Genomic DNA, 44,186 nt, shown 5'->3' with positions numbered 1-44,186 from the left:
GACGACTCCGGCCGTGGAGCCGCCTGTACAGGGCGCGCTCTACGGCCGGGTCATGCACGCCACCGGCACGGCCGCGCCACGGGCAGCGGTCGGGGTGCGGCAGTGGAACTTGGGCGAGCTGTACGGACTTGTCGTCACGGCAGGTCTGTCCTGCGCGTTCGGTGCCTGCGCGGAACCCAAGTACGTCAAGCAGACGCCGGAGGGCACCTACAGCTTCCCGCCGGAGATGGTGAACGAACGCCAGCTCTCCGTCGTCGCCGAGTGGGGCGACAAGGGCGTGTCCGCTGAGGTCTTCTTCAAGAACGAGGACGATCCACAGCGCGTGCCGGACCTCGTGCTGTGGGAGCCGGAGCTGAAACAACGCCGGATCGGCGACGACGTTCTCGTTTCGTGGCCACGATTCGAGCCCGGTGCCGTCTACACGCTCTACTCGAAGCGCGACGGCCAGATCTCCGAGCCCACCCTCGGCACGTCGCGGCTGGTGCCCGGCTGGCGGGTCGACGGTGAGCTGTTCGTAGAGGCGCGCACCGCGGCCAAGAGCGTCAAGTACGTGCACCGCACCGCCCGGTTCGCGGCGCCGGCCGGACGCGGCTACCTCGCGTCCAGGACGACGCTGGCGGGGCGCGAGTGCGTTGAGACTCAGGGACATTCGCGAGTGGTGCTCAGGTCCGGCGACTTGGAGACGTCGGACGACGGCGTGACGTTCAGGAAGATCACCGTGCCGCAGCCGAAGTGGGGCGTGCGCACGACGACGGTGGCCGCGAAGTACGTGTGCGGTCGAGAGGTGGACGTGTGGTGAACTTCTGGTGCGAACGCGCCTGGCTGCCCGGCGGGCTCGCCGAACGCGTGCTGGTCCGCGTCGACAACGGCGTGATCACCTCGGTGTCCGAAGTGGACACGATTCCGCTGGGCGTCAAAAGGCTGCACGGCGTTGTCGTGCCGGGCTTCGCGAACGCCCACTCGCACGCCTTCCACCGCGCGCTGAGAGGCCGCACGCACGACGGCGGTGGCACGTTCTGGACGTGGCGCGAGGGCATGTACGCGCTGGCCGGGAAGCTCACCCCGCAGTCGTACTACCGGCTCGCCCGCGCGGTCTACGGTGAGATGGCGCTGGCGGGCGTGGCGACCGTCGGCGAGTTCCACTACGTCCACGACAGGTCGAACGAGTTCGGCCAGTGCCTGCGCGAGGCCGCGGCAGATGCGGGCGTTCGCCTGACGCTGCTGGACACGTGCTACCTCGCGGGCGGCATCGACCAGCCGCTCAACGAGGTGCAGCAACGGTTCTCCGACGGCACGGCCGAGGCGTGGGCCAATCGCGTCGCGGAACTCAAGTCCGACAACGTGATGCGCGTCGGCGCCGCGATCCACTCGGTCCGTGCCGTTCCCCGCGAAGAACTTCCCGTTGTGGCACAGGCTTTCCCGGACGCCCCGCTGCACGTCCACCTATCCGAGCAGCCCGCGGAGAACGAAGCCTGCCTCGAAGCGTACGGCCTTACGCCGACCGGAATCCTCGCCGAAGCAGGCGCGCTCTCCCCGCGCACAACGGCAGTGCACGCGACTCACCTGACGCCCGAGGACATCGCGTTGCTCGGCGGCTCCGGCACCGGTGCGTGCTTCTGCCCGACCACCGAAGCAGATCTGGCCGACGGCATCGGTCCCGCCCGCGAGCTCGTCGACGCGGGCAGTCCGCTGTCGCTGGGCAGCGACCAGCACGCCGTGATCGACCCGCTGCTGGAAACCCGGGCCCTGGAACACAACGAGCGCCTCCGCGCAGGTCAGCGCGGCCGGTTCTCGCTCCCGGAACTGCTCCAGGCCGCCACCCGGCACGACGCGCTGGGCTGGCCGGAGGCGGGCAGGATCGCCCCCGGCGCGCCCTGCGACCTCGTGGCGATCAGCTGCTCGACGCCGCGCACCGCGGGTTCGTTGCCGCAGCAGGTGTTCCTGAGCGCCACAGCGTCCGATGTGGACACTGTGGTGGTCGGCGGCCGGGTGGTCGCGAGCGGTGGCGTGCACGAGACTTTGGGAGACGTCGGCAGGCTGCTGGCGGACGCGATCGAGGAGCTGTGGGCATGAGCGTGCTGATCACCGGCATCGGTGAGCTGACCACGAACACCGAGGCCACCGGCGACGCGTTGATCGTCGACGGCGAGCGGATCGCCTGGGTCGGCGACGCGCAGAACGCTCCGGCGGCCGACGAGCAGGTCGACGTCGAGGGACGGGCGGTGCTGCCGGGCTGGGTCGACAGCCACACCCACCTGGTCTTCGCGGGCGACCGCACCGCCGAGTTCGGTGCGCGCATGGCCGGCAAGCCGTACACCGCGGGCGGCATCGCGGTGACCGTCAACGCGACCCGGCAGGCCACCGACGCCGAGCTGGCGGAGGTCGTCCGCAAGCACGTCGCCGAGGCTCTGAAGCAGGGCACGACGTTCATCGAGACCAAGACCGGCTACGGCCTGAACGTGCCGGACGAAGTGCGAAGTGCACGCATCGCCGCCGAGCACGCCGACGAGGTCACGTTCCTCGGCGCCCACCTCGTCCCGCCCGGCGAGGACGCCGACACGTACGTCGACCTGGTCCGCGGCGAGATGCTCGACGCGGTCGCGCCTCTGGTGCGCTGGGCGGACGTGTTCTGCGAGAAGGGCGCGTTCGACTACGACCAGTCCAAGGCGGTGCTCGAAGCAGCGAAAGCCAAGGGCCTGGGCCTGCGCGTGCACGGCAACCAACTCGGCGAAGGTCCCGGCGTGCGGCTGGCGGTCGAGCTCGGCGCCGCGTCTGTGGACCACTGCACCTACCTGTCGCAAGAGGACATCGACGCGCTGGCGTCGTCGCAAACCGTCGCCACGCTCCTACCGGCCTGCGATCTCTCGACCCGCCAGTCGCTGCCCCCTGCGCGTGCTCTGCTCGATGCGGGCGCCACGGTCGCGCTCGCCAGCAACTGCAACCCGGGCTCGTCCTACACCTCGTCGATGGCGTTCTGCGTGACGACTGCCGTTCTGCAGATGCGGATGACCGTCGAGGAAGCCGTGTGGGCGGCGACGGCCGGAGGAGCGCAGGCTCTCAAGAGGGACGACGTCGGCGTCATCAGGCCTGGTGCGCGCGCTGACCTCCATGTGCTGGAAGCGCCGTCGATCACGCATCTGGCGTACCGGCCGGGCGTTCCGTTGACCCACTCGGTGTGGCGCCGGGGCGAACGGGTCAGCTGAGAAAGCCCTCTCATAACCCTCCGTGTGGGCCTACTGGCGGAGGGTGCCGCCGCCGTACGGTGCCGTCGTGGTGGATTTCGCGGAGGCCCTGACGAAAGCCGTCGACAGCAGCGGTCTCAGCCTCGAACGCATCCAGCACCACCTGGCCGCCCGCGGCATGCAGGTGAGCATCTCGACGCTCAGTTACTGGCGACGCGGCCGCAGCCGGCCGGAACGCCCGGAGTCTCTGAAGGTCGTCGCGGCGCTGGAGGACCTGCTCGACCTGGGCGAGGGCTTCCTCACCGACCGGCTGGGCGACAAGCGGCCGCGCGGCAGGTGGGTCGGGCAGGCGATGTCGCTCGCGGACATGTGGGACTCGCGTGCCACCGACCTCGGCGAGGTCATGGCGCGGATCGACCGGGAGCAACCGGCGGCGTCGAGGTATCTCAGCGTGAAGGACCGGCAGGTGGTCGGCCAGGACCGGCGTGAGGTCGAGATGCGCTGCACGGGCGTCATCGAGGCGCTGGAGGACGGCGTCGACAGGTTCCTGGCCATCCAGCTCGCCGACGCCACGGACATCGGGATCGCGTCGATCGAGGCGGGGCCGCCGTGCCGGCTCGGGCGGGTGCGGTCGGAGGAGACCACCGGGTTCCTCGTCGCGGAGATCCTGTTCGACCGCATGCTCAGGGCGGGGGAGACGGCGCTCGTCGACTACGTGGTCCGGATGAAACCCGGTGCGGACAGCGAGGTCTGCGACCGGCGGTTCCTGCGGCCGGTGGGCGACTACGTGCTGCAGATCGACTTCCACCCGGACGCGGTGCCGACGCGCTGCTACCGGTTCACCCGGCCTTCGTTGCAGGAACCGGAAACCACCGTGAACGAGCTGTGGGTCGGCAACACCGGATCGACGCACATCCACGTGCGGAACTCGAAGCCCGGGATTTATGGAGTGCGGTGGGAGTGGGAGTAGTTCCCACCCCCACCGCGAGCGCCCCCAGTGACGATGCTCTTGCCGAGCCGCATTCGGCGTGAGCATCAGAGGCGCCAGGGTCGCCGTCGCCGCCGCAGGGGAGCGGCGCGGCATGCTTGCTAGACCTTGAGAAGCAGGTTCGGTGAACCCGTCTTGACGTCGGTCAACTTGTTCGGCGTGGCCGCGTTCACGAGCGCGTCGCGCACCTGGGCGGGCGTCGCGCCCGGGTTCGCGCTCAGGTACAGCGCGGCCGCGCCCGCGACGTGCGGGGAGGCCATCGACGTGCCGCCCATCGAGCGGGTGCCGGTGTCGTTGCTGTACGAGGCCGAGATGATGTCGCTGCCGGGTGCCCAGATGTCGAGGCACTGGCCGTAGTTCGACGAGCCGGCGCTCCAGATCGAACGCTTGTCGGCGCGGTCCGACGCACCGACGGTGATCGCCTCCGGCGTGCGGGCCGGGGTGAAGTTGCACGCGTCCTGGCCGCTGTTGCCGCCCGCCAGCACGTAGGTGATGCCCGCGCCGATGGACCGCTTGACGGCGTTCTCCAGCGAGCTGTTCGTGCCGTTGCCACCGAGGCTCATGTTGACCACAGCGGGCTTCTTGGCGTTCTGCGTCACCCAGTCGATGCCGCGGATGATGCCGTCCCACGCGCCGCTGCCGTTGCAGTCGAGCACGCGGACCGCGACGATCCTGGCCTTCTTCGCGACGCCGTACGTCTTGCCCGCGACCGTGCCGGCGACGTGCGTGCCGTGGCCCTGGCAGTCCTGTGCGACGGCATCGTTGTCGATGAAGTCGTAACCGTCGGAAGCACGGCCCTCGAACTCGGTGTGCGTCTTGCGAATTCCGGTGTCGAGCACGTACGCCGTGACGTTCGAGGCCGTGTTCGGATAGGTGTACTTCTGGTTGAGCGGCAGGCTCGCCTGGTCGATCCGGTCGAGGCCCCAGGTGGGGTTCGACTGCGTTTCCTGGATCGTCGCGAACGTGTTGCGCTCGACGAACTCGACGTCCGGGTCCGCCGCGAGCCGCCGTGCCTGGCGCTCGGACATCCCGGTGACGGAGAAACCGTGCAGCGCGGTGCTGTAGGTGTGCTTGACCGAGCCCTGGTAGCGGGAGGCCAGCGCGCTGGCAGGGGTGCGCGCGCCGTCCTTGAGCACCACGATGTAGCTGCCTTCGACCGCCTGCGCGCCCGCACCGGGCAGCACCGCTTCCTCGGCGATCGCGGTGGGCGTCCACATCGCCGTGGAAGCGATGCCCAATGCCGCCGCGACGGCGACATGACGCCGTAGTCGTGCCATGAGTTCCTCCTGGCAGGGAATGAACTGGGGAACACGACAAAACTAACGCTTCGTGTGCGAGGGATAACAGGTTCGAAACTTCAGTTCTCAATACCGTCAAAACTGTGGCGAACCGGTTGCCGGCGAGCCGGGTTGGATCACCGGCCGTAGCATTCGGCCGTGCCGGAATTCGCAGAGGCGTTGACGCGGGCCGTCGAGGCGAGCGGTCTCAGCCTGGAGCGGATCCAGCACCACCTGGAGCTGCGCGGCGTGCAGGTGAGCCTGTCGACGCTGAGCTACTGGAGGCGTGGCCGCAGCCGTCCGGAACGGCCGGAGTCGCTCGCCGCCGTCGCCGCGCTCGAAGAGATCTTGAAGCTGGCGCCGGGAACGTTGACGGGCAGTCTCGGCGACAAGCGGCCGCGCGGGCGGTGGGTCGAGCGGGCCGCGGCGCTGGAGGGGATCTGGCAGGAGGCCGCCATCGATCTCGGCCGCGCGATCGCTCGCGTGGACAAGCTGATGCCGTATCCCGCGAGGTACGTCAGCGTGCGGGACCTGACGGTGATCGGTCCGGACCGGCGTGAGGTCGAGATGCGGACGAGCGCGGTGATCGAGGCGTTCGAGGACGGCGTCGACCGGATCCTCGTCGCCAGGACCGCGGACGAGGCCGACCACTCGCCGGGCGAGATCGTCGCCGACAAGTCGTGCCGGGTGGGCAGGGTGCGCACCGACCCCGAGCACAAGCTGCTGGTCGCGGAGATCATTCTCGACCGGGTGCTGCGCGCGGGCGACACCGCGCTCGTCGACCTCAGGTTCATCTCCGACGCCGGCGCGGACAGCGTCTCGGCGGACCGCAGCTTCGTCCGGTCGCAGCGGGACTACGTGATGGAGGTCGAGTTCCACCCGGACGCCGTACCCGTGCGGTGTCACGGTTTCAGCCGGTCCGAGCCCGGCGCGCCGGAGGTGGAGACGGGCGAGCTCTGGATCGGCACCACTGCCTCCACGCACCTCGTCGTGCACGAAGCTCAGGCGGGTTGCGTGCACGGCATCAAGTGGGAGTGGGAGTAGCGGCCCTCGCTCGCTACTCCCACGGCTGCACATCGAGGGTTCCGTTCCCCTAGATCCCGGTGCGCAGCAGTCTGTTGGGCGACCCGAGGCGGATGTCGCGCAGGAACGGCGTGCTCGCGCCGTTCACGAGTGCGTCGCGCACCTGCAGGTTCGACGCGTTCGGGTTCGCGCTCAGGTAGAGCGCCGCGGCGCCGGCCACGTGCGGGGTCGCCATCGACGTGCCGCCCCTGGTCTCGGTGGCCCGGTCGCCGTTGTGCGACGCGGCCAGGATGTTCCCGCCGGGCGCCCAGATGTCGAGGCACTGGCCGAAGTTCGACGACTCGGGCCAGTTGAACTGCGCACGCGTGTCGTTGCGGTCGGTGGCGCCGACGGTGATCGCCTCGGGCAGTGCGGCGGGGGTGAAGCCGCAGGCGTCCTGGCCGGAGTTGCCCGCCGCCACCACGAAGGTGAACCCGGCCGCGATCGAACGGCGGATCGCGGCGTCCTGAGCGGGGTTCTGGCCCTGGCCGCCGAGGCTCATGTTGACCACCGCGGGGCGCACGCCGTTCGCGGTGACCCAGTCGATGCCGGCGATGACGCTGTCCCCGTCGGCGAAGCCGTCGCAGCCGAGCACCTTGACGCCGACGACCTGGGCCCGCTTGGCCACGCCGAAGTTCCTGCCCGCGAGCGTGCTGGCGACGTGGGTGCCGTGGCCGTTGCAGTCGTCCGCGATCGGGTCGTCGTCGATGAAGTCGTATCCGTTCGAGGCGCGTCCCTCGAAATCGACGTGGGTGGTGCGAATTCCGGTGTCGATGACGTAGGCGTGCACGTTGTTCGCCGCGGCGGCCGGATATGTGTAGCCGCCGTCGAGCGGAAGATTCCGTTGGTCGATGCGGTCCAGCCCCCAGACCGGTCCGCGTTGAGTGTCCTGGATCGACATCCGGAGGTTGCGCTGGACGTAGGCGACCCGCGGGTCGGCCGCGAGCCGTCGGGCCTGCTTCTCGGACATGTCCCGGACGGAGAAGCCGTTGAGCGCGGTCCGGTAGGTCCGCTTCAGCGTGCCCTGGTACTTGCTCAGCAACGTCTGCGGGGAGGTGCCGTCTTTGAGAACGACGATGTAGCTGTCGGCCACGGCGTCTCCGGTACCGATGACATCCTTTTCCGCATGGGCGGTGGGTGTGCAGAAAACGGTCGCGAACAATGCCGCCGCAATGCAGACGTTGATTCTCATCGGTTCCTCCAAGCAGGTTGAACGCGATGGAACGTAACTTCACTTGTGGGTGAAATGACAGGTGAGAAAATTTGGTGACGAATACTGTCAAATCTGTGGCGAGCTGGAGCAGCTCCACGTGGCACAATGCCGCGCCGCGAGGCAGGGTGGAGGGCATGGAATACACCCACCTCGGTCGCAGCGGCCTCTCCGTCTCCCGCCTGTGCCTCGGCACGATGAACTTCGGTCCCGAGACGTCCGAGGCCGACAGCCACGCGATCATGGACCGCGCCCACGAACACGGCCTGAACTTCTTCGACACGGCCAACGTCTACGGCTGGAAGGCCGGCGAGGGCGTCACCGAGCAGATCATCGGCCGGTGGTTCGCCCAGGGCGGCGACCGTCGCGAAAGGACGGTCGTCGCGACCAAGCTCTACGGCAGCATGGGTGACTGGCCCAACGAGACCAAGCTCTCGGCGCTGAACATCCGCCGCGCGTGCGACGCGTCGTTGAAGCGCCTGCAAACCGACTACATCGACCTCTACCAGATGCACCACGTCGACCGGGACACGCCGTGGGACGAGATCTGGGAAGCCTTCTCCGTGCTGCGCCAGCAGGGCAAGGTCATCTACTTCGGCTCGTCGAACTTCGCCGGCTGGCACATCGCCCAGGCGGCCGAGGCGGCGCGCACCCGAGGCTTCCTCGGCCTGGTCTCCGAGCAGTCCATCTACAACCTGATCAACCGCTGGGCCGAGCTGGAGGTGCTGCCCGCGGCACGGCACTACGGCCTCGGCGTCATCCCGTGGTCGCCGCTGCACGGCGGTCTGCTCGGCGGTGTGCTGCGCAAGCAGCGCGAGGGCGGCGGGTCGCGCTCGCTGGCCGACCGGCACCAGGCCGTGCTCGGGACCGTGCGCGACTCCGTTGAGGCGTACGAGAAGCTGTGCGCCGAGCTGGGCGAGGACCCGGCCAACGTCGGCCTCGCGTGGCTGCTGCACCAGGAGGGCGTGACGGCGCCGATCATCGGGCCGCGCACGACCGAGCAGCTCGACAACTCGCTGCGGGCGGCGGAGCTTCGGTTGGACGCCGAGGTGCTCGCCAAGCTGGACGAGCTGTTCCCGGCGCCCGGTCCCAACGGCTCCAAGCCGGCCCCGGAGGCCTACGCCTGGTAGGGGCCTGAACGCGGTGTGGGCGCCACCGACTCGCACTTGGTGACGCCCACACCAGTGATCAGATCAGACCCGGATCCGGTTCCACTGCTGCGGTTCTCCGCCCCAGCAGCGCCACTGCCAGATCTTGCCGCCGTTGCGGTTCTCGTTCGGGTTGGCGTCGAGGCACCTCAGGCTGTGCTCGTTCTGGAGCGTCTTGGCCAGTCCCGGCGCCTGCGCCCACCGCTGGAACGCGGAGCCGTTGCAGCCCCAGACCCAGACCTTGCCGCCGTCCCAGTTCTCGTTCGGGTTGGCGTCGAGGCACATCGAGGTGTTCAACACCGGTCTGATGGTGCCGTCGCTGAAGAACAGCCACTTCTGCTCGTCCGTGCCGTCACGGGTGAACTGCCGCAGCAGGCCGCCGTTCTTGCCGACCTCGCTGCGCAGCACCTCCAGGACCATGCCTGGCGGGGTGCCGACCTGCAGCACGTACGGGCCGTCCACGGCCTGTGCTCCCACCGGTGCGGCGGACGCCACACCCGGCAGCGCCGCGAGCGCGAACGCCGCGGCAGCCATAATGATCTTCTTGAGCAAGACTCCCCCTCAGGAGTTGCGGTGATCGAACACAGCGATGATCGCGACGACCGGAGGGGGAGCACCTGAGCATCGGGATGCTCAAAAACGTTGGCAAATAGCCAAAAGCTGCCAAATCGTGAGGACTCGTCAGTCCTCGAAGTCGTCTTCGTCGTCCCGCGCCAGGTAGGTGGCGAGGCGCTCGACGGCCGTCTCGAAGTCCGGGTTGGCGTCGACGAACGAGCGCAGCTTGTCGGCGAGCCACGCGAGGGTGACCTCCTCCTCGCCGCGCCGCTTCTCGAGCTCCTCGATGCCGCGATCGGTGTGGTACATGGCAGAACTCCCTTGCACGCCTTAGAAAACGAGCCGCCGGACCCCCAAAGAGGCCCGGCGGCTCATTCCGTCATACGGGGTTTACTCGAACGCGCGGGTGATGATCTCGCGCTGCTCGACCTCGTGCACCTTGCTCGAACCGGCCGACGGGGCGGCCATCGGGCGGCGCGACACGCGGCGGACGGTGCCCAGGTGCTCGGGCAGCAGCTCCGGCAGGGCCAGACCGTAGAACGGCCAGGCACCCTGGTTCGCCGGCTCCTCCTGCACCCAGCGGACGTCCTTCGCGTTCGGGTAGCGCTCCAGGGTCTCGGTCAGCTTGCGGGCCGGGACCGGGTAGAGCTGCTCGACGCGCACGATCGCCACGTCGCCGCCGCCGCGCTTCTCGCGCTCGGCGTGCAGCTCGTAGGAGATCTTGCCGCTGCACAGCAGGACCTTCGTGACCGCGTTCGGGTCCTTGATGGTCGGGTCGTCCATCACCGAGTGGAAGCGGTCGTTGATGAACTCGTCCGTGCCGCTGACGGCTGCCTTGAGACGCAGCATCGACTTCGGCGTGAAGACGATCAGCGGCCGGTCGACGCCGTCGAGGGCGTGGCGGCGCAGCAGGTGGAAGTAGTTCGCCGGGGTCGACGGCACCGCGACGGTCATGGAGCCCTCGGCGCACAGCTGCAGCCAGCGCTCGATGCGGCCCGACGTGTGGTCGGGGCCCTGGCCCTCGTGGCCGTGCGGCAGCAGGATCACGACGTCGGAACGCTGACCCCACTTGGCCTCACCGGACGAGATGAACTCGTCGATGATCGGCTGCGCGCCGTTGACGAAGTCGCCGAACTGCGCCTCCCACAGCACCAGCGCCTGCGGGTTCGCGACCGAGTAGCCGTACTCGAAGCCGACCGCCGCGAACTCCGACAGCACCGAGTCGTAGACCATGAACTTGCCCTGGTCGTCCGACAGGTGCTGCAGCGGCGTGTGCTCGGCGCCGGTCTTGCGGTCGATCAGGGTCGCGTGGCGCTGCACGAACGTGCCGCGGCGCGAGTCCTGGCCAGCCAGGCGGACCTTGCGGCCCTCCATCGAGAGCGAGCCGAGAGCGAGGAGCTCCGCGAACGCCCAGTCGATGCCGCCCTCGCGCGCCATCTTCGCGCGGCGCTCCAGCACCGGCTTGACGCGGGCGTGCGGCGTGAAGCCCTCCGGCAGGTTCACGTGCGCGTCGGCGATGTGCTCCAGCACCTCACGCGAGATGCCGGTGGGCAGCTTCGCCGGGATCTGCTGCTCGGCCTCCACCGACGGGCTGACCGTCACCGGGTGCTTCTCGAGCTCGCGGACCTCGTTGAACACGTGCTCCAGCTGGCTGGAGAAGTCCTGCAGCGCCTTCTCGGCCTCTTCGACCGTGATGTCGCCGCGGCCGATCAGGGACTCGGTGTAGGTCTTGCGGACCGAGCGCTTCTGGTCGATCACGTCGTACATCGCCGGCTGCGTCATCGAGGGGTCGTCGCCCTCGTTGTGGCCGCGGCGGCGGTAGCAGACCATGTCGATCACGACGTCCTTGTGGAACGCCTGGCGGTACTCGACGGCCAGCTTGGCGACCCAGTAGCAGGCCTCCGGGTCGTCGCCGTTCACGTGGAAGACCGGCGAGCCGATCATCTTCGCGACGTCGGTCGAGTACTTCGAGGACCGCGAGTGCTCCGGCGCCGTGGTGAAGCCGACCTGGTTGTTGACGACGATGTGGACCGTGCCACCGGTGCGGTAACCGCGCACCAGCGCCAGGTTCAGCGTCTCGGCGACGACACCCTGGCCCGCGAACGCCGCGTCACCGTGCATCGCGACCGGCAGGACGGGGAAGAAGTCGCCGCCCTTGTCGAGCAGGTCCTGCTTGGCGCGCACGATGCCCTCGAGCACCGGGTCGACGGCCTCGAGGTGCGACGGGTTCGCGGTCAGCGACACCTTGGTCTCGCCGTCGCCGAACATCCGGAAGTACTTGCCCTCGGCGCCGAGGTGGTACTTCACGTCGCCGGAGCCGTGCGCCTGGCCCGGGTCGAGGTTGCCCTCGAACTCCCGGAAGATCTGCGAGATCGGCTTGCCGACGATGTTCGCGAGCACGTTCAGGCGGCCGCGGTGCGGCATGCCGATGACGACCTCGTCGAGCTCGTGCTCGGCGGCCTTGTCGAGCACCGCGTCGAGCAGCGGGATGACGGTCTCGCCGCCCTCCAGCGAGAAGCGCTTCTGGCCGACGTACTTGGTCTGCAGGAACGTCTCGAACGCCTCAGCCGCGTTCAGCTTGCTGAGGATGTACTTCTGCACGGTGGCCGGCGGCTTCTCGTGCGGAACCTCGACGCGGTCCTGGATCCAGCGACGCTCTTCCGGCTCCAGGATGTGCATGTACTCGACGCCGACCGTGCGGCAGTACGAGTTGCGCAGCACGCCCAGGATGTCGCGCAGCTTCATCCGCTCCTGGCCGGCGAACCCGCCGACCGGGAACTCGCGGTCCAGGTCCCACAGCGTCAGGCCGTGGCTGAGCACGTCCAGGTCGGCGTGGGAGCGCTGGCGGTAGTTCAGCGGGTCCGTGTCGGCCATCAGGTGGCCGCGGGTGCGGAACGCGTCGATCAGCTCGATGACGCGGGCCGTCTTGTCGACCGCGCCCTCGGGGATGTCGGCGACCCAGCGGATCGGCTCGTAGGGCAGCCGCAGCGACGCGAAGATGTCGTCGTAGAAGCCGTCTTCACCGAGCAGCAGCTGGTGCACGCGCTTGAGGAACTCGCCCGACTCCGCGCCCTGGATGATGCGGTGGTCGTACGTGGAGGTCAGCGTGATGATCTTGCTGACGCCCATGTCGGTGAGCGCCTGCTCGCTGGTGCCCTGGAAGTGCGCGGGGTACTCCATGGCGCCGACGCCGATGATCGCGCCCTGACCGGCCTGCAGCCGCGGCACCGAGTGGTTCGTGCCGATCGTGCCGGGGTTGGTCAGCGAGATCGTGGTGCCGGAGAAGTCGTCCGCGGTGAGCGAACCGGAGCGGGCCTTGCGGATCAGGTCCTCGTAGGCCTGCCAGAACTGCGTGAACGTCATGTTCTCGCAGCCCTTGACCGACGCGACGACCAGCGTGCGCTGCCCGTCCTTGCCGGGCAGGTCGATCGCCAGACCGAAGTTCACGTGCTCCGGCGTGACGACGAACGGCTTGCCGTTCTCCTCGGCGTAGTGCCGGTTCATGTTCGGGTACGCCTGCAGCGCCCGGACCACCGCGTAGCCGATGACGTGCGTGAAGGAGACCTTCCCGCCGCGCGTCCGCTTCAGGTGGTTGTTGATGACGATGCGGTTGTCGGCCAGCAGCTTGGCGGGCACGGCGCGCACGCTGGTCGCGGTCGGAACGGTGAGCGACAGCTCCATGTTCTTCGCGATCGCGGCGGCGGCACCGCGCAGCTGCTTCTGCTCGGGCTGCGCGCTCTGCGTGACCGGCTTGGCCTTGGCGGCCTGCTGCGGCGTCGCCTTGCCGGTCTGCGGCAGCGTGGCCGCGGGCTTCGGCTGTGCGACCGGCTGGGCGGCCGGCTTGGATGCGGCGGGCGCGGCCTTGCCGTTGTCGGCGGCCGGCGGCGTCACGGTCGCGGTCGTGGTGGCAGTGGATCCGCCGCCCGCCGCGCTCGCCGTGGCGGTGCCGTTGCCACCCGCACGCTTGTAGTCGGCAAAGAAGTCATGCCATGCCGGGTCTACGGATGACGGGTCCGCGAGGAACTGCTCGTACATCTCCTCGACGAGCCACTCGTTCGGCCCGAATTGTGACGCAGGACTGCTGCTGGACACGGCTGGCGCTCGCCTCTATCCATCTCGCTCTTGGTGTTGACTCATGCGGTAGTCAGGTTAGTCCCCCTGGCCCGCGCCTTCACACGCTGGAGGCACCTGGCAAGGAGTGCTCAGTCACAGGATCGATCAGGACGGGCCTGGCGTCACCCGCAGTTGAGCAGTTCTTGATGTGCGTCTCACTACGCCGCCTCTCTTTCGGGCAATGGTGGTGGAGCTGTTGGACGGGCATACGCACCGAGAGCAGTGATCAGTTCACGATAGGTGTACCAAGAGCACTCCACGGATTGATCTTGCTCAGGTCAGCGAACTCCTGATCGAGCTGGTCATGGCCTGCACGAACCGGTCTCGTGCTGCTGGTGTCGTGCGGTCCAGCGACAGGTACGGGTTGAGGTCCTCCAGCTCGACCAGCAGCAGGTCGCCGTCCTGGGTGCGGCAGGCGTCGACGCGCTGGACGCCGTGGCCGAGGTCGTTCCATTCGATGAACTTCCGCGCGAATTCCAGGTCTTCGGTCGCCGGCGTGTAGCTCGTGAGTTCCCACCGGTGCGCCGGGTCCGGTGCGTTCAGCGCGTACTGGAACTCGTGGTCCACGAAGTAGAACGAGACCTCGTACCGGAAATCGATCTTGGGCTGGATGAGGAGGTCTCCGCCGGTTTTGTGCGCGAGCGCGTCTGCGGTGACGAACTCCAGGCCGTGCGAGTCGGCGCCGGCTTTGGGTTTCACGACGTACTCGGCTGCCTGCGGAAGCCGGTCGAGGTGGTCGGGCGTGTCGATCGTGGGGATGACCGGGTAGCCCTCGTCCGTCAGGTCGATCAGGTACTGCTTGCCCGCCATGTCGGCCTTGCCGGTGAGCGGGTTGTAGACGCGCTGCCCGGTCGCCCTCGCCTGCTCCTTGAAGTGCGCGTAGGCGTCCGGGTAGTCGATCACCGGGCCGCTGTTGCGAACGACCACCGCGTCGAACCCCCGCATCAGGTGCGCGGCGTCCTCGGGGTGGCAGACGGCCAGGTTGAAGGCCTTGCGGAGCTGCGCGGTCAGGTAGATGTCCTCGTCGCAGTAGCGCCTGCCTCTGGCGGGGTAGGCGAGGTCCGAGACGTAGAGGAGGGACGACACGGCTGGACTCCTAACCGATCAGGCGACGACGCCAGTCGAGCGGTGTGACGTTGATGGCCCGGCCGGGGTTGCGGTCCCACTCGGTGCGCAGGCCCGCCGCTTCGAGCGCCGCTACGACCTCGTCGCCGATGGCCGTGGTGACTTCTTCGGTGCCGTCGAAGCCGCCGTAGTGCAGCATCAGCCCGTGGCCGGACGCGGCGGAATCCGTGGACTGCTCGTGGAAGTAGACGAACCCGCGCGCACCGGGCGCGCTCTCCCCGCCGATCTCGGCCTGACCACAGCTGCGGCAGCAGGTGAAGTTCTCGCGGGCGGTGATGCCGGCTTTGTCGAGGCTCTCGAATGCCTCGGTGAGCCGCTCCGGGTCGGTCTTGCCCTGCCAGGTGGCCTGCTCCGCCAGCCGCTCCAGCCACAACCGGTCGGCCAGCGCCCGCGCCTGCTCGGGTGACACGGGCCTGTGGTCACCGCTGACCAGGTATTCCTCCGCGAGCTCGGCCAGTTCGGCGCGGTCCGCGTAGCCGCCGTTCAGCACCTCGCGGACGCGCTCCTCCAGTTCTTCGAGCTCGTCCTCGTCGAGGTCGAGCGGCGGCACCTCGGGTGCGGGGCCCAGGTTCAGCGGCGACCAGCTCAGCCCGGTGTCCCAGCCCGCTACCTGGCGGGCCCAGCCGGTCAGCGCCTTCGCGACGGCCTCGGGTGCGGCTTTCGTCTGGAAGTGCCGGTCGGCGGCACCGGCGCGGTGCTCCAGCGCGTAGTCCCCGCCGGCCTCGTGCCAGACCTGGGCGAACACGTCGGGCACGTCCGGGATCCGCTGGACGATCAGAAACCGGTCGCCCGCCCCGCCGATCCGCCGGACCAGCGCGGCCAGCTCCTCGGCGCGCACGCGCTCGTGCCGCTCGCCGTTCTCCGTCTCCACCACGATCTCGAGCATGCGCAGACCCTAAGCGGGACCCACGGCCTGTGGTGCCGAGATGAGTGGATGCGACCGGGCTGCCGGGTGCCGCGTGGCCGGGTGCCGTGTGGCCGGGTGCCGCGTGCCGCGTGCCGCGTGCCGCGTGCCGGGTGCCGCGTGCCGAGTGGCCGGGTGCCGCGTGCTGAGTGGCCGCGTGCCGAGTGGCCGCGTGCCGCGTGGCCGGGTGGCCGGGTGCCGTGTGGCCGCGCGCCGGGTGCCGCGTGGCGAGTGCCGCGTGGCCGCGAGTGGCGCGTGCCGCGTGGCGGGTGCTGGGTGGCGGGTGCTGGGTGGCGGGTGCCGCGTGCCGGATGTGCTGGGCGTCAGGTGCCACGTGCCGGGTGCTGGGCCCCAGGCGTTGGGTATGCCCGGTGCTGGGCGTCGGAGTCACGTGTCGGGGCCACGTGCCAGGTGCGGCGCGCCGCGCCTCGGGTGCCGGGTGCTGGGGTGCGACGTGCTGGGCGCCGGTGTCACGTGCGGGGTCACGTGCCGGGTGTGGCGTCTGCGGATGTGAGCTGGCTGTCGAGTGGCTGGGTGGCGTGCGGGTGTGGGTTGGGTGTCGTGTCGCTGGCTGGTGGCGTGCTGGTGGCGGCCGCGTGCCGGGGTGTTGGGGGCGTGGCTTGGAGGTGGTGTGTTCGCTGGGGTGCGGTGGTCAGGCGGCGGCTTCTGGGGTGCCGTGGCGCCACAGGCGGGCGTAGGCGCCGTTGGTGGCCAGGAGGTCGGTGTGGGTGCCTTGTTCGACGATGTGGCCGTCGGCCAGGACGACGATGCGGTCGGCTCGGGCTGCGGTGGCCAGGCGGTGGGCGACCACGAAGGTGGTGCGGGCGCCGGTCAGGTGGTCGGCTGCGGCCAGGACTGCGGATTCCGTTGCCGGGTCCAGGGCTGCGGTGGCCTCGTCGAGCAGGAGGAGGTCCGGGTTGACCAGTTCGGCTCGGGCCAGGGCGAGGAGTTGGCGCTGGCCGGCGGAGAGGCGGGTGCCGCGTTCGCCCACCGGCTGGCGGAAGCCGTTGGGGAGGCCGGCGACCATCGGGAGGGCGCCTACGGCTTCGACGGCGTGCTGGATTTCCGGCTCGGTGGCGGTGGGACGGCCGTAGGCGACGTTCGCGGCCACGTCGCCGCCGAAGAGGTGGGCCTCCTGCGGGACCACGCCGAGGCGTTGGCGGTAGGCCGAGAGGTCGTAGGTGCGGACGTCCACGCCGTCGACCAGGACCGAACCCCCGGTGGCGTCGTAGAAGCGGGCGATCAGTTTGACCAGAGTGGACTTGCCCGCGCCGGTTTCACCTACCAGGGCGACGGTTTCGCCTGGCATCACGTGCAGGGAGACGTTGTCCAGGGCCGGGCGGTCGGCGCCCTGGTAGGTGAAGGAGACGTTGCGGAGTTCCACCTCGCCGTGCAGGCGCGGCGGGACCGGGACCGGGTGTGAGGGCGGTTCGACCGCGGTGGGGGTGCGCAGGAGGTCGCCGATCCGGCGCAGGCCCACGCGGGCCTGCTGGTAGCCGTCGAAGACGCCGGAGAGCTGCTGGATCGGGTTGAAGAACAGGCCCAGGTAGAGCAGGAACGCCAGCAGCACGCCGGGAGTCAGCGTGCCCGTGGCCACCCGGTGGGCGCCGACCGCCAGCACGACTGCCTGGGCCACGCCGGAAAGCAGTGCCACGAAAGGGAAGTAGGTGGCGATGTAGCGCTGGGCGCGCAGGCGGGAGCGGCGGTAGGCGTCGCTGCGTTCGGCGAAGGCCTCCGCGGAGTGGCGTTCGCGGGTGTAGGCCTGGGAGACGCGCAGGCCCGAGACGTTCTCCTGGAGATCGGCGTTGACCGCGCTGACACGTTCGCGGGCCTCGGCGTAGGCGGTGGAGGAGAGGCGCTGGAAGATCGTGGTGGCGACGGCCAGGATCGGCAGCACGGCCAGGGCGATCAGGGCCAGGGAGCCGTCGGTGATCACCAGCGCCGCGGTGATGCCCACGACGGTCAGCAGGCTGATCACGGCGGTGACCAGGCCGGTCTGCAGGAACGTCGAGAGAGCGTCGACGTCCGTGGTCATGCGGGTCATGATGCGGCCGGCCATCTCGCGCTCGTAGTAGTCGAGGCCGAGCCGTTGCAGGTGGGCGTAGCTGCGGACGCGCAGCAGGTAGAGCAGGCGCTCACCGAGGCGGGCGGCGAACACGGTGCTGCCCGCGGTGGTCAGCCAGCCGATCACCACCAGGCCCACGCCGAGGCTCACCGCCAGCCACAGCGCGGACTGCCGGCCCGTCACCACGCCGCCGTCGACACCGAGCCGGACCAGCGCGGGCAGACCCATGCCCACCAACGCGTCGAGCACCACGAGGGCGCCCACCGCGACAAGCGCCCAGCGGACCGGGCGCAGCAGGCTGGCCAGGCGGAAACCGGGATCGGGCGCGCGCGGGTCTTCGCCGTGCAGGACCGGGACTTCGGTGGCGGGTGGCAACGAGCGGACCTGGGCCAGCAGCTCGGGAGTCGGCGGGCCACCTGCGAGGGCGGACAGGCCACCGGCGCCGCCACCTCGGCGGCCGGACGCGGCAGGCGCCGTCGTTCTGGCGTCCTCCACCAGGCGCTGGTCCAGGTCGTCCTGAGAGACCTCCGGCCACAGCTCGCCGGAAGGCTCCGGAGCGGTGGACTCGATCGCCTCGTCCGGGCCCGCCAGCAAATCGCGGTAGAGGGCGCAGCGGGCCGTCAGCTCGTCGTGCGTGCCGATGTCGATCACTCGGCCCGCGTCCAGCACGGCGACCCGGTCCGCCAGCGACAGCGTCGACCGCCGGTGGGCCACCAGGAGCGTGGTGCGATGAGCCGTCACCGAAGCGAGAGTCGCGTGGATGGCCGCTTCGGTCGCGTTGTCCACCGCGGACGTCGCGTCGTCCAGCACGAGGATGCGCGGGTCGGAGAGCAGGGCACGGGCCAGGGCCACGCGCTGGCGCTGGCCGCCGGAGAGGGTCAGGCCGCGTTCGCCCACGACCGTGTCGTAGCCGAGCGGGAGAGCCTCGATGAAGTCGTGCGCCTCGGCGGCCTTCGCGGCCCGCTCCACGTCCGCGCGCGAGGCGTCGGGACGGCCGTACGCGATGTTCGAGAACACCGTGTCGGAGAAGAGGAACGCCTCTTCGAACACCACACCCACCGAGCCGCGCAACGACTCCAGGCGCAGGGTGCGGACATCGGCACCACCGACCCGCACGGCTCCGGAGTGGACGTCGTAGAAACGGGGCAGCAGCAGGGAAACCGTCGACTTGCCGGACCCCGCGGTACCGACCAGGGCCAGGGTTTCGCCCGGCTCCACGGAGATCGAGAAGTTCTGCAGCACCGGTTCGCTGCGGGCGTAGCCGAACGTCACGTCCGAGAACGAGACGGCGAGCGGGCCGTCCGGAACCTCGTCGGGGCCGTCGGTCACGTCCGGCTGCGAGTCGATCAGCTCGTACACCCGCGTCACACCGGCCTTGGCCAGCTGCGCGGTCACCACCAGCCCGGACAGAATCCTGGTCGGGCCCACCAGGTTGGCCACGTACGTCGTGAACGCGAGGAACGTGCCCAGCGTGACCTGGCCGTGCAGCGCCAGCCAGCCGCCCAGAGCGAGCACACCGACCTGGCCCAGCAACGGCAGCGCCGTCACCGTGGCGAGCGGCCGGGACGACAGCCGGGCGGCCCGCATGCGTTCGGCGAACAGCGCGCGAGCGTGCTTCTCCAGCCGCGCCACCTCGCGCATCTCCTGGCCGAAGCCCTTCACCACGCGCACACCGGTGACGGTCTCCTCGACCTGCTGCGCGAGGTCGGCCGCCCGTTGCTGCGCGGACCACGTGGCCGGGAACAACGTCAGCCGGGTGCGTCCGGCGAGCCACGCCACCAGCGGCAGCACGATGACGGCGATGAGCGTCAGCGGCACCGACAGGTAGAGCATCGCGCCCAGAGCGGCCACGGCGAACACCACGGTGCCGACGGCCAGCGGAGCCATCATCAGCAACGACTGCACCAGCTGCAGGTCGGTGATCGACCGCGACACGATCTGCCCGGTCCGCATCTCGTCCTGCTTCGCGCCGTCGAGCCGCTGCACCGCCGAGAACACGTTGAGCCGCAAGTCGTGCTGCACCCCCAGCGCCAGCCGCCCGCCCAGGTAGCGACGTAAGAACGCCGAGCAGAAGGTCAGCAGCTCCAGCACGATCAACACCACCATCAACGCCCACAGACGGTCGGTGCGGCCCGCCGTCGAGTCGTCGATCGCGGTCTTGAGCAGCAACGGGCCCGCCGCCTGCAGCCCCACACCGACGACGGCGGCGAGCACCGACAGCACCACCAGGCGAGGGTGCTGCCAGCACGCGGCAGTCAGTCGGCGGATCCAGCCCTTGGTCACGCAGCCAAGACTACGGACGGGGTCCGACAGTCAACTAGATCTTGGATAAATGCAGGTCAGGTGATGTCCTTGCGAGTCATCAACGCCCAGCTGCCGCCGAACGCCAGACCGACCCACCCGAGGAAGATCAGCCCGGACAGCCACCACACCTGCGCGCCACCCGCGCCCGCGATGATCCGCAGCACCTCGACCGCCTCCTCCGGCACGACCCCGGCCTTGGCCAGGAACAGGTCGGCGACGACCGATCCGGTGAGCCCGTCCACCGACCCGTTCGGCAGGAACCCGACGATCGCCTCCGGCGCGCCCGAGAGCCGCAGGAAGAACTGCGCCAGGTTCTCGATCACCAGGAAGTACATGATCAGCAGCACGGTCACGCCGGCCATGTTCGAGACCAGCCCGCCGAGCCCGACCCCGAACATCGTCATCAGGATCGACGAGATCACGCAGACCAGCGTGAGCATGGCCCAGCCGCCCGTGTCCGGCAGCTGGCCGGGGTGGCTGGTGAGCACCACGCCGAGCGCGATGAACCCCATGATCGCCAGCCCGTAGATCGCGCCCCACATCGCGTAGACCAGCAGCTTGGCCAGCATGGTGTGCATCCGCGACGGCGCGGTCAGGAACGTCGTCGTGATCGTCCGCCTGCCGATCTCCCCGGAGAGCGCCAGCGCACCGAAGATCATCGGGAACATCGTGGTGAGGTTGATCGACCGCGCGATCCCGAACAGCGAGAACTTCCACTGGTCCGGCGTCACCCCGATCAGGTCCGAGAGCTGTTCCGCGTCCGCGCTCGAGGTGAGGTCGACGAAGGCCTGGCCGATCAGCCCGGTCAGCAGGCCTCCGCCCAGCGCCACCAGCACCGTCGGGATCAGCAGACCCCACCACAGGCCGGTCGTCGTCGTTTTGCGGAGCTCCGCCTGTACGAGGTTGCCCATCAGGCCCAACCACCCTGCTGCTGCTGATGCGGAGCCGGCGCGTATCCGGCGTACTGACCACTGGTGAGCTGGAAGAAGAGCCGTTCGAGGTCGACCTGTTCCTCCTGGATGCCGTAGACCGACACACCGGCGCGCAAGGCGACGTCCGCGACGAACTTCGAGTCCACTCCGGACACCGCGAGCCGCCCGTCCACGAGCTGCTCGATCGTCTGCACGCCGCCCTCACGCAGCGCGGTGGCGAGCGCGCCGACGTCCGACGGCTGCACGAGAACGCGGCGTTGTTGTTGCTGGCGAAGGTGTTCCAACGGCCCGTAGTACATGGTCTGCCCGCGCGAGATGATCACGACCTGGTCGACCGTCTGCTCGACCTCGGCCAGCAGGTGGCTGGAGATCAGCACGGTGCGACCCATGCGCGCGTACGACTGCAGGAACGTCCGCAGCCACGCGATGCCCTCGGGATCCAGCCCGTTCGCCGGCTCGTCCAGCACCAGCACCTGCGGATCACCGAGCAACGCCGTCGCGACCGCGAGCCGCTGCTTCATGCCCAGCGAGAACCCGCCGACCGCGCGGTCGGCCGCGGTGCCGAGGCCGACCAGGCTCAGCACCTGGTCGGCCTGCGCGTCCGGCACGCCGATCGCCGCCGCGTAGACCCGGAGGTGGTTGCGCGCGGTGCGGCGCGGGTGGAAACCCTGCGCCTCCAGCACCGCACCCACCACGCGGCCGGGCTGGCCGAGCTGGTGGAACTGCCGTCCGTTGATGGTCGCCGTGCCGCTCGTGGGCTTCACCAGACCCAGCAACATGCGCAGGGTCGTCGTCTTCCCCGCGCCGTTCGGGCCGAGGAAGCCCGTCACACTGCCGGGGGACACGGTGAAGCTCAGGTTCTGCACCGCTGTCACAGGACCGAACTGCTTGGTCAGGTTCTGGACCGCGATGAGGCCGCTGCCGTCATGCATGCGGCCCATCCTGCCTGAAAGCTCAGTCCGGCAAGGCGTGCTTGGGACGGGACACGACCGGCGCCCGGTGCACCTGCGGCGGCACGTCGGACAAGATCGGCGGCAGTTCGGCGGTCAGCTCGACCGGTGCTTCCTCAGGAATCTCGATCGTGCCTGATCGGGTGAACGGGTTGCGCAACGGCTTGCGGCGTTCCCGGTGCGGCAGGCCCTCGCCGATCAGGTGCTGGTGCGCCATGTTCCAGACCTGGCAGGGCCACCGCCGTCGCCGCAACCAGCCAGGACACGCCTTGCAGCGGCCGTCCTCGTCGGGCTGGTGCACCGTCAGCAGCAGGCGCCAGCCGTCCGCCAGGCGGTGGATCTCCGCGCGCGCCAGCGGAACCAGCGCCTCGGCCTCGCCGTGCTCGGCCACCTTGTCCAGCAGTGCCAGCCGTTGCAGCACCGCGTCTCGCAGGGCGTCGTCCATCACATCTTCGCCGTGGCCTGGTCGAGCAAAGAGCCCAGCCGACGCGTCTGGGTGGCGGACATCACAGCGGTCTCGCCCGGTGGCGTGACCAGGAGAACTCGGTCGTTCTCGACCAGAACGGTCATCGATCTGTCCCGACCGAACGGGTCGTGGCAGTGGATCCATCCCTGTGGTTCAGCCATGGAATCTCCCTTCGAGGGACACCCGACTCCGTCTTCATCGGCCGTCGGCCCTGCTCGCCGCACCGCGCGACGGGGAATTCACTCGTTTGCTGGACGGGCCGAACACAGGCAGTGGTCCAGTCGGGGAAACTTTCTGGTCGCGTTTCGGTGGGGGTGCTGGGCGGCGGTGCCCTGGGCCCGCTATATTTGGTCACGGCGGCCCCGCTCCCAGTGACCCCCAGGCTGGTTGAGCGCGGCCGCCCTTTAATTTCTTCTCCTTTCGCCCGCTGCGGGCACTCCTCGTCTCTGAGCGAAATCCTCTTGCGTCCTGCGCTCTCGTACGCTGTAAGGTCCTCGTACACCGTAAGGGGGACGAGAGATGACTTCGACGACCGAGAAGGTCGGGGTGCACCCGCACCCCCAGCGCTGGGCCGTGCTCGGCGTGCTCTGCCTGTCCGTGATGGTCGTGGTGCTGGACAACACCGTGCTGAACGTGGCGATCCCGTCGATCTCCACGGGCTTGGGGGCGAGCACCGCGGACATCCAGTGGATGATCAACGCCTACTCGCTCGCGCTGGCGGGCCTGTTGCTCACCACCGGCAGCCTCAGCGACCGGTTCGGCCGCAAGAAGGCGTTGCTGGCCGGTCTGCTGCTCTTCGGCGCGGGCAGTGCCGTGGCGGCCTACGCGGGCTCGTCCGAGGCGTTGATCGCGGCGCGAGGCTTCATGGGCATCGGCGCGGCGATGCTGATGCCGGGCACGCTGGCCGTGCTGATGCAGTTGTTCGACGAGAAGGAACGCCCGAAGGCCATCGGCATCTGGGCGGCGGTGACGAGCCTCGGCTTCGCGGCCGGCCCGGTGATCGGTGGCGCGCTCATCAAGAACTTCTGGTGGGGCTCGGTGTTCCTGATCAACGTGCCGGTGGCGCTCCTCGCGATCGCGGCCGTGGCGGCGCTGGTGCCCGAGTCCAAGGATCCGGCCGTGCGCAAGCCGGACGTCGTGGGGTCGGTGCTGTCGATCATCGGCATGGTGGCGATCGTGTACGCCGTGATCGAGGTGCCGGAGCACGGGTTCGGCTCGGCGGAGTTCGGCGTACCGGTCGCGCTCGGTCTCGTGACCATGACCGGATTCGCGTTGTGGGAACGGCACACCGCCGAGCCGATGCTCGATCTCGGGTTCTTCAAGGACCGCCGGTTCACCGGTGCGGTGGCGTCGGGAGTGCTGGCGGCGTTCGGCATGGCGGGCTCGCTCTTCCTGCTGACACAACACCTTCAGGGCGTGCTCGGCTACAGCCCGTTGGAGGCCGGCATCCGCGTGGCACCGATGGCGATCGCGTTGCTCATCACCAGCAACACCCTCGGCCAGCTCGTGCTGAAACTGGGTGCGAGCAAGGCGATGCTGCTCGGCATGACGATCGTGGCGGGCGGCGTGGTGCTGCTGTCGGTCGGCACCACCTACCCGCCGACGCTGGCCGGGCTGATCCTCATCGGCGTCGGAGTCGGTGTGACACAACCGGTTGCGGTCAACGCGTTGATGGGCTCGATCCCGCCGGAACGGGCCGGCATCGCGTCCGGGCTCTCCGGCACGTTGACGGAGCTGGGTTCGTCGTTCGGCATCGCGGTGCTCGGCGCACTGCTGTCGGCGCGGTTCGCTTCCGAGCTGCCGGACGGTGTGCCGGGGCGGTCGCTGAGCGAGGCACTGCACAGCGGTGCGGACGTCACGGTCGTGCGCGAGGCGTTCTCGTCCGGCATGAGCGTGAGCCTGGTGATCGGCGCGGTCGCGGTGTTCCTGGGAGGTGTTGTGGCCAGCGTGTTGTTGCGTCGTGCCTAGGATTGTCGGTGTGGACAGCGTCTGGTTCAGCAAACCCCGGCCCAGCAGCGGTCAGCCCCTCGGCCTGAGCCGGGAGGCGATCGTCCGCAAGGCGATGGAGATGCTGGACGAGCACGGCCTGCAGAAGCTGTCCATGCGCAAGCTCGCGGCGGAACTGGGTGCGGCGCCCATGTCGCTGTACTGGCACGTGCCGACGAAGGACGCGCTGATCGAGCTCTGCCTCGACGAGATCTACGGCGAGTTCGACCTGCCCGCCCCGGACGCCGACTGGGAACCCGCGTTGCGCGGGATGATGCACTCGTTGCGTCATCTCGCGCTCAAGCACCCGTGGTGGGTGCGCGGCATCGGCGAGTTCAACTCGATCGGCCCGAACGCGGTGGCGATGGCCGACTCGATGATGGAACCGATGCTGCGCGCGGGCCTGACGACGGCCACGGCCGCGCAGTCGGTGTCTACGGTGTCGAGCTACGTCACGGGGTACGCGATCGCCGAGGTGAACTTCATCGGCCGCGGCGGGATGGACATGCCGCCGCCGGACCTGGGCAGGATCGCCGAGCTGTACGGCGAGAAGCACCCCCGTTACGTCGAGATGCTGGGCTCGCAGGAGGTGTGGTCGCTGGAGGGGCAGTTCGAGTTCGGGCTGGACTGCGTGATCGACGGCATCAAGGCGCGCGTGGCAGCCCTCAGATAGGCGAAACCCCCGCAGCGTGATCGCGTGCGGGGGCCTCATTCATTCAGTTGGCTTTCAGATGACGGTCTCCAGCGGCGTGTGCACGAGGCCGGTCGCCTCGGCCACCGGGCCGTTGGTCAGCTGTCCGGCGTGGACGTTGAGGCCGAGGGCGAGCGAACGGTCGTCCTTCAGCGCCTGCGTCCAGCCCTTGTCCGCCAGCGCGACCGCGTAGGGCAGCGTCACGTTGGTCAGCGCGTAGGTCGAGGTGCGCGGGACGGCGCCCGGCATGTTCGCCACGCAGTAGAAGACCGAGTTGTGGACCTCGTAGGTCGGCTCGGCGTGCGTGGTGGCGCGGGAGTCCTCGAAGCAGCCGCCCTGGTCGATGGCGATGTCGACGAGCACCGAACCCGGCTTCATGTCGGCGACCAGCGCGTTCGAGACGAGCTTCGGGGCCGCGGCGCCCGGCACCAGGACGGCGCCGATGACCAGGTCGGCCTCGCGGACGGCCTGCTCGATCGCGAACGAGTTGGAGGCCAGGGTGCGCAGCCGGCCCTGGAACTGGGCGTCGATCTGGCGCAGGCGGTCGACGTTGGTGTCGAGGATCTGCACGTCCGCGCCCATGCCGACGGCGATGGTGGCGGCGTTGACGCCGGCCACGCCGCCGCCGATCACGACCACGCGGGCCGGGGCGACACCGGGGACGCCGCCGGGCAGCACGCCGCGGCCGCCGGAGGGCTTCATCAACGCGAACGCGCCGACCTGCGGGGCCAGCCGGCCCGCGACCTCGGACATCGGGGCGAGCAGCGGCAGCGAGCGGTTCGGCAGCTGCACGGTCTCGTAGGCGATGGCCGTGGTGCCGGAGGCCAGCAGGGCCTCGGTCAGCGGCTTGTCGGCGGCGAGGTGCAGGTAGGTGAAGAGGGTCTGGCCGGCGCGGAGACGGGGGTACTCCTCGGCGATCGGCTCCTTGACCTTGAGGACCAGGTCGCCCTCGGCCCACACGTCGTCGGCGGAAGCGAGGATCTTGGCGCCCGCGGCGAGGTACTCCTCGTCCGTGATGGCGGAACCGAGACCGGCGCCCTGCTCGACGAAGACGTCGTGGCCGCGGCTCGTCAGTTCGTGCGCACCGGCAGGGGTGAGAGCGACGCGGTACTCGTGGTTCTTGATCTCGCGGGGAACAGCGATCCGCACGATGACTCCTCCGTTCGGTGGCCGACATCTCACAATGTGGGGCACCCGGAAGGTCATGTCACCGTGCGGATCGCACTATCCGGTCACTGGCTGGTTGTTCTGCTAGGACAAAGCCACTTTGAAGACCCATGCGTGCTGGCCGACGCCCTGAGGCACGTCTACCACCAGTTTTCCACCCGATCGGGTCCATTTCAGGGGCCTGTCATGTCCCAGCAAGGTGATCTTGTCCGAGTCCTTGAGCGGCACTGGAACGTCGACCACGAGCTGTGCCCCCGGCTGGACCAGCGAGGTGATGTAGAACGCCTCGTTCGGCTTCACCGTGAACCGCAGCGGACCCTGCTGGGCCATCCGCGACCAGTACGTCGTGCCGTAGATCGACTCGCCGTTCGTGCGCAGCCAGGCACCCGTCTCGCGCAGCCGCTGCTGCATGATCTCGGGGATCGAACCGTCCGCGCGCGGGCCGATGTCCAGCAGGAAGTTGCCGTTCTTGGACGTCGTGTCGACCAGCGTGTCGATCACCTCGTCCGCGGTCATGTACATCGAGTCCGGTGTCGCCCGGTTCCAGCCGTACGACCGCGGGTCGAGGCCGCGCGAGGCCTCCCACTTCTTCACCACGGTGTTCGGGTACGTCGCGTACTCGGGCGTCGTGTAGTCGTGGGTCGGGATGCCGCACCGGTCGTCGACCGTGACGTCCTTGGGGACGGCCCGGTTCTTGGCCTTGTTGAAGTAGTCGGCCATGACCCGCCGCGAGTCGTTCGCGCCGCCGATGTCGCACCAGATGACGTCGGGGTCGTACCCGTTGACCAGCTCGCTCATCTGCGGCGCCTGGTAGTCCTTCACGAAGTCCCGCCCGGCCTGATAGCCGGTGTAGGGCTCATCAGCTCCGGTCCAGGGGTTCTTCGGACCGTGCCCGCTCCACGGACTGTCCGGGTTGAACCACTCCGGCATCGAGAAGTAGAGCCCGTTCTTCAGTCCTGGCGTGTACTTCCGCGACGCCTCGAACAGCTCCTTCACCAGGTCGCGCTTCGGTCCCAGGTCGACGGAGTCCCGGCCGGACACCTTCGAGTCCCACAACGCGAAACCCTCGTGGTGCTTGGAAGTCAGCACGTAGTACTTCGCGCCCGACTCCTCGAACAGCCGAACCCACTCGCGCGGATCGAACTTCGAGGCCGTGAACTGCTGGATGAACTGGTCGTACGAGAAGTCCTTCCCGTAGGTCGCCGCGTGGTACGGGTTGACGGCGTTCGCAGGGTCCTGCATCCACTGCCAGTACCACTCGGCGTACTGCTCACCCGGCGGCGACCAGGCGGGCACCGAGTAGAGCCCCCAGTGGATGAAGATCCCGAACTTGGCGTCGTCGAACCAGTACGGCGACTCGTGCGCGGCCAACGACGCGTCCGTCGCCTGGTAGTCCGCCACACCGAGGGTGAACCGGGCGTCCTGCGACGCCGAAGCCTTCGCCGACGAAGCGATGACGCGACCGTCGAACGTGCCGGTGCGGTACGCGTGGATGCCGATCCGCACCCGAGCTTCCTCACCGGGCGCGAGCCGCTTCACCGACGCCGGTGCGAGCGTCACGAGACCGAGCCCCTCGGCCCGCACCGAGACGTTCGACAGCCACTGGTCACCGAGGTTCACCACGGTGGCCTCGATCGTCTGCCCGCCAAGGCGCGGCAGCTTGGTCGTGCTGCGCGCACCGCGGACCGCGATCACCGAGCCCTTGCCGACCGGTTGCACCGAGAGCGCGAACACGTGCAGCGAGGACTTGCCCTCGACTGCCGGGTTCGTGACCGGCAGCGTCACGCCGACGGCCTCCTTCTGGGGATCCGCCCACACCTGCGAGGTCCCGATCGACACGGCGTGCTGGTCGGTGCCGCCGGGCGAGTAGCGGAACGGCGCGGAGATCGGACCACTGCCCGCGTACCAGTCCGGTCCGCTCATGGCACCTGTCGTGGTCGATCCGTCCGCGTAGTGCACGGTGGCGGTCCCACCGGCTGCCCCGTACGACGACGCCACGAGGAAGTGCAGGGTCAGGTAGCGCCCGCGCGGCAGGTCGATCCGCTGCCCCAGAGCGACCACGTTGTTGTTCTTGGCCTGTGAATTTCCCGGGAACAGGTACGGCACGCCATCCGCCGTGACCTGCCCGGACGGCAGTCCTTCCGCCGGGAACGCGTAACCGGAACCGTCGAAGTTGCCGGTCCGGTCCGACGCGGTGTCGATGCCGTCGTTGTCGAAGTACTGGCTGATGGGAACTGTGATCGGAGCTGGTGCCTCCGCGGCCGATGCGGCGGGGACGGGGGTAATGACCAGCGAGGCGAGCAGCGCGGCGATGAACGCTTTCCTCATGAGACCTCCGATGTCTGCCTCTCCTCACCATGGCAGCGCTCTCCCCGATGTCAACCATCTCGCGTTGACACTTGGCGGGGGACGCACATAGCGTTCGCCTGGTCTCGAAGGACTCAAAACTGAACATCGGCCGTGGTGCCCTTTGGTCCAACCAGGGCGGCACCGAAACCCGAGTGGGAGAGACCTCGACGAAGCAGCCGAGGCGCCGAAGGGGCAAGCTCCCGCACACTCTCAGGCAGCAAGACCGCTCGGGGTAGGCAACTCTGCACGGCGGAGGGGGTAGTCACCTGACCGAGCCGTCACAGCCAGAGGAGTCGCCGTGGAGTTCCCCGAGAACCTGCTCTACACCGTCGAGCACGAGTGGGTCGACTGGACGCCGGGTACCCAGGACCCGCTGACCTGCGGAATCACCGAGTACGCCGCGGACGCCCTCGGCGACATCGTCTTCGTTCAGCTGCCCGAGCTCGGGGCCAAGGTCGTCTCGAACGCCGTCTGCGGCGAGCTCGAGAGCACCAAGTCCGTCAGCGACCTGTTCTCCCCGGTGACCGGCGAGGTGATCGAGGTCAACAGCGCGGTCGTCGACGACCCGGCTGTCATCAACAACGACCCGTACGGCGCCGGCTGGCTGTTCAAGGTGCGCGTGGAGTCGGCGGAGAACCTGCTCACGGCGGCCAAGTACGCCGAGCTCACCAAGGACTGACGTGCAGAACCCCACCACGAAGGACTGATCAGTGGCGATCAGCGTTTTCGACCTTTTCTCCGTCGGTATCGGGCCGTCCAGCTCCCACACGGTCGGCCCGATGCGCGCGGCGGCGATGTTCGTCGAGAAGCTCGGGGCACGGGTGTCCGAAGTGGACCGCGTGCACGTCGAGCTGTTCGGCTCGCTCGGCGCGACCGGGCACGGTCACGGCAGCCCTAAGGCCGTGTTCCTCGGTCTCGAAGGCAACCACCCCGAGGAAGTCGACCCCACGATCGCGGCCGCCCGCGTCGAGGAGATCGTCACCTCCGGACGCCTGAAGCTCGGCGGCGCGCACGAGATCGGCTTCGTGCACGACCGCGATCTCGTCATGCACCGCCGCAAGTCGCTTCCGTTGCACCCCAACGGGATGAGCTTCGAGGCGTACCGGGGTGGCGAGTCCGTCGAGCACGCCGTCTACTACTCGATCGGCGGCGGGTTCGTCGTCGACGAGAACGCGAGCGGTACCGACCGGATCAAGCCGGACACCACCCCGCTGGCGCACCCGTTCCTGACCGGCGACGAACTGCTCGCCCGGTGCCGCGAAACCGGCTTGTCCATCAGCGAGATCATGATGGCCAACGAGCAGTCGTGGCGCAGCGAAGAGGAGATCCGCCAAGGACTTCTGCACATCTGGCACGTGATGCAGGAGTGCGTCGAGCGCGGCTGCACCGAGCACGGCGTCCTGCCAGGCGGTCTGAAAGTCCGCCGCCGCGCCGCCGAGATGCGCAAGCGGCTGGAGAGCGAGCACTTCGTCACCGACCCGCTGCGGGTCATGGACTGGGTGACGCTCTTCGCGTTGGCGGTCAACGAGGAGAACGCGGCGGGCGGCCGGGTCGTCACCGCGCCGACCAACGGCGCGGCGGGCATCGTCCCGGCGGTGCTGCACTACTACACGAAGTTCGTGCCGGGTGCGAACGACGACGGCGTGGTCAGGTTCCTGCTCACGGCGGCCGCGATCGGCGTGCTGTTCAAGGAGAACGCCTCGATCTCCGGCGCCGAGGTCGGCTGCCAGGGCGAGGTCGGCTCGGCGTGCTCGATGGCAGCCGGTGGTCTGGCCGAAGTCCTCGGCGGCACCCCGGAACAGGTCGAGAACGCCGCCGAGATCGCCATGGAGCACAACCTCGGCCTCACCTGCGACCCGATCGGCGGCCTGGTGCAGATCCCGTGCATCGAGCGCAACGCCGTCGCGTCGATCAAGGCGATCACCGCGGTGCGCATGGCGTTGCGCGGCGACGGCTCGCACTTCGTATCGCTCGACAAGGTCATCAAGACCATGCGCGACACCGGCAAGGACATGTCGGTGAAGTACAAGGAGACCGCGCGCGGCGGCCTCGCGGTGAACGTCATCGAGTGCTGACCTGCGCGGGCGCGCGTCTCAATTGACCGATGTGGACTTTCGAGACGCGCGCCCGCTGTCACACTCGTGATTTGTGGCCACCGCCTACGAGCCTCTCGACTCGCAGCACATCGCGAACCCGTACCCGCTGTTCGTGCACCTGAGAGCGTCCGAACCGGTGTTCTTCAGCGAGCAGCACGGATACTGGGTCGTCAGCCGGTACGAGAACGTGGTGCGGGTGCTCAGGGACCGCAGCTTCGTGGAGCAGTCCCATCAGCTCGATCCCCAGGTGCGCAAAGCACTTCAGTCCACCTTCTCGCCCCGGCGCATGGTCAGGCTGGAGCCGCTGGTCCGCGACTTCGCCAACCGCCTGATCGACGCCTTCCCGCGCACCGGCTACGGCGACTTCGTGGCGTTGTTCGCCGACCCGTTCCCCGCCATGGTCATGCGCGTCGCGATCGGCACGCTGTCACCGGAAGAGCAGAAACCGCTGGCGGGCTTCGACATGACGGTCAACGTGCTCGCGCTCGGCCTGCGCTCGCTGCTCGCCGGCCGCCGCGCGCACTGGATCGGCGTCGTCTCCGATCCCGCCACGATCCCGTCCGTCATCGAGGAACTGCTGCGCCACGAGGGCCCGATGGTGAGCATTTTCCGTTACGCCACCGAGGATGCGGAGATCGGTGGCCATTGGGTGCCGGCGGGGGCGCGGGTGCAGCTGCTGCTCGCCGCGGCAAACCGTGACGAGGCCGTCTACGGCTGTCCGGAGTCGTTCGACCCGTCGCGGCAGATGCCGACCGTGCATCTGTCGCTGGGAGCGGGGGAGCACTTCTGCGTCGGCGCGCCGCTCGCGCGCATGCAAACCAGGGTGGCACTGGAACAACTGGCGTCCCGGCTGCCCGAGCTGCGGCTCGCGCCTGGTCAGGAGATCACGTTCCGGCCCGACCTGCGCACGCGCGTGCCGGATCGGTTGATGGTGGAGTGGTGATCAGTTGCGGGTGTCGTACTCGCGCTGAGCTTCGAGCACGTCCGGCATGCGCTCCTCCAGCAGCATGATGAGCGACATCAACCGCTCCGCCGTCTCGAGCCCGAGCGGCGTGAGCGTGTAGTCGACGCGCGGCGGGTTCGTCGGCTGCGCCTCGCGGTGCACCAGCCCGTCCCGCTCCAGCGCGTGCAGCGTCTGGGACAGCATCTTCTCGCTGACGCCGTCGACGCGGCGGCGCAGTTCGTTGAACCGCAACGGGCCGTTGATGAGCGCACTCAGCGTGAGGCTGCCCCACCTGCCCGTGACGTGTTCCAGCGTCGGACGTGACGGGCACGCCTTGGCGAACACGTTGAACTCCATGCAGGCCATGATAGCTGGTGAGGGCGCTTACGAAAAGTAAGCGCCCTCACTTCAGAACGGCCAGTCCGCGTTCTGACCCGCTTCGAGAAGCGGCACCATCCTGAACGTCGCGTCCGTGAGGCCACCAAATTCGTGGCGGTTGGCCTTGCCGGTCGCGAACGCCGCCTGCTCGTAGCCACCCAGGTTGAAGCCGTAGATCGGCACGTGCCGCGGCACGGCCTCCGCGACGCCCTGGCCCCAGTGGCCGCCGATCGTCTGCATGTCCGAGATGATGAACACGCGGTCGTGGCCCCGGTAGGTGCGCTGCAGCGACCCGATGATGTCGGTGCCGTGCCCGACCTCACCGATCCGCTTCAGGAACCGGTCGACCTCGCGGATGACCGACGCGCCCGGCTTGACGTCGTGCCGGAACGTGCCGGTCGCGAAGCCGACGACGTCGACCTGCTCGCCCTTGGCGCCCAGTGCGACACCGAAGACCGCCGCGGCCTTGGCCGGGGTGACCTTCGACCGCGCCGAGATCGTGGTCTGCGTCATCGACGCCGAGGTGTCGACGAGGATCAGCGACCGGCCCGGCAGCGCGGGCAGGCTGCCCAGCGACGCCTGCAGCGCCTGGTCCAGGGCGTGGCCCCAGCGCAGGCTCGGCGCCGCCTCGTACGCCGACAGGAAGCGGAACGGGAACTGCCGCGAGCGCGCGACCTGACCGGGGTCGGCCAGTCGTGCCGCGACAGCCGCCGCGACCTCGTCGGACATGCCTGCCTCGTCGAAGTTCCTGAGGTTTCTCAAGAGCGCCATGTAACCCATCGACGGCGCGAGCGCCTCCCACACCTCACGGGTGAGCGGACCCTGCAGCCACCCGGCCACCGCCTCCCACGTCATCCCGGCGCGCCGGAGCACGTCCGCCGCGTCCGGACGCCCGAAGAGCGCCCGCCGCTCGGCGACCGGCCACGACATGAGTTCACGACGTGCCGCGATCACCCGCAGCGCCTCCGGAACAGCGGTCTCACCGTCCCGGCGCCGGTCCAGCACGTACTGGAACAGCGAGCCCTGCCAGTCGGCGGCGGGCGAGGGGTGCACGAGGTTCAGCACGTCGGCCATGCGGAAGCCACGGGCGTCGCTGTCCCACTTGAGGACCGCGCGCTCGTCGTAGAGCCGCTTGACCGCGTCCGCGATGCCGCGCTTGATCGGCTTCGGCACGCGCCGGCCGTTGGTGCCGGTCCAGTAGGCGAGGAGCTCACCCGGCTCGTCGGCACGCTGCAGCACGGAGTCGATGACGGCCCGGTTGGTCACGCCCGCGTCGGATTCGGCGAGAAGTCGCGCGAGCACGAACTCGGCCGCGCCGACGAGCGACGCGGTGCGCATGTTCGCCTCGCCGCGCAGCCACTTCAGCAAACGCGCGGTCCACACCGGATCCGTCAACGCGGCCTGGTGGACGAGCTCGGCGAACCGGGTGTCACGGCGGCCGCCGGACTCGTAGAAGGTGTCCTCGCCGCCCATGTTCGACACGGCGAGCAGGAACAGCTCGGACTTCGCGTCGCGGACGTGGCCGGCGCCGCCCTCGTAGGTGCGGACGGTCGGCATCGGCGCCGTGGCGACCGGGCTGGTGCCCGCCGGACGTGCGCGGAAGATGTTGAACTTCGCCATCGGCTCTTCCCCCTCAGGACAAAAGAAAGGGGAGCCCACAAACCCCACACGTGTCCGAGATCAAAGTCGCGGAAGGTACGTTGCTGCTCTACCGGATTGAGCTACGACCAGTGGCCGGCAGGATTCGAACCTGCAACCCGCCCGTTAACAGTGGAAGTAACCCTCTGCTTCGCACCGGACACGTGTGAAGTTGTGCGCTCCCGAGATCAAACTCGCCAACGGTGTGTTTGCGTTTTCGAGGCGAAGTAACCGTTGGCTTCGCACCGGGTGCTATTTCCATACAACCACGCCGGTCCAGCGATTTAGTTCCGGCCGGGGTGGAGTTTTGTGGGCGCCCGAGTTCAAGTCGCAGAAGGTGACGTGCTCACCGGGGTGAGCGAGACCGGCCGGAGCCGGCCTCAGGAGTCGAACCTGAGATACCGGAAGTAACCCTCTGCTGCGCACCGGGCGCAACTACATACAACCACCCGGCGCCAGCGATTTTCCTACGGCGCCGCCTTCACGAGCCGGCGCAGCAGGTAGAAGAGGCCGACGGTGAGCAGGAACCCGACCGCGCTGATCATCACGATCTGTTCGACCGTGTCGGCCTTCGACCCCGCGAACACGTACGCGGCACAAATGGGGACCGTGCCGATGAGGGTGTACAACATGAACTCCCGGAACGACACCCGGGACACTCCGGCGGACACGGACACGGTTTCGGCCATCATCGGAATGCCGCGCGCCACCCCGAAGAACCAGGGCCCGAACTGACGGCCCCAGCGCCGCATTTCGGTTAGTTCCTCGATGGTTACGACGCGGCGCACCAACCACGGACCCGCATAGCGCCCGAGCGCGTATCCTGCGGCAGAGGAACCCAGGGACCCGACGATTGCGAGCGCCAGCCCGACGGGCAGGCCGAGTGCCGTTCCCGCCAGCACGATGAGCGGGGTCGACGGCACGGGCAGCAGCACGTCCACGACGAGCAGGGCGAAGATCGCCACCGCCGCCCACACCGGGTCGATTCCGCGCACCCACGTCACGACTCCCTCGAAGTCGATCAGGTCGAGTGCCTCGAACACGATCCAGCTCAGCAGCACGAAGCCGAGCACGACGAACGGTATCCACTTCCACCGAACGCCCGTCTCATAACTCATCGGGTGATGGTCGCCCACCTCGATGCGCCGGACAATCCGCCAGTGGCGCAGGTTCCGCGAAGGAGACACACATGAGTGACGACCTCGTGCCGTTTCTGGGCCACTGGGTGCTCGATCCGGCGCGCTCCGCGTACACCGGCGGCACCCCGCCCAGAAGCGGTCACTACGACCTGCGCCTGGACGGTGACAGGCTGATGGTCAGCATCGAAGGCGTGCTGGGGTCGGGTGCTCCCATCCGCACCGGGTACACATTGGACCTGTGGCAGGACACGCCGATGAGCGTCGGCGCGGTCGACCGGGTGCGCACCGTGGTCGAGCCGCGCCGGTTCTGCACGATCGCCTACGCGGGCGCGCAAGCGGTTGCGCGCGCGTGGCGGATCCTCGGCAACCTCAACGAGATGACGATCGTCCAGTCGGCACCGGACGTGTTCGGCGTGTGGCGCGACGACGTTTCGGTGTACCGGAGGCAGTTCTAGAGGCTGTCGTGCCGCTCCAGCAGCGCTCTCAGCGCCGCCATCTCCGCGGCGAGCGCGGTGCGGCCGGCGTCGGTGATGTGCAGCCACGTCTTGGGCCGCCTGCCCTCGTAGCCCTTCTCGACCTCGACCAGGCCCGCCTGTTCCAGCACGGTGATGTGCCGCGACAGGTTGCCCGCGGTCAGCTCCAGCGCCGACTTCAGGTACGAGAACTCCACCCGTTTCGTCTCGGCCGCGATGGTCAGCACGCCGAGCCGGTGTCGTTGGTGGACGGTGTCGTCCAGTCCCGCCGTGGGATTCATCGGGCCATCTCTCGTCGCACAGAACCGATGATCCCGCCGACCAGCAGGACGACCGCGGGCAGCCCCGTGGTCGCGTACTGCTCGACCTGGTACGGCCAGTGGAGGTCGAAGCGGCCGGCTTCGTTCACGAACACCACGGCTGCGGCGAAGAGCGCAACGAACACCGTGCACACCGCGCTGCGCTCGACCCACGCGAGCCCGGCGAGTCCCGCGGCCAGCACGAACATCTGGCCGTACGGGTAGGCCGGGATGAAGTGCGCGAGACCGAACAACGCCAGCACCGCGAGGGCCGTCACGACCCGTCGGCGTGCGGTCCACGTGGCCGCCACGATCGCCACCACGGTGATCGGGAGCGCGATCTGCCAACCGACCTGGTTGAAGAACACCTTGCTCAGCACCGGCACCCCGACCAGCGGCAACAGCAGCGTGAAGATCGTGACCTGGGCGTAGAGCCTGGTCGGCGTCTCCACTCCGACCTGCGCCGCCCGCCAGCGGTACCACCAGACGACCGCGAGATAACCGCAGAGCAGGGCGATGATCCAGTAGATGTCGGCGGCCACGGTCGGCTCGTAGCTGCCGATCGGGCCGTTCAGCCGCCCGTCCGGATGCAGCCAGTGGTAGAGCCACGGCTCGTCCGCCACGCACGCGCCGGTCGTGCGGCAGTACTCGGGCACGTAGAACGGCGTGGCGCCCAACGTGATCAGCCCGAACAGCAGGAAGGGCAGCCAGTAGCCGTGCCGGTCGACACGTGCCCGCTTGCGCAGGTCGCTCAGCTCGATGAGCAGACCGGTCGGATCCCCCGTCATGATGCGTCCCCCAACGTCACTCGACTGCCATCAGGTTTGCATCGCAAACCAGATCCGTCAAGCACGGGGCCGGAACACCGTGACGACGACGCGCAGGCCGAGCAGGATGCTGATGATCAGCAGGTTGTAGCCGAACACCTGGTACAGCCCGATCTCCGGAACCACCTGCGGCCCACCGGACGACCCGAGCAGCAGCACCGCCATCACGCCCGCGGTTGCGCCCAGCACGGTCAGCATCACCTGGTGCAGCAGGCCGGTCAGGAACGAGCGGTCGCGCTCGTCCGCGAACAGCCGCATCGACATGCTCAGCCGGCCCTGCTCCATCGCGCCGGTGATCCGGTCGATTCTTCGCGGCAGCCGCCTCAGCATCGGCAGCACGGCTTGAAGTTCCTCGGTCAGCGTGCGCTGCACCGACTCCGGGGAGAGCCGCTCGGCGATCTGCTCGGTGGCGAACGACCGCGACTCCACGACGATGTTGAAGCCCGGTGAGAGCACCGCCAGCGTGCCTTCGAGCGTTGCCAGCGCGCGGAACACCGCCGCGATCTCCGGCGGGATCCTCAGCCCGAACCGCGACACGATCAGGAACAGGTCGCCGAACATCTCGACGTCCGGCCGCATGCCCGCGCCCAGATGCCTGGCCATGAACTGGCCGAGCGCGCGCTCCAGCCGTTGCTCGTCGATGTCCTCCGGCCGGGAAGTCAGTTCCAGCAACGCATCCGTGAGGCTCGCCGGGTCGCTGCGGTCGATCGCGATCAGCAGTCGTTGCAACGCCGACCGCAGCGCCGAGTCGATCCGCCCGACCGAGCCGAAGTCGAGCAGCCCCAGTCGTCCGTCATTGAGCAGCAGCACGTTGCCGGGGTGTGGATCGGCGTGGAAGACGCCGTCGAGCATCACCTGCCGCAGCACGAACCTCAGCAGCGTCCGCGCCAGGCCCTCGTCCTCGGTGGCGCCGCGCAACGGCACGCCGTCGAGCCGGTCCATGACGAGAACTCGAGAAGTCGACAAATGGACTTGTGGCAATGTCACCGAGGAGTCGGAAGCCGCTGCCACGGCCGCGATGTTGCGCGCCTCGACCTTGAAGTCGAGCTCCTCGCGCAACGCCGCCGCGAACCCCGCCGCCAGGTCCCGCACACCCAGCGCCGAGCCCCATCGCGTGCGCTGCAACGTTTCCGCGAGCCGTCCGACGATGTCCAAGTCGCCCTCGGCGACCGCGCGCACGCCCGGCCGTTGCACCTTCACCACGACCTCGGTGCCGGACTTCAGCACGGCCTTGTGCACCTGCGCGACCGAAGCGGCGGCCAACGGCTCGGGATCGACCGACGTGAAGGCATCAAGCCCGACCTCGGCGTCGAGAACCGCGCGCACGTCCTCCCACTTCGCCGGAGGAACCTTGTCCTGCAACAGGCTGAGTTCCTCGACGAACTCCTCCGACAGCAGGTCGGCACGAGTCGACAGCACCTGTCCGAGCTTCACGAACGTCACCCCGGCGTCCTGCAACGCGAGCCGCAGCGACCGCGCCAGGCCGGTCGACGAGCGTTCACGGCCGCGCAGGTAGGGCCCGAGCCCGTGCCGGAACGCGATCGCGGTGATCCGCGAGTACCGGCGCGTGCGGGCGATGCGGCGGCGCAGCATGCCCCACCACTCCGTCGGCGGTGGGATCGAACCGGTCGGCACGATGATCTCCGCGAACGCCAGCACGCCGATCACCGCGAGGAGCGCGATGCCCAGCTGGAGCGTGACCAATCCGGCCGACGGTTCGACGGTGGTCCCGCTGAACGCGCTCGACGCGACCGACATGGCGAGCAGGCACGCCAGCGCCGTGCGGATCAGTCCGATGCGCAAGCCGAGGATGCGGCGTGCGGCCAGGGCCATGCCCATGACCAGCAACGTGAAGGTGATCGGGAAGCCGATCGCGGTGACCAGGAAGTCCCCCATGATCGAAGCCTAATTACGCCTCTTGACTCTGGCTGGGCTCTCACGAAAGATCCGATGAATCGCCGCCCGCGTGGACCTGACCGCACATCGAAGTGAGGTGCCCGAAAGTGGTCGAACTCAACCGGCGCACGCTGATCGGAGGCGCGTTGGCCGGGGTAGCGGGCAGTGCGCTGCTCCCTGACATCGCGTCCGCGGGCGATGACTTCAACTGGCGTGACTTCATCGGGTCATCGGATCTCATCTGGAAGAAGATGCCGACGACCTGGTACGAGGGGCCGTATCTCGGCAACGGCTACCTGGGTTCCGGCATCTACGCCGAGCCCGCGGCCAATGCCATCAGATTCAACGTCCAGCACTCCCAGGTGCAGGACCACCGGCCGGAGTTCGGGGCGCTGTTCGGCCTCGCCCGGTTGCCCATCGGCTACTTCACGCTCGAACCCGTCGGCGCGATCACGGGCGTCGACCTGCGCATGGACCTGTGGAACGCCGAGCTCACCGGCACGATCACCACGGCCGCGGGCAGTCTGCGGATCCGCGCGTTCATCCACACCAAGCGCGATCTCTACGCCATCGACGTCCAGGCCAGCGAGGGCGAGCGCGCGTTCAAGTGGGTCTTCCACCCGCTCAAGGCGATCAGCCCGCGCACCGACCCGAAGTGGAACAAGCCGGCACCCGCGGGCTTCACCGACAACCCGCCCGTGCAGCTGACCAGCTCCGGTGACGTGCAGCTGGCCGTGCAGCCGTTGAACTCCGGTGGCGAGCACGTCACGGCGTGGCGCGAATCGACTCGTGGCACGCGCAGGACGCTCTTCACCAGCGTCACCTGGTCGCATCCTCAGAAAACCGCTGTGCCCAAGGCGATCAGCAACGTCCGGTGCGGCTCGATCGAAGGCCTCGCCGTTGATCACCGGTTGTGGTGGCACGACTTCTACCGCAAGAGCTTCCTGTCCATTCCGGACAAGAAGCTGCAGGCGTTCTACTGGATCCAGCTGTACAAATTCGCTTCCGCGGCACGGAAAGAAGCGCCCGCGATCGCGACCTGCGGGCCGTGGCTGGAGAACACGCCGTGGCCCAACACGTGGTGGAACCTCAACGTGCAGCTGGAGTACTGGCTGATCCACGGGTCCAACCACGTCGACTTCGACGCGGTCACGTACTCGGTCGACAGGTATCGGGACGTGCTCGTCGAACAGGTGCCGGCCGAGTACCGTCATGACTCGGCCGGCATTCCGCGCACCACCGACACCGTGCTGAACAACGGCGCGGGAATCGGCAACTCCGGTTACGGCGTGGGCATTCCCGGCAGGGACGTGCCGACGCCCGAGGTCGGCAACCTGACCTGGACGATGCACAACGTCTGGCTCACGTACCGGCACACGATGGACGAGCGGATCCTGCGGGGTGTGCTGTTCCCGTTGCTGCGCAGGGCCATCAACTACTACTTCCACTTCCTGACCAAGGGCGCGGACGGCAAGTGGCACCTGCCGATCACGTTCTCGCCCGAGTACGGCGTCAACTCCCCGGACACGAACTACGACCTCGCGCTGATCCGGTGGGGTTGCAAGACGCTGCTGGAGTCCGCGAAGTCGTTGCGCGTCAACGATCCGCTGATCCCGAAGTGGCAGGACACGCTGGCGAACCTGACGCCGTACCCGGTGGACGCGAACGGGTACATGATCGGCGCGGGCGTGCCGTTCGCGAAGTCGCACCGGCACTACTCGCACATGCTGCAGATCTATCCCTTGTACGAGGTCACCTGGGAGGACCCGGCGCAGCGCCAGGTCATCGAGACGTCGCTGAACCACTGGATCAGCTTCGAAGGCGCGTTGCAGGGCTACACGTTCACGGGTGCGGCGTCGATCTCCGCGCAGATGTTGCGCGGGGACAAGGCGGACTTCTACCTCGGCGAGCTGATGCGCCGGTACATCAAGCCGAACACGATGTACCAGGAGTCGGGGCCGGTGATCGAAACGCCGCTGAGCGCCGTGCAGTCCATGTACGACATGCTGTGCCAGAGCTGGGGTGGCGTGATCCGGGTGTTCCCCGCGGTGCCGTGGCCCGAGATCTCGCTGGACAACTTCCGGACGCAGGGTGCGTTCCTGCTTTCCGCGTCACGGCAGAAGGGCGCGACGCGGTGGATCAAGCTGCGCAGCGAGGCCGGGGCGCCGTGCGTGGTGCGCACGGACATCAAGGACCCGGTCGTGCGGGACCGCTGGGGCCGGCCGAAGCGTTTCTCGGTGCTGCCCAACGGAGATCTGCAGATCGAGCTGCGGCGGGGTGAGGAAGCCGTCATCCACCGCAACGGCGACCAGCCGGACCTGAAGGTCGGCCCGGTGATCGGCGCTCCGGTGCCGTCCTGGGGATTGCCCGGTTAGAAACGCCACCGGTGTTCCAGCGCGACGGCGGTGCGCTGGAACACCGGTGACGCGGCTTTAGAAGTCGAAGACCTTGCCGGTGAACGCCCGCATCACGCACGGGTTCGAGAACACCTGCTGGAAGTCGACCTTCTTGTGGCGCCACTTGCCGCGCAGCGTGGCCTTGGTCGGGTTCAGCTCCATCGTGCACATGGCGCCGGTCTCTTCCATTCTGCGGAAGTCGCCTTCGACGGGCGCGAGCTGGTCGCACGCCTCCTCGGCGTGCTTGTGCAGCCCTCCAGCGGGTTCACAGCTGAGCTGCGTGCTGCTGAGGGTGCCCATCTCCGGCTGCACCGACAGCACCAGGCCGGATGCGGGGAGAAGGGGTGCTGTCAGTGGCGCTGCGTGGGCCGTCGCGGGAACGAGCGGTGCTGCGAGAGCGAGACAGGCAAACAAGATTCGGGTCCTTGCCATGCCAACACTCTGGCGCGGCAAGGACCCGGAGTTCCATTCAACTCGGCAGTAGCCACCGGATCGTGTAAACCGCCGAAAGTGCGTGCAACTAGACGCCCGCGAGTTCCGTCCCGGCGAGTGCGGCGGCAACCTGCTTACCCACCGCAGCCATGCCATTGGCATTCGGGTGAACCGGGAACGCAAGACTCGTCGGAATGATGCCCTCGACCCACTTGTCCCAGGGTGCCGCGCACGTGTCGCGACCGAGGCTGATGTCGTAGGGGTTCACGAAAGTGGCACCGGCGGCTTTCGCCTGGGCGCCGAGCATTCCGTTGAGCTGCTGCTGCACGTTGTCGAGATACGGCACGTCGCCCTGGGAGATGGGCACGATCGGCCAGCACCCACCGGACGGCGGCAGGATCCGCAGGTAGCCGACCACCACGACCTCGGCCTTCGGGGAGCGTTGCTTGATGCCTGCGAGCACGGCGGCCACCTTGGCGGCGGTGGCGTTGACGCGTGCGGCGAGCGAGTCGCCGTAGTTGGCCTTGCAGGGCGCCCCGTGCGGGTCGAGCACGCTCTTCCCGGCGCAGGTCAGGATGATGTCGGAGAAGCCGATGTCGTTGCCGCCGATCGACACCGTGACCAGGTCCGTGTCGGGCTTGAGGGCGGAGAACTGCGGCACGGACTGCCCCGGGATTCCGGATTGGACGCCGGCCATGTCCTTGGTCTGCGCGCCGCCGCAGGAGATGTCGGTGAAGTTGGCGATGCCGAGCCGCCTGGCGAGGACGGACGGGTAGTTCTGGGTGGATTTGAAGCAGCTGAGCGGATCGAGGCGCTGCAGCGGGATGAACGGTCCGGAGACGAACGAATCTCCGAGTGAGACGTAGTTCCGGTACTTCGGCGCGGCCGTGGCGGAGGGGGCGAAAAGAGCCGCTATCAGGGCGGTGAGCAGGGAAACAACAGTCACTCGGCGCGTCATTGCTACCTCGTTACTGAAGAGTAGGAACGTAGGACGAAGGGTGACCGGACCATTGCGCAGTGTCAATCCCTCGACCAGGCTGGAACGATGACGGGGGTACGCAAAGCAGCTGTGGCATCGGCGGTCGGCAACACGATCGAGCTGTACGACTTCCTGCTGTACGGAACTGCCTCGGCGCTGGTGTTCGACAAGATCTTCTTCCCGCAGTTCGACACGCGCGTCGCCGTGCTGCTGGCGTTCGCGACGTTCGGCGCGGGCTTCCTCGCGCGGCCGTTGGGCGGCGCGGTGATCGGGCATCTGGGCGACCGGATCGGCCGGCGCGCGATGCTCGTGGTGACGTTGTCCGTGACAGGTCTGTCGACGGCGGCGATCGGCCTGCTGCCTACGTACGGACAAGTGGGCATCCTCGCGCCGCTGCTGCTGGTTCTGTTGCGGATCGTGCAAGGCTTCTTCATGGGCGGCGAACAGGGCGGCGCGTCGCTGATGGCCGTCGAGCACGCGCCACCGGGCCGTTGGGGCTGGTACGGCAGCTGGGTGTTCATCGGCTCGCCGGCCGGTGTCGTGCTGGCGAACCTGGCGATGTACCTGTCCTCGAAGGCTTCTGGTGCTCAGTTCCTGTCGTGGGGCTGGCGGTTGCCGTTCCTGTTCTCGATCGTGCTGGTCGGGATCGGCCTGTACATCCGGTTGCGGGTGACCGAATCGCCGCGGTTCGAGGCCGCGGAGAAGTCGCGGCTGCCGATCGCCGAGGTGCTGCGCGACCGGTGGCGCGTCGTGTTGCTGGGCGCGGGCGTGAACCTGGGCTTCACGATCTTCATCTACGTGCTGAGCGTGTTCATGATCGGTTACGGCCGCACGGCGTTGAAGATCTCCGCGGACGACCTGCTGGTGGCCACGGTCGTGGGTTCGTTCGCGCAGGTGATCGCGGTGCCGTTCTTCGGGTGGCTGTCCGATCGCGTCGGCCGGCTGCCGGTGATGTTCGGTGGCGCGATCTTCCAGGCGGGCTTCGCGTTCCCGTTGTTCTGGCTCACGGACGCGGGCTGGTTCACGTTCGCGATGGTGCTCGGTTTCGTGGGCTCGGCGGCGTTGTTCGGCCCGTCCGCGGCCTACTTCGCCGAGCTCTTCCGGACTCGGGTGCGGTATTCCGGGGTGGCGTTGAGCTTCCAGCTCGGTGCCGTGCTGGGTGGCGGGCTGGCACCGCTGGTCGCACAGTCGTTGCTGCGCACCGGAACCTGGGCCATCGCGCTGTACCTGGTCGCCGGTGCGGTGTTGTCCGGTGTGTGCTTGCTGGCGATCGGCTCAGCACACCAGGCGGAGCCGGCGGGCGGCGAGCCCGACGCTCAGCCGCTGACCCCAGCCGAGGCGTAGCGCGTCGCTCTCGATGCCGTCGCCGAACGCCACCAGCCCGTCGGACTCCACGTCGATGTGGAGTGGCTCGTCGGTGAGCTCGCCTTCGGTGTGCTCGATGCCGGTGCTCGGCGACGGCCACGCCTCCCGGACGAACCAGACGAGCTTTCGTTCGGTCGGCCCGGGGAGGGTTATCGCGCTTTTCCGTTCGCGGTGGGCACTTGAGCACCAGCCCGTCGCACCCGTGCCGCTGCCGACGAGGATGCCGGACGACGCCTGGCGCTCGTCGTGGACGCGGTACCGGCTGGTCTGGTGGCTCGGGTGGCCGACGTAGATCTCGTTGAGCGCGTAGAGGGTCTGGCCGTCGTCCGACCTGGCCTCGACCATCGTGCGGTCCTCGGTGTTCCCGGTGCTGTGCAGGAGTTCCCCGGCGTCCTCCGGTGCGTGCTTGGCGAGCACGCCCGGTTCCGGGTTGATGCCGATCACGGGCTGGCCGTCGAGGTACTTGGCGACGTTGGCGACCAGCCCGTCCTGCCCCACGATGACGACTACGTCCTCGGGCGCGAACAGGAACCGCGACAGGTCTTCCCTCTCGACCACGCCACGGCGCCAGTCCAGCGGGATGGCGGCGCTGACCTCTCCCAGCGCCCTGCGGGCCTGCTCGTCACGGTTCACCACCTCTGTGAGAGTTCTGTTGCGGGACTTCAGGAAGAACTCGACCTGGCCACGGGTGCCATGCCGTGCCAGCAACTCTGTCAGCTCGGTGCGCCGGTGCACCAGCACAATTCGCGGGGCGAGGCTCATTCCGCGAGCTTCCGCAGAACCGGCGCGAGCATGTCCGGCGTGATGGTGATGCTGCCGATCTCCGGGAGGTGGCCGGCGAGCTCCTTGGC

39 protein-coding genes and 1 riboswitch (1 of these 40 running past the window's edge) are annotated in these 44,186 nt (G+C 68.6%); of the genes, 15 read left to right on the top strand and 24 right to left on the bottom strand.

Annotation, left to right across the window (positions count from 1 at the left end):
* The 4 genes from ABZX92_RS06760 to ABZX92_RS06745 all read left to right on the top strand — a co-directional run.
* A partial coding sequence (locus tag ABZX92_RS06760) for a hypothetical protein (RefSeq protein ID WP_355554819.1) occupies nt 1-799 on the top strand: 799 nt, incomplete at its 5' end.
* Nucleotides 793-2,073, top strand: coding sequence for a formimidoylglutamate deiminase (locus tag ABZX92_RS06755; protein ID WP_355554817.1), 1,281 nt, complete (start codon nt 793-795; stop codon nt 2,071-2,073). The genes ABZX92_RS06760 and ABZX92_RS06755, both read left to right, overlap by 7 nt.
* The gene (gene hutI / locus ABZX92_RS06750; protein WP_355554815.1) at nt 2,070-3,203 is read left to right on the top strand and encodes an imidazolonepropionase; all 1,134 of its coding nucleotides are present in this window, start codon (nt 2,070-2,072) and stop codon (nt 3,201-3,203) included. Before ABZX92_RS06755 ends, hutI begins: the two co-directional genes overlap by 4 nt.
* Nucleotides 3,204-3,270: 67 nt before the next feature.
* Complete coding sequence (locus tag ABZX92_RS06745) at nt 3,271-4,152, top strand: hypothetical protein (RefSeq protein ID WP_355554813.1); 882 nt, start codon at nt 3,271-3,273, stop codon at nt 4,150-4,152.
* 119 nt (nt 4,153-4,271) lie between these two features.
* Here the strand turns inward: ABZX92_RS06745 and ABZX92_RS06740 are convergent, their stop codons facing one another.
* Nucleotides 4,272-5,447, bottom strand: coding sequence for a S8 family peptidase (locus ABZX92_RS06740; RefSeq protein WP_355554811.1), 1,176 nt, complete (start codon nt 5,445-5,447; stop codon nt 4,272-4,274).
* A 159-nt stretch (nt 5,448-5,606) separates the two neighbouring features.
* Between ABZX92_RS06740 and ABZX92_RS06735 the strand changes: the two genes are divergently transcribed.
* A complete protein-coding gene (locus ABZX92_RS06735) occupies nt 5,607-6,491 on the top strand; it encodes a hypothetical protein (protein ID WP_355554809.1) in 885 nt (294 codons plus the stop codon).
* Between the two features lie 49 nt (nt 6,492-6,540).
* On the opposite strand, the gene ABZX92_RS06730 is transcribed toward ABZX92_RS06735, so the two are convergent.
* Complete coding sequence (locus ABZX92_RS06730) at nt 6,541-7,602, bottom strand: S8 family peptidase (RefSeq protein ID WP_355554807.1); 1,062 nt, start codon at nt 7,600-7,602, stop codon at nt 6,541-6,543.
* 254 nt (nt 7,603-7,856) lie between these two features.
* Between ABZX92_RS06730 and ABZX92_RS06725 the strand changes: the two genes are divergently transcribed.
* Complete coding sequence (locus ABZX92_RS06725; RefSeq protein ID WP_355554805.1) at nt 7,857-8,849, top strand: aldo/keto reductase; 993 nt, start codon at nt 7,857-7,859, stop codon at nt 8,847-8,849.
* Between the two features lie 63 nt (nt 8,850-8,912).
* On the opposite strand, the gene ABZX92_RS06720 is transcribed toward ABZX92_RS06725, so the two are convergent.
* The 5 genes from ABZX92_RS06720 to ABZX92_RS06700 form a co-directional block, all read right to left on the bottom strand.
* Nucleotides 8,913-9,419 (bottom strand): RICIN domain-containing protein, encoded by a 507-nt coding sequence (locus ABZX92_RS06720; RefSeq protein WP_355554803.1) that lies wholly within the window; start codon nt 9,417-9,419, stop codon nt 8,913-8,915.
* 129 nt (nt 9,420-9,548) lie between these two features.
* Nucleotides 9,549-9,731: a DUF6104 family protein gene (locus tag ABZX92_RS06715; RefSeq protein ID WP_109639288.1), complete on the bottom strand. Its 183-nt coding sequence runs from the start codon at nt 9,729-9,731 to the stop codon at nt 9,549-9,551.
* Nucleotides 9,732-9,812: 81 nt separating this feature from the next.
* Complete coding sequence (locus ABZX92_RS06710; RefSeq protein ID WP_355554802.1) at nt 9,813-13,514, bottom strand: multifunctional oxoglutarate decarboxylase/oxoglutarate dehydrogenase thiamine pyrophosphate-binding subunit/dihydrolipoyllysine-residue succinyltransferase subunit; 3,702 nt, start codon at nt 13,512-13,514, stop codon at nt 9,813-9,815.
* Between the two features lie 294 nt (nt 13,515-13,808).
* The gene (locus ABZX92_RS06705; RefSeq protein ID WP_355554800.1) at nt 13,809-14,621 is read right to left on the bottom strand and encodes a hypothetical protein; all 813 of its coding nucleotides are present in this window, start codon (nt 14,619-14,621) and stop codon (nt 13,809-13,811) included.
* 10 nt (nt 14,622-14,631) lie between these two features.
* Entirely contained in the window at nt 14,632-15,546 is a 915-nt protein-coding gene (locus ABZX92_RS06700; RefSeq protein ID WP_355554799.1) for a hypothetical protein, read from the bottom strand.
* Nucleotides 15,547-15,590: 44 nt separating this feature from the next.
* Here ABZX92_RS06700 and ABZX92_RS06695 point away from each other — a divergent pair, with 44 nt between their 5' ends.
* Nucleotides 15,591-15,713, top strand: coding sequence for a hypothetical protein (locus ABZX92_RS06695; RefSeq protein WP_355554797.1), 123 nt, complete (start codon nt 15,591-15,593; stop codon nt 15,711-15,713).
* A gap of 503 nt (nt 15,714-16,216) precedes the next feature.
* Here ABZX92_RS06695 and ABZX92_RS06690 read toward each other — a convergent pair.
* Genes ABZX92_RS06690 through ABZX92_RS06670 form a run of 5 tightly spaced genes read right to left on the bottom strand, consistent with a single transcriptional unit; the run spans nt 16,217 to nt 22,442 of the window.
* Nucleotides 16,217-19,912 carry an ABC transporter ATP-binding protein gene (locus ABZX92_RS06690; RefSeq protein ID WP_355554795.1) on the bottom strand — a complete coding sequence of 1,232 codons (3,696 nt, stop codon included), beginning with the start codon at nt 19,910-19,912 and terminating at the stop codon, nt 16,217-16,219.
* A 56-nt stretch (nt 19,913-19,968) separates the two neighbouring features.
* Nucleotides 19,969-20,844 carry a hypothetical protein gene (locus ABZX92_RS06685; RefSeq protein WP_355554793.1) on the bottom strand — a complete coding sequence of 292 codons (876 nt, stop codon included), beginning with the start codon at nt 20,842-20,844 and terminating at the stop codon, nt 19,969-19,971.
* Nucleotides 20,844-21,797 (bottom strand): ABC transporter ATP-binding protein, encoded by a 954-nt coding sequence (locus ABZX92_RS06680; RefSeq protein ID WP_355554791.1) that lies wholly within the window; start codon nt 21,795-21,797, stop codon nt 20,844-20,846. The genes ABZX92_RS06685 and ABZX92_RS06680 overlap by 1 nt, the downstream gene beginning before the upstream one ends.
* Before the next feature lie 22 nt (nt 21,798-21,819).
* Nucleotides 21,820-22,260 carry a hypothetical protein gene (locus ABZX92_RS06675; protein ID WP_355554789.1) on the bottom strand — a complete coding sequence of 147 codons (441 nt, stop codon included), beginning with the start codon at nt 22,258-22,260 and terminating at the stop codon, nt 21,820-21,822.
* Nucleotides 22,260-22,442, bottom strand: a complete 183-nt coding sequence (locus ABZX92_RS06670) for a hypothetical protein (RefSeq protein WP_045312139.1) — start codon at nt 22,440-22,442, stop codon at nt 22,260-22,262. The genes ABZX92_RS06675 and ABZX92_RS06670 overlap by 1 nt, the downstream gene beginning before the upstream one ends.
* A 358-nt stretch (nt 22,443-22,800) precedes the next feature.
* On the opposite strand from ABZX92_RS06670, the gene ABZX92_RS06665 reads away from it, so the two are divergent.
* Together ABZX92_RS06665 and ABZX92_RS06660 are read left to right on the top strand one after the other, a co-directional pair.
* Nucleotides 22,801-24,249, top strand: coding sequence for an MFS transporter (locus tag ABZX92_RS06665; protein ID WP_355554787.1), 1,449 nt, complete (start codon nt 22,801-22,803; stop codon nt 24,247-24,249).
* A gap of 10 nt (nt 24,250-24,259) precedes the next feature.
* Nucleotides 24,260-24,940 carry a TetR/AcrR family transcriptional regulator gene (locus ABZX92_RS06660; RefSeq protein WP_355554785.1) on the top strand — a complete coding sequence of 227 codons (681 nt, stop codon included), beginning with the start codon at nt 24,260-24,262 and terminating at the stop codon, nt 24,938-24,940.
* Nucleotides 24,941-24,994: 54 nt separating this feature from the next.
* Here ABZX92_RS06660 and ald read toward each other — a convergent pair whose 3' ends face one another.
* Nucleotides 24,995-26,107, bottom strand: a complete 1,113-nt coding sequence (gene ald / locus ABZX92_RS06655) for an alanine dehydrogenase (RefSeq protein ID WP_355554783.1) — start codon at nt 26,105-26,107, stop codon at nt 24,995-24,997.
* Between the two features lie 102 nt (nt 26,108-26,209).
* Complete coding sequence (locus ABZX92_RS06650; RefSeq protein WP_355554781.1) at nt 26,210-28,453, bottom strand: alpha-L-fucosidase; 2,244 nt, start codon at nt 28,451-28,453, stop codon at nt 26,210-26,212.
* A 164-nt stretch (nt 28,454-28,617) separates the two neighbouring features.
* Nucleotides 28,618-28,710: riboswitch (glycine riboswitch) on the top strand.
* A 62-nt stretch (nt 28,711-28,772) separates the two neighbouring features.
* Here ABZX92_RS06650 and gcvH point away from each other — a divergent pair.
* The 3 genes from gcvH (at nt 28,773) to ABZX92_RS06635 (ending at nt 31,513) form a co-directional block, all read left to right on the top strand.
* Nucleotides 28,773-29,153 carry a glycine cleavage system protein GcvH gene (gene gcvH, locus ABZX92_RS06645; protein ID WP_355554779.1) on the top strand — a complete coding sequence of 127 codons (381 nt, stop codon included), beginning with the start codon at nt 28,773-28,775 and terminating at the stop codon, nt 29,151-29,153.
* Between the two features lie 31 nt (nt 29,154-29,184).
* Complete coding sequence (locus ABZX92_RS06640) at nt 29,185-30,549, top strand: L-serine ammonia-lyase (RefSeq protein ID WP_355554777.1); 1,365 nt, start codon at nt 29,185-29,187, stop codon at nt 30,547-30,549.
* A 73-nt stretch (nt 30,550-30,622) separates the two neighbouring features.
* Nucleotides 30,623-31,513 carry a cytochrome P450 gene (locus ABZX92_RS06635; RefSeq protein ID WP_355554776.1) on the top strand — a complete coding sequence of 297 codons (891 nt, stop codon included), beginning with the start codon at nt 30,623-30,625 and terminating at the stop codon, nt 31,511-31,513.
* On the opposite strand, the gene ABZX92_RS06630 is transcribed toward ABZX92_RS06635, so the two are convergent.
* The 3 genes from ABZX92_RS06630 to ABZX92_RS06620 all read right to left on the bottom strand — a co-directional run bounded on the left by ABZX92_RS06630 (nt 31,514) and on the right by ABZX92_RS06620 (nt 34,647).
* On the bottom strand, nt 31,514-31,870 hold the full coding sequence (locus ABZX92_RS06630) for a helix-turn-helix domain-containing protein (RefSeq protein WP_355554774.1): 357 nt from the start codon (nt 31,868-31,870) through the stop codon (nt 31,514-31,516).
* Between the two features lie 51 nt (nt 31,871-31,921).
* Entirely contained in the window at nt 31,922-33,511 is a 1,590-nt protein-coding gene (locus tag ABZX92_RS06625) for a TROVE domain-containing protein (protein WP_355554772.1), read from the bottom strand.
* 485 nt (nt 33,512-33,996) lie between these two features.
* Nucleotides 33,997-34,647 (bottom strand): VTT domain-containing protein, encoded by a 651-nt coding sequence (locus ABZX92_RS06620; RefSeq protein ID WP_355554770.1) that lies wholly within the window; start codon nt 34,645-34,647, stop codon nt 33,997-33,999.
* Nucleotides 34,648-34,718: 71 nt separating this feature from the next.
* Here ABZX92_RS06620 and ABZX92_RS06615 point away from each other — a divergent pair, with 71 nt between their 5' ends.
* On the top strand, nt 34,719-35,123 hold the full coding sequence (locus ABZX92_RS06615; RefSeq protein ID WP_355554768.1) for a hypothetical protein: 405 nt from the start codon (nt 34,719-34,721) through the stop codon (nt 35,121-35,123).
* Here the strand turns inward: ABZX92_RS06615 and ABZX92_RS06610 are convergent.
* The 3 genes from ABZX92_RS06610 to ABZX92_RS06600 are packed head-to-tail and all read right to left on the bottom strand — an operon-like array spanning nt 35,120 to nt 38,163.
* Nucleotides 35,120-35,422 (bottom strand): transcriptional regulator, encoded by a 303-nt coding sequence (locus tag ABZX92_RS06610; protein WP_355554766.1) that lies wholly within the window; start codon nt 35,420-35,422, stop codon nt 35,120-35,122. The two genes, ABZX92_RS06615 and ABZX92_RS06610, sit on opposite strands and share 4 nt — an antisense overlap.
* Nucleotides 35,419-36,228 carry a hypothetical protein gene (locus ABZX92_RS06605; protein WP_355554765.1) on the bottom strand — a complete coding sequence of 270 codons (810 nt, stop codon included), beginning with the start codon at nt 36,226-36,228 and terminating at the stop codon, nt 35,419-35,421. Before ABZX92_RS06605 ends, ABZX92_RS06610 begins: the two co-directional genes overlap by 4 nt.
* A 57-nt stretch (nt 36,229-36,285) precedes the next feature.
* Nucleotides 36,286-38,163, bottom strand: a complete 1,878-nt coding sequence (locus ABZX92_RS06600; RefSeq protein ID WP_355554763.1) for an AarF/UbiB family protein — start codon at nt 38,161-38,163, stop codon at nt 36,286-36,288.
* 107 nt (nt 38,164-38,270) lie between these two features.
* Between ABZX92_RS06600 and ABZX92_RS06595 the strand changes: the two genes are divergently transcribed.
* A complete protein-coding gene (locus ABZX92_RS06595) occupies nt 38,271-40,538 on the top strand; it encodes a Tat pathway signal sequence domain protein (RefSeq protein WP_355554762.1) in 2,268 nt (755 codons plus the stop codon).
* Nucleotides 40,539-40,595: 57 nt separating this feature from the next.
* Here the strand turns inward: ABZX92_RS06595 and ABZX92_RS06590 are convergent, their stop codons facing one another.
* Nucleotides 40,596-40,859, bottom strand: a complete 264-nt coding sequence (locus ABZX92_RS06590; protein WP_355554760.1) for an SSI family serine proteinase inhibitor — start codon at nt 40,857-40,859, stop codon at nt 40,596-40,598.
* Nucleotides 40,860-41,079: 220 nt separating this feature from the next.
* Nucleotides 41,080-41,949, bottom strand: a complete 870-nt coding sequence (locus ABZX92_RS06585) for an SGNH/GDSL hydrolase family protein (RefSeq protein ID WP_355554758.1) — start codon at nt 41,947-41,949, stop codon at nt 41,080-41,082.
* Between the two features lie 87 nt (nt 41,950-42,036).
* Here ABZX92_RS06585 and ABZX92_RS06580 point away from each other — a divergent pair, with 87 nt between their 5' ends.
* Nucleotides 42,037-43,314 (top strand): MFS transporter, encoded by a 1,278-nt coding sequence (locus ABZX92_RS06580; RefSeq protein WP_355554756.1) that lies wholly within the window; start codon nt 42,037-42,039, stop codon nt 43,312-43,314.
* On the opposite strand, the gene ABZX92_RS06575 is transcribed toward ABZX92_RS06580, so the two are convergent.
* Together ABZX92_RS06575 and ABZX92_RS06570 are read right to left on the bottom strand one after the other, a co-directional pair.
* On the bottom strand, nt 43,246-44,097 hold the full coding sequence (locus tag ABZX92_RS06575) for a hypothetical protein (protein WP_355554754.1): 852 nt from the start codon (nt 44,095-44,097) through the stop codon (nt 43,246-43,248). The genes ABZX92_RS06580 and ABZX92_RS06575 overlap by 69 nt on opposite strands.
* Nucleotides 44,094-44,186 carry the end of an SPFH domain-containing protein gene (locus ABZX92_RS06570; RefSeq protein WP_355554752.1) on the bottom strand. The gene runs 855 nt beyond the window's last position, so the window shows 93 of its 948 coding nt (coding positions 856-948); the start codon falls outside the window, past its right edge; it ends in the stop codon at nt 44,094-44,096. Before ABZX92_RS06570 ends, ABZX92_RS06575 begins: the two co-directional genes overlap by 4 nt.

It is taken from the genome of Lentzea sp. NPDC006480, from assembly GCF_040611995.1.
Taxonomy (GTDB): Bacteria; Actinomycetota; Actinomycetes; order Mycobacteriales; family Pseudonocardiaceae; genus Lentzea.
The sequence above is the reverse complement of the archived record's forward strand: the minus strand, read 5'-3'. Positions and strand labels throughout refer to the sequence as shown.

Excerpts from the sequence above, each read along its gene's own strand:
- hutI (WP_355554815.1), top strand. The coding sequence starts at position 2,070 with ATGAGCGTGCTGATCACCGGCATCGGTGAGCTGACCACGAACACCGAG.
- ABZX92_RS06740 (WP_355554811.1), bottom strand. The coding sequence starts at position 5,447 with ATGGCACGACTACGGCGTCATGTCGCCGTCGCGGCGGCATTGGGCATC.
- ABZX92_RS06725 (WP_355554805.1), top strand. The coding sequence starts at position 7,857 with ATGGAATACACCCACCTCGGTCGCAGCGGCCTCTCCGTCTCCCGCCTG.
- ABZX92_RS06715 (WP_109639288.1), bottom strand. The coding sequence starts at position 9,731 with ATGTACCACACCGATCGCGGCATCGAGGAGCTCGAGAAGCGGCGCGGC.
- ABZX92_RS06700 (WP_355554799.1), bottom strand. The coding sequence starts at position 15,546 with ATGCTCGAGATCGTGGTGGAGACGGAGAACGGCGAGCGGCACGAGCGC.
- ABZX92_RS06685 (WP_355554793.1), bottom strand. The coding sequence starts at position 20,844 with ATGGGCAACCTCGTACAGGCGGAGCTCCGCAAAACGACGACGACCGGC.
- ABZX92_RS06680 (WP_355554791.1), bottom strand. The coding sequence starts at position 21,797 with ATGCATGACGGCAGCGGCCTCATCGCGGTCCAGAACCTGACCAAGCAG.
- ABZX92_RS06675 (WP_355554789.1), bottom strand. The coding sequence starts at position 22,260 with ATGGACGACGCCCTGCGAGACGCGGTGCTGCAACGGCTGGCACTGCTG.
- ABZX92_RS06670 (WP_045312139.1), bottom strand. The coding sequence starts at position 22,442 with ATGGCTGAACCACAGGGATGGATCCACTGCCACGACCCGTTCGGTCGG.
- ABZX92_RS06665 (WP_355554787.1), top strand. The coding sequence starts at position 22,801 with ATGACTTCGACGACCGAGAAGGTCGGGGTGCACCCGCACCCCCAGCGC.
- ABZX92_RS06650 (WP_355554781.1), bottom strand. The coding sequence starts at position 28,453 with ATGAGGAAAGCGTTCATCGCCGCGCTGCTCGCCTCGCTGGTCATTACC.
- ABZX92_RS06630 (WP_355554774.1), bottom strand. The coding sequence starts at position 31,870 with ATGGAGTTCAACGTGTTCGCCAAGGCGTGCCCGTCACGTCCGACGCTG.
- ABZX92_RS06625 (WP_355554772.1), bottom strand. The coding sequence starts at position 33,511 with ATGGCGAAGTTCAACATCTTCCGCGCACGTCCGGCGGGCACCAGCCCG.
- ABZX92_RS06620 (WP_355554770.1), bottom strand. The coding sequence starts at position 34,647 with ATGAGTTATGAGACGGGCGTTCGGTGGAAGTGGATACCGTTCGTCGTG.
- ABZX92_RS06615 (WP_355554768.1), top strand. The coding sequence starts at position 34,719 with ATGAGTGACGACCTCGTGCCGTTTCTGGGCCACTGGGTGCTCGATCCG.
- ABZX92_RS06610 (WP_355554766.1), bottom strand. The coding sequence starts at position 35,422 with ATGAATCCCACGGCGGGACTGGACGACACCGTCCACCAACGACACCGG.
- ABZX92_RS06605 (WP_355554765.1), bottom strand. The coding sequence starts at position 36,228 with ATGACGGGGGATCCGACCGGTCTGCTCATCGAGCTGAGCGACCTGCGC.
- ABZX92_RS06600 (WP_355554763.1), bottom strand. The coding sequence starts at position 38,163 with ATGGGGGACTTCCTGGTCACCGCGATCGGCTTCCCGATCACCTTCACG.
- ABZX92_RS06590 (WP_355554760.1), bottom strand. The coding sequence starts at position 40,859 with ATGGGCACCCTCAGCAGCACGCAGCTCAGCTGTGAACCCGCTGGAGGG.
- ABZX92_RS06585 (WP_355554758.1), bottom strand. The coding sequence starts at position 41,949 with ATGACGCGCCGAGTGACTGTTGTTTCCCTGCTCACCGCCCTGATAGCG.
- ABZX92_RS06580 (WP_355554756.1), top strand. The coding sequence starts at position 42,037 with ATGACGGGGGTACGCAAAGCAGCTGTGGCATCGGCGGTCGGCAACACG.
- ABZX92_RS06575 (WP_355554754.1), bottom strand. The coding sequence starts at position 44,097 with ATGAGCCTCGCCCCGCGAATTGTGCTGGTGCACCGGCGCACCGAGCTG.